Genomic DNA, 42,508 nt, shown 5'->3' on the forward strand with positions numbered 1-42,508 from the left:
GTGCCCGGCTGGTCGCCGAGGCCCGGCGGATCGGCGGCGAGGCGCTGGCGGTCGACGGCCGCGGCGAGGCCGAGATCCGCCGCGCCGCCGTGACCGCCCGGATCGGCGATGCCGCCGCCGGCGACATGAGCGACGCCGCGATCGAAGGCGCCTTCCGGGTGCTGGCCACAGCGGCCGCGCGGCCCGACCCGCTGCGGCAGGTCCTGGCCGAGCGGCCGGTCGCGGGCGACGCCCGGGCCGAGGCGCTGCGCCGGCGCGACGCCCGCCTGGCCGGTGCCTGGAGAGCTTCCACCGCGGCCTGAGCCGCCACTCATTGCAGAAAGGAGAGACGGACATGGCCGTCGTTCAGAACAGCTACAGCGAGACCATCCGCCCGGCGGTCGCCGGCATGGTCGCCAACCTGACCAATGCCGATGCCGACACCCGCATCGTCGAGACCGCCGCCGGCATCGGCTTCGGCCTCGCCGTCGGCCAGGGTGCCGGAGCCCGCGGCGCCGTGCTCGGCGCCGCGGCGGCCGCCGGCTTTGTCGGCATCTCGATCCGCGACGTCGTGCTCGACCCGGCCGACGGCGACAGCTATCCGCGGGGCGCCAGCATCGCCGTCCTGACCGAGGGCGACATCTGGGTGGTGACCGGCGGCGCCGTCGCGGCCGGCGACAATGTCGTGTTCGAGGCCGCGACCGGCATCCTGTCCAGCCTGCCGGCCGACGCCAGCCAATTCGCCGTCGCCGGCGCCCGCTGGATGACCGCCGCCGGCAATGGCGGCCTCGCGATTGTCCGGCTGGGCGGTGCGCTGCCGTCTGCTTGAGGGCCCATCCGATAATATACAGGCGCTAAACTGAACTTTTATTGTCATTGCCGGGCTTGACCCGGCAATCCAGGAGCCATCGAGAACTGCTTTGAAAGCCCCTGGATCCTCGGGTCAAGCCCGAGGATGACAATAAAAATAGAATATCAACCTGAGATAAGCACGCTTTAGCTGTGATTTTTCTTCAGCCGGACAGCCGGGGGTCAAGCCCGGTGATGACAGACGGGGAACAGTGAGCTCTCCGGCCCAACCCAGCCCTCCTCGAAGGAGCCTTCCATGTTCGCATTCGACGCCCAGCAGGCGCTGGGCTTCCTCGTGTCGCAGACCGCCAGCATCGAGACGCAGGTCTACGAGATCCAGTATCCCGACATCCAGTATCCGGCGCTGGTGCCGGTCGACACCTCGGCCAACCCCTGGGCCAACAGCGTCACCTTCTTCTCCACCGACAAGTTCGGCCAGGCCGAGTGGTTCAACCACCAGTCCAAGGACATCCCGCTGGCCGATGTGGAGCGGGCGCAGCACGATCACCCGGTGGAGATGGCGGCGATCGGGTATCGCTACACGCTGCAGGAGCTGGGCCAGGCGATGATGGTGCCGGGCACCAACCTGTCGGCGGACCGGGCGGCGGCGGCCGTCCGCGCCTATGAAGAGTTCATGGACGGCCTCGCCCTGCGCGGCGTGCCGCCGAGCGGCACCGGCAAGAACTGGACCGGCCTGATCAACAATCCGATCGTCTCCGCCGGCCTGGTCACCAATGACGGCGCCGGGGCGTCGACCCTGTGGGCCGACAAGACCCCGGACCAGATCCTGCGCGACATCAACGCGCTGCTGACCGGCGTCTATCAGGGGTCGCTGACGGTCGAGATGGCGGACACGCTGCTGCTGCCGGTGGCCCGGTTCACGGCGCTGGCCGATACGCCGCGCAGCAGCACCAGCGACACCACCATCCTCGAGTATCTGCGGCGCAGCAACACCTACACCGCGATCACCGGCGCCCCCCTGACCATCCGGGCCGTGCGCGGGCTGGAGACGGCGGGGACCGGCAACACCGCGCGCATGGTCGCCTATCGCCGCGACCCGCAGGTGGTGAGGCTGCACCTGCCGATGCCGCACCAGTTCCTGGCGCCGTCGCAGTCCGGGCCGCTGATGTTCGACGTCGCCGGCATCTTCCGCACCGGCGGGGTCGAGATCCGGCGGCCGAAGGCCTTCCGCTACAGCGACGGGATTTGACCGGGAGACGTGGCTATGCGCGTCACCAACATCTCGCCCGGCCCGCGATTTCTCCATGCGCAAGGCCGGGCGCGGCTGCTCGAGCCGGGCGAGGCCGCGGACCTCGAGTTGAGCGCGGCGGAGGCGGCCAGCGTCCGGCAGCAGGTCGAGGCCGGGGTGCTGGCCGTGGCCGAGCCGCCGGCCTCCGACGAGGATGGCGGCAAGACTAAGCCGCGACCGGAGCGGACCAGGCGGCCGGGGCGGGGAGAGTGATCATGGACAGTCCGACCCCGGCCGAGCTCAAGGCCCGCTTCCCGGGCTTCGCCGCCGTCGCCGACGCCGTGGTCCAGACGGCGCTGGACGAGGCGGCGCTGCAGGTCGGCGGCGATTGGGCGAGCCAAGCCGATCTCCGGCTCGGCCGGCTGCTGCTCGCCGCCCATGTCCTCACCCTGGACGGGCAGGGCAGCGGCGCCGAGGCCGCAACTGCCGCCGCCGGCGGGTTCCGGCGAATGCGCAGCGGCGCGCTGGAGCTGGAGCGCATCGCCGAGGCCGGCCCGGGGGCGTTGGACTCGACCGGCTACGGCCGGCGCTTCCTCGAGCTGATGCGGCGCAATGTTCCGGCTGTCACGGTGGTGTAGTTCACTTCGCCTGCAAGCGATCCCGGAACCAGGCGGCAAGCTGGCTCTCGCTAAGAGAGCCGGCGGCCAGCGCCTCGACCGTCTTGACGGCATCGACGGGGTCGAAGCGCAGCCGGTATCCATTGTCGGCCAGGAACAGGCGGGCCACCACCCAGGCGGTCCGCTTGTTCCCGTCGACAAAGCCGTGATTGCGCGCCAGACCAAAAGCGTAAGCCGCGGCGAGATCGGCCGCATCCGGCGTGCCGTAGGCGACCAGGTTCAGGGGACGAGCCAACGCCGAATCCACGGCACCCGGATCGCGCACGCCATCCGGTCCGCCATGCTCGGCGAGCTGCCGGTCGTGCAGCGCGTGGACCAGATCGGCGCCGACCCAGCGCCAAGCGGTCATTTCGCCAGGGCCCGCAGGACGTCGCGGTCCTCGTGCATGATCTCTTCGGCCAGAGCCATCTGGCGCTCGAATTCGGGGCTGTAAGGCGTCAGGCGGTAACCGCCGCCAGGGGCCTCGGTGAGGTAGACGGTGTCGCCCTTCTTCACCTTCAGGCGGGCCATCGCCTCCTTCGTCAGGATGAATCCGGCCGAGGCCCCGACCGTGGTGACCTTGAAGCTCAGCATGACACTCTCCTGCTATATAATCTTCATTATATAGAGCCGGTGCTGGCTGCCGCAAGCACGGATGAACCATTCCAATCTGGAGGCCACCATGCCCCTGTTCGACGGCCATTTCCGGACGGTGTTCGGTGCCGCCTTCGCGCCGCTGCTGCCCGACGGCACGCTGCATGTCGCGGCCAAGGACGCGGACGGCCAGGTCATCCTGCCGCCGGCCTTCACCGCTGTTCCGGTCAAGGGCCATCGCGACGAATCTTCCGACCGGCAGCGGGCCGATTGGAATATCCCGGACCGGGCGGCGCGCCTGATCGTGCTGCAGGCGGGCGTCGCCGCGGCCCCGACGCCGGACGACGAGATCACCCTGGCCGGCGGCCGGTGGCGGATCAGCGCGGTCGAGCAGGACCCGGCCGGCGCCGCCTGGATCCTGACCGGGGTTCCTGCCTGATGGCCGGCGTCACGAGTGTCGATCGCCATCTCCGGCGACTGGCGCAGAGGGCCAAGGCCATCCGTCGCGAGGTCGGCAAGGCCGTGATCGCGGCGGCCGAGCTGGTCGCGGCGGAGGCGGTGGCCAGCATCAGCGCCGACTGGATCAGCGGGCCGGACCACGTCCCATCCAACCCGGGCGAGCCGCCGAACGCCGACACTGGCCGGCTGCATCGCGCGATCGACGTCGTGCGCCGGGCAGAGCTGACGGCCGATGTGGTCTCGGCCGCGCCCTACGCCGACCTCGAATTCGGCACCGCCCGCGCGGCGGCCCGTCCCTATCTGCGGCCGGCGACGGAAAAGAAGCGGCGGGACGCGGTCGCGCTGATCGTCCAGGCCGTCCGTCGAGGCCGGATGGTCGAGTGAAGCCTGCCGCGGTTCGGCCTCATCGGGAGATTGACCATGCCATGGATCCGCTTCACGGCCGATTTCGACTTCCGGCCGTCGCGGCGCCTCACCCTGGCCTACAGGACGGGGGCGACGCTGCTGGTCCCGACCGCCGCGGCGGATGCCGCGGAAGCCGCCGGCGCCGGCCGGCGGGTGCCGAAGCCGAGCCCGCAGGCCGGGGACGAGCATGAGCGGCCGTGACCTGTCCGGCCCGCTGCGCCGCGCGGTGATCGCGGCGTTGCAGGCCGATCCCGGCGTCGCCGCTCTGATCGGCAGCCGGGTCTACGATTATGTCTCGGCCGCGCCGGCCTATCCCTTCCTGCGCTGCACCACCATGATCGCATCGCCCTGGGAGGCCACGGGCGGCGTCCGCGGCAGCCTGGTCCGGCTGCAGGTCGATGCCTTCACCAAGGGCTATGGCCGGGCCGCGGCCGAGCCGCTGGCGGCCGCGGTCGTCGCGGCGCTGGACGAGGCCGATCTTGCGCTGCCCGAGGGCTTCCTGGTGTCGCTGCAATGGCGGCAGACCCGCATGCTCGACGATCCCGCCGAGCAGGGCGTCACCCACGGCGTGATCGAGTTCGAGAGCGTCGCGGCGCTCTAGCGCCGTCCCGTCAACCCATGCCGGTCCCGGCATGCCCGCCCCGCCGTCGCGCGGGGTTTTTTCGTTCGAGGAGATCCCGATGGCCCAGGCCAAGACCTTCCGCTTTTCCGACGTCATGATCCTGCTCGGCGACGGGGCGACCCCGGCCGAGGTCTTCGCCGCCCCCTGCGGCCTGACCGAGCTGGGCATGACCATCGCCAGCGACACCAATGAGAGCATCATCCCGGATTGCGACAACCCGGACGACCCGGCCTGGAAGATCACCGACATCACCGCCCTGCAGATGACGCTGAGCGGCCAGGGCGTGCTCGACCGCGCGGCCCGCAAGACCTGGGAGGACTGGGCCTTCGGCGGGACCGAGAAGACCGTCCGCTGGGTGTATGATGTCACCGCGGCGGATTTCGGCGGCTATTACCAGGCGCCGGCGATCCTGACCAGCTACCAGGTCACCGCCCAGCGCGGGCAGCGGGCGACGGTGCAGATCGCCATCACCTTGAACGGCAAGCCGGCCTGGACGGCGGCCGTCTGATGGCGGGCCAGCCCAACATCGCCGCCGAGGTCGAGCTGGCCTGGGCGGACGGGACCTATCTGTTCGCCCTCAAGCTGAAGCAGATCGAGGAGCTGCAGCGGCTGTGCAATGCGGGGCTGGGCGAGATCGCCCAGCGCCTGCTGGTGCAGCGGCGCTGGTATGCTGCCGACGTCGTCGAGACCATCCGGCTGGGCCTGGTCGGCGGCGGCCTGCCGGCGGTGCGGGCGCGGGAGCTGGTCGACACCTATGTCGACGGCCATCCGCTGGCCGACCCGCGCGATCCGGCCAACCCCCTGGCGACGGCGCAGGCCATCATCATGGCCGCCTATTTCGGCGTCGCCGAGGCGGCGGAGGAGCCAGAGGGAAAAGCCGAGGCCGCGGCGGACGACGGGACGGATGGGTCGACGTCGCGGCCTTCACCGGGCAAGCACTCGCAATCGGCGTCTCGCCGCTCGAGATCGGCCGCATGAGCCTGGCCGAATTCCTGCTGGCCGGCCGGGCCTATGCCAGGATCACGGATCCCACCGGCGTCCCGGCGGTGGCGCCGCCGTCCGACGACGTCTTCGACGAGATGCTGGCGAAGGCGCGGGAGAGCGGCTTGCTGGCGGGTTGACGATCAGCTCGTCCAACAGGAGGGCCGGCTGCGCCGTCGAACCGCTCGGGCTCAGGGCCGGCCAATGCGTCAGCTGCAGAGGTCGCGCACCACGTTGATGCCATCATAGAGCACCTTCATCCTGGCATCGAAATTGCCGGTCAGCGCGGTGGAGACGTCATCCAGCCGGGTGCTAACCGCCCGAATGCCGCGGAAATCGCCCTCGTCGAACCCCTTGTACTTGACCTGCAGGGCAAGAAGCGCGGCGGCGAGAACCGGCGGTTGCGCCACGAGCACCTTTTGCTGGTCCAGCACCGTCCGCTCGAGCTCGCCGGTGTTGGTGAGCAGTGCCTTGAGAGTCGCGCATTGCTGCGGCGTGGCGGCGGAGGCAGATGCCGGGATGGCGATTGCGGCCGACAGAATGGCCAGCCGAATGGCGCCGAGCTTCCTGGAAAAGTTGCTGACCAAAACTTTTTCCCTCCCGAAAATAGAAATCCAGCGTCTCATGGATTCTGTCCTATGTCGAGCCCGGTTCTTGTGGAGAAGCCGTCATGGCCCAGACCGCCGATCAGATCGTCGTCGAGGTTACGGCCGTCGTCGGCCAATACGACCAGACCATGATCCAGGTTGCCAATGTCACCATCAACAACATGAAGAAGGCCGAGGATGCCGCGGAAAAGGGTTCCGGCACGATCGGCAAGGCCTTGGAGACGATCTCCGGGCGGGTGCCGGATCTGATCAGGAACCTGGGTGAAGGCCAGAACGCGCTGCACCTGTTCATGCAGGAAGGAGCGCAGATCCTGCCGATCTTCGGGATCTGGGGAACGGTGCTGGGCGGCGCGGTCGGGGCGGTCGACGCGATCGCCGGCGCCATGGGAGCGTACGAGACGGCAGCCGATCGAGCGGCCGCCGCCCAGAAGGCCTTCGACCAGGCGATGCGGGACTCCAAGGGGGTCCTGACCGAGTCCGAACAGGCGGCGGTCGATCTCGCCACCGGCCTCAGCCTGGTCGAAAAGGGGCTGCTGGCGACCGCCGCCCAGGAGATCGACGACGCCCTCCGGGCCCAGAAGGACCAGCTCGATGGTCTGCTGGATTCAGCCAAGGGCGCCGCCGGTGTCCTCCGTTATGCGCTGTCCGACAAGATCAAGGCCGGGGTCGCGACGCCGGAGGAGCAGGAGGTCGATCGCATTGCCTCGAATGTGCAGGAGGCGGTCGCACCGACCTCGGCGCAGCTCAATGCGCTCCTCGCCAGGGTGCGCGAGCTGAGCCCGGGCCTGGCCGATGCCGCGGAGGAGAGCGGCTTGTTCGCCACCGCCCTGGGCCGGGCCAGCAGCGAGACATCGGGAGTCGAGACCAGAAGCGCGGCCCTGACCAAAATCCTGGAGTACATGGGGCTGAATTTCGGCAGCGCAGCCGGCCAGGTCCTGACCCTTGCCGACGCCCTGAAGGTCTTCAACAGCGAGGCCACGCAGGCCCGCTCGGCCGGGGTGCAGGCCGGGGTCGATCTCGACAAGCTCGAGCAGCGGATCCTGGCCGAGACCGAGGCCTACCGAAAGGGCAAGGCCGCGGTCGACGCCCGCAACGATTCACTGGCCGTCGAGACGATCCGCAGCAAGGCGGTCGCGGCGGCGCAGAGGGACGGTCTCGGCATCAATGACGCCAGGGCGGAAGCCGATCGCATCGCGGCCGAGGAGCGGATCAGGCTTCGTGAGCAGAGGGCCTATGACGAGCGCGAGAGGCAGCGGCGCACGACCAGCGCCGCGGCGCCGCGCGGCGCGGGCGTCGCCGCGGCACCGGATGCGGGCGCGAAGGACCCGGTAACGGACCTTCGGCAGCAGGCCGACCTCAATGAGCGGCTCCTCCTGGTCTACAAGCGGGGGACCGACGCGCAGGCGGCGATGAGGGCGCAGGTCGAGGCCCTGAACAGCGCCCGGCAACGCGGGCTGAAGCTCGGCACCGCCGAGCACGCCCAATATGTCCAGAGCTACAAGGACGAGGCGGCGCGCAAGCACCGGAGCGATCAGCTGCTCGCCGACTATGCCGAGGCAAACCAGCTGGTCGAGGCGGCGATGACCAGCCAGGAGAAGTATGAAAGAGACAAGGTCAAATACGACAAGCTGCACCGGGAGGGGGCGCTCACCGATGCCGAATACTCGAAGGTGCTGGAAAAGCTGAACCTGGAGAACCAGGGCTATGTCGAGGGCATCCAGGCGATCGGGCAGGCGATCCAGGACGGCATCCAGGKCGCGACCAGCTTCTCCGACGCGCTGCTGAGGATCGGGACCTCGCTGGCCCAGCTGCTGTTTCAGGCGGCACTGTTCGGCAACGGGCCGCTCGGCAAGGCCTTCGGAAGCCTCACTGGCCTTACCGGCGGCCTGCTCGGGCTCGCTTTCGGCGGCGGCGGCAGCATTGGCTACGACGGCGGGACGGGCCTGGGGCCGATCGGCCCGGGCGGTATCGCCGGCCACGCCGCCATGGGCGGCCAGGTCCTGCCCGGCCAGTTGTACGAGGTCGGCGAGACCGGGCGGGAATGGTTCGCGCCCACCGTGCCGGGCCAGGTGATCCCCAACCACGTCATCGAGGCGGCCGCCGGGGGCGGTGGCGGGTCGGGCCAGCCGATCACCTTCAACATCTCCATGGCCGGTGCCAATGGCGACCGCACCATCGCCGAGATCGCCGCCGCGGCGGTGAAGAAGGGCCTGGCCGGCGTGCCCGAGATCAACCGCCAGCACAGGATCCGCTTCGCATGATCATCTATGACTGGCCGGCGATCCTGGCCGCCAATGCCGAGACCTTCCGGATCGACGCGCGCACCCGCTCCGGCGGCGAGACCATCTCCGGCCGCGAGCAGGTGGTGACGTCGAATCTCGGCCGCTGGGTGGCGCAGCTGACCGTGCCGCTGCACACGCCCGCCAAGATCCGGGCCATGCGGTCGCTGCTGGCCCGCCTCGACGGCCGGACCAACGCCGTCCGCGTCGGGCCGTGCGACTGCCGCAACGGCAACCGGCTGATCCCGGTGGTCGGCGACATCCCCTACGGCGACCAAGCGTTCCACAGCGACGGCGCCGGCTTCATGCAGGGCGGCATCGCGCCGGCCATTGCTGTGGCGGCCCCGGCCGGCGCCACGACGATCCGGATCCTCAACGGATCGACCGTGCTGCCGGTGCTGGAAGGCAGCTTCCTCGGTCTCGGCGGCCATCTCCATGTCGTCGTCGGCGTCGACCCGGAACCGGGCGAGGAGACGGTGCTGGACATCCGGCCGAAGCTGCGCGCCGGCGTCGCCGAGGGGGCGCCGGTCGAATGGTGCCGGGCCCGGGCGCCGATGCGCCTGTCGGCCGACGACAGCGGCGCCTTCGAGCTGCAGCTGGCCCGCAGCGGCACGGCGTCGCTCGATCTGGTGGAGGTGTGGTGACATGGCCTTCTTCCCGACCCCGCCGCCGCCGCTCGAAGCCGTCATTCGCGCCCAGGCCGCCGGGCAGCACGTCTTCGCTGCCCTGTTCGTGACCTTCGCGTTCAAGCAGGGTCCCTTGCGGGTGTGGGAGGGCGACGGGCCGATCAACCGCGGCGGCTTCGACTGGGCCGGCCTGGGGCAACGGGTCGACGGCAGCGGCAATCCGCTGCAGTCGATCGACGGGCTGGAGCAGGCGGCGAACGGCACCGCGCCGCAGCTGAGCCTGACGCTGAACGGCGTCGATTCCACCGTGGTGACGGCGGCCAAGAGCACCGACCCGGAGGAGATCGAAGGACGCGAGCTGACGGTGCAGATCGGGTTCTACGACGCGACCGTCCCCGGTGCCCTGGTGCCGCTCGACGAGCTTCTGACGCTCGGCGTCTGGACCATGCAGAAGCCCAGCTTCACCGCGACCGGCCCGACGCTGCGGACCATCACGCTGCCCTGCGAGACGCTGTTCGCGCAGCGCAGCAGGGCGCCGTTCGGGATGCTGACCGACCGGGACCAGCAGCGGCGCTTTCCCGGCGATCTCGGCTGCCAGTTCCCACCGAAGCTGGTCGACCGCGACGTGGCGTGGCCGCGTCACTGACCTAGGAGACACCCATGCAGTTCGATGAACTGTGCGCCCTTGTCGGCGCGTTGCGGGATCGTGTCGCCGAGCTTGAGGCCAAGGAGCAAGCGCGGGCCGAGCGCGAGGCGAAGGTCGGCCGGCCGATCAGCGTTGCGGATCGCAATCGGCTCTCCTGATGTCCGCGCTCCTCTCCGACCTCGCCATCCACCAGCGGATCGGCAACACGACGCCGTTCGTGCTCGGCAGGATGGACTGCAGCCTGTGGGCCGCGGACTGGGTGCTGCGGCAGACCGGCGTCGACCTGGCGGCCTCGTGGCGTGGCACCTATGGCACCGAGCGCGAATACATGCGGCTGCTGCTGGCCGAAGGCGGGCTCGTCCGCGTCGCCGCAACGGCCATGACGCGCCTCGGCGCAAGGCGGGTCGCGCCGGCGGACGCCCGGGCCGGCGATGTCGGCATCATCGTGACCGAGAGAGGGCCGGCGCTCGCGATCCGCGGACAGCTCGCCTGGATGGCCAAGACCGGCGACCAGCTTTCCACCACGCCCGACGCCTCGTTCGCATGGAGGATCTGAATGCCACAAGCGATCCCCCTTGCGGTCGGCCTCGGGGCTTCGGCGACGGCCGGAGCGGCGGCCGCGGCCGGGACGGCGACGTTCATCGGCCTCAATGCCGTCGCCTGGTCGGCGATCAGCGTCGGCCTGTCGATCGCCGGGACGCTGGCGCAGACGCTGCTGGCCGAGCAGCCGCCGAAGCCCAAGATGCAGGACGGCGACGTCAGCATCAAACAGGCGATCCCGCCGCGGACGCGCATGTATGGCCGGCAGCGGCTGGGCGGCGTGTACCTGTATTACGACTCGACGCCGGACGGCGACCTCAAGACCCTGGTCTGCCACGCGGCCCATGAGTGCGATGACAGCATGGCGGGCGCGCCCAACCCGGAAGAGCACTGGCTGAACGACGAGCAGGTGCAGATCGACAAGGACGGCAACGTCAAGGACGACCCATGGTGGCAGGAGGGGAGCGGGCTGGGCGGCGACGACGGCCACAGCGCCGTCGTCATCCGGAACTACCTGGGCGTGCCGACGCAGCAGATCCCGACCTTCGACGAGAAGTGGACCGTGGATCACAAGGCGCACGGCCTGTGCTGCACCTATGTCAAATATGCCGACCTGAAGGACGAGGACCAGATCAAGGTCTTCCCATCCGGGCCGCCGCCGTACCGCATCGTGCTGCGGGGCGCCAAGGTCTTCGACCCGCGTCTGCAAGGGACCGATCCGGGCGAGCATGACCCGGATGACGAGGCGAGCTGGGCCTGGTCGGACAACGCGGCGCTGGTGATCCTGGATTACCTGACGCGGCTGGAGCGGGACGTTCCGGTCGGCTTCGGCATCCCGCTGGCCGGTCCGGCCGGCTGCATCGACCTCGCCAGCTTCGCGGCCGCGGCCGATGTCTGCGACCAGCTCGTCGCGCTGAAGGCCGGCGGCGCCGAGAAGCGCTGGCGGGCCTGGGGCGCCTATGAGCTGACCGAGGACAAGAAGGCGGTGCTGCAGGACCTGCTGGATGCGTGCGGCGGCCGGCTGATCCAGGGACCGGAGGGCAAGCTGGGCCTGACGGTCGGCGCGCCGGGGCCGGCGGCGGCGGTGACCCTGACCGAGGAGCAGATCCTGGAATGGGACCTGAACCAGGGCAAGCCGGCGATCGAGCGCATCAACGAGGTGCGGGCGACCTATGTCAGCCAGGCGTGGGAATGGGCGGAGACCGAGGCCGGCATCCAGCTCGACCAGGCGGCGATCGACCGCAACGGCGTCGAGAGCAGCCAGATCAAGCTCCGCTTCGTCCCGTCCGAGAGCCAGGCCCAGCGCGTGGCCAGGGAGGTCTTGCGGCGCGGCAATTCCAGCCATGCCGGCCGCATCCGGACGACGCTGGCCGGCCTCGACGCCTGGGGCGAGCGGTGGATCCGGCTGCAGATCGCCGAGCTCGGCATCGACACGGTGTTCGAGATCACGTCGATGCGGCTCAACCAGGCCGACATGACGGTCGAGCTGGAGGTGACCAGCTACGACAGCTGGTGGGAGTGGAACGCCGCGACCGACGAGCAGGCCCCGGCCGTGCCGCCGCCGGACGGCGATGACGATGCCGGGGTGCCGGTGCCGGATACGGTTTCGGTCACCATCGCGCATCGGTTCTACAACGCGCAGACGCCGGTTGCGGTCGGCGTCATCACCTGGGGGCCGCCGCCGCGGTCGGTCTATGTCGCCAAGGCGCGGTACAGGAAGGTCTCCGCGGATCCGCAGAACCCGTTTCCCTGGCAGCCGCTGCCGGTGGCGCAGGACGACGACCAGGTGGAGACCTTCCCGCTGCAGGACGGCACGGCCTACGAGGCGCAGGTGCGCTTCATCGGGCCGCGCGGCGCCGGCAGCGACTGGTCGACGCCGCCGGCGACCTTCACCGCGGTGGCGGATCCGGTGGCCCCGGCATCGCCGGCCAACCTGACGGCCCAGGCGAACGCGCCGGCCACCGGGCAGGTGACGGTCTCCGCCACGGCGCCGAACGACCCGCGGCACCTGTCGCTCCGCTTCTACCGCAACAGCAGCAGCAGCTTCGCCGGGGCGACGCTGATCAACGGGCCGCTCTATTGCGCGCCCCTGTCGGCGCAGACCTACATCGACATGCCGGCCGCCGGCGACTGGTGGTATTTCGCCACCTCGAGCAACTGGTCGAACGTGGCAAGCGCGCCGGCGGGCGGCGTGACGGCGGAGGTGTCGCCGGCGGCGCCGGTGATCACGACCCCGCCCGGCCCGATCAGCAGCCACGACCGGCGCCCGGCGGTGTCGGGCCATGGCGCCGTGCCCGGCGCCGCGATCAAGCTCTTTGCCAACGCAATGCAGGTCGGCACCGGAACGGCCGCCGGCGACGGCGCCTGGACCGTCACGCCTTCGGCCGATCTCGGCATCGGCGCCAACGGCATGACGGCGACGCAGACCGCCGGCGGGAATGAGAGCGTGGCGTCGGGTGCGGTGACCATCACGGTGGTGGCGATCGACGCCGACGCCTGGAGTTATATCGCCGCGATGACGATGCGGCCGGATTTCGCGCGGCAGACGCTGATCAAGAACCTAGTCGACAGCCTGAAGACGGCCGGGGTGTGGGCGAAGCTCGATGCACTCTATCTGCTGGCTGCGCATGACGCGCAGGCGGCGAAGCTGAACGCCAAGGCGCCGGGGAGCTTCGCGCTGACGGCGGTGTCGTCGCCGGTGTTCACCGTCGATCGCGGCTACAAGGGCACAGGGGCAGGAACCATGCCGGGCGGCTATCTGTCGACCGGGTTCAATCCGTCGACTGCCGGGGGGCACTACGCACTGAACGATGCACATCTGTCAGTGTGGGTCCGGACGCCGTCGAGTTCGACAACCAATGGCGCGATGTCGGAGGCGGGCAACGCCAATGCCTTCATCTCCAGCAAGAACGCCACGCCAGGGACAATCGTGACCCGGGAGAACGACAATGTGTCGACCGGGGTCGCCGCCGGCACGCCGAACTCGATTGAGCTGTTCTGCCTGTGCCGCACCGGTTTCGGCGCCTATTCTCGCTACCATAACGCCGCCTCGCTCGGCGACCTGGCCCAAGCCAGCACGTCGATCTTCAACGACACCTTTTATCTGCTGCGCCGCGGCGCGACGACCTATAGCGACGCGCAGATCTCGACGGCCTCCTTCGGCAGCGCCCTGACGCCGACGCAGGAAGGCGACTTCTACACCGCGCTGCACACATATCTCGTTGAGGTTGGCGCGGCCTGATCCTTCGCCGCCCCGGCGGCTCTGCACGACAACATGATGGAGTGACCGGTCATGCCGATTCCGACCGTTGATGAGGTGTGGGCCGATTTCAATTCGAACGGCACCGTCCATGAGCCGGCGAAGCAGGACATCCGCCGGCTGACGCGCTTTATCCAGACGCTTGCCGAGGCCAACGGGATGAAGACCTATCCCAACAAGGCGGCGATGGATGCCGATTTGACACAGCCCGATGGTAAGCCTGCGCTCCTCTACGCGGATCCGGCCGAGACGAACAACTACCCGACGGTGTGGATCTGGGACGACAGCGGCAACGAATGGATCGACGGGGTAGACCGCATCTCGTCGCTGAAGACCTTGGTTGACCTGATCCACAACGTTGCTCGGCGCGTCGTGGTGCTCGCGAACGAGGGCATCATCGATCGCCTCGGCCAACTCGGCGGCGGCTCCGGACAGATCTACATCCCGCGCAACGTCTTCATCGACTTGCCGGGTGTCGGCGCCAGCAACATCACGGTCGCCAACGCGGACTCCACGGAAAAGCCGGGCTGGGCCAAGCTGGCGATCCCGGCAACCTTCCGCTGCTTCGCGTATCTTGACCTGGTCGACAATACCTACAAGATCGTCGCCGCGACCGGCGGCGATTTCGCGCTGCCGACCACGCCGGCAGACAAGATTGTCCCGATAATCGACCTCGGGGTGCCGGGGAGTGCCGGATATTGGTCGCCGTTCCGGTTCCGAGAACTCAGCCCGATCAGCAATCTCTCCGCCTTCGCCGCGCTGTCGCCGATCGTGCATTCGAAGGCCGACAACAAGGCTCTGTTCCCCAGCGGGACGATCCGAAGCGAGCAAACACTCTTTGCCCACACGGTGCCGGCGACGGGACGGTATGAGGAATTCGACACGGCATCGTCGAATACCGCCGTTATCACATATTGGTGGGACTTTCGAGCCAATCAGTACAAGGCGACGGCCGGCGGCGCGACTCCGTTTACAATCGATCCAACCATTGGAGTCCGATTGGGCTGGAGTTGGAAAGGGGAGTTCTTCAGCGAGTGGCCTCATATCGGCATCATGGGGGCAGGACTTGGCAAGAACGACTTCGCCTGGGGCAAGGGCGACCGTCTGATCCAAGCGCCGCACGTCTTCAATGACAATCCCTCCCGCCTGGAGATGGTCGATGTCGAAGATGCCGCGCTCATCGCGGCCGGCTTCACCCGGGCAATCCGGACGGTCGATCCGGCTCTGGCCTGGCCGTTCGTTGGCGACCGCATCCCGGACAACCGTCCGGGCAAGCCGATCTACATCCGAGTTTGGCTCGAGGCCGCGGTCGACAATAATTTCGCCAATCCGCGGGTGCGTTTCCGCAAGCCGGATGGCGTTAATGTTCTGTCCACGCCCCTGACGCTGGAGAAGACTCTATCGCCGCGGGCCGCCATATTTAGCGTGCCACTTCTGATGCCTGAGCCCTCGGCGGTCGGTGGCGCCGGCGAGTTCACCGTTGTTGATGCCGGTACCTTCTACACTACCGGGCAACCGGAGGTGCGCGTTGCCGGCGTCCAATTCTCCTTCGGCCAGGGCGCTCAGTATATCGAAAGGAATGATTTTCCGACGACGCCGGCGCTTGCCATCCGCGTTGCGAACCTGGAGGCCCAAGCGGCGATAGATGATCCGGTGCCGTCGATTCTGATCGGCGAGGATCTTTGGCTGATCGAAGGCCGTGAGCAGTCGATCCACATCGACAACCTGCTGTCGACGCGGACCGAGCGGAAAGGCGTCCTGACCACGCTGTTCGCGCCCAACCCTGACATTAACAATACGGCGGCCAAGCCCTATGCACTGACTCTGGAGTCAGGCTCCTTCGTCATCAATCCGGCCACGATCGGGAGCAAGGCGAACATCTGGATGCACCGCTATAGCGATACGAAGGGCGGCGCCGCGCTGGGGCGTTCCTACCGATCGGCGGACATCACGGTCCACAAGGCCTCGGCTAGCGGAAAGAACGGCGCAGTGACGGTCGGTGGATCTAACGCCGGGACCGGCACGCTGGTCCAAGGATCACCCTTTGTCGATCCAACCGCGACGATCGGCAATTACGTGATCACCGTCGTCGCTGGTGCAGAGACGTTCTCCATCGTCGGGCCGGGCTATGCCGCGCGCGGCGCGATCGGCGCGGCGTTCGACGGGCCGATCAGCTTCACGCTCGCCGGTGCCCCCGTCGCCAACGACACCTGGACCGTCGCGGTGACCGCGGACACGGTGCGTCCGATGTGCATCGGCGATAGCATTGCGTCGCAGACCCTGGCGACCTATGTCCGGGACATCTTGACCGCGCGCGGCATGATCGTCGACATGTCTGGGACCGTTGGTCCGGTTGGCAATGAGGGTCGCGCTGGCTCAACGATCACCGATCACATCCGGGCGCGCACAAGCTGGCTGACACCGGTCACCAACTGGGCCTCCTACCTCGGGCTGCCGAACAGTGGCGCTGAATCGAAGATCACGTTCGACCCGTTCACCAAAGCGGTCGTTGGTGGAGAGCCTCCATCCGAGGTCTATAACGGCCGGCGGTTCGACTTTGCTTACTATCTGGCCAATACGGGGATCAACCCGCCAACTCATGTTTGGATCTGCCTTGGCACCAACGACATTGCTGCCTACGCCGCCGCGGACGCCGCCGACTGGATCGAGAAGGGCCTGACCATCATGGTCAACCAGATCCTGGCAGCTGTGCCGGGCGTCTATATTGGGATTGCCCTCCCGACCCTGCCGCGCATGGGGACTGCAGACACGCGCTGGAACAGCGCCTACGGCTTGGCGGTGCGCAAACTGCTGAAGTTCAAGCGGACGCTGAATCATGCCCGGGTTAAGGTGCTGTCGATTTGGACGGCGATCAACCAGGTGACGTCTTTTGCCAGCACTGAAGTGGTGGCGTCGACCGATCCCGAGACCGGCATGCAGACGCTGGACAACGGCGACATGTTGCACCCGTCTCAGTCCGGCGTTCATGAGTATGCCGAGGTGGTGGCCGCCTGGATCGCCAACACTGTCGACGGGACGTGATTGATTGCATTCCGCGGTGGCGCCGGGCACGCTTGCTGGATGTCGAAAGGCCTGATCCTCCGATCTCTGCGTAGCTCCCCCGCGCGAGTGCTGACGAAGCTCTGTATGGGGGTCGCGAGCGCCGCCGCTAGGCTCGCCAGCGCTGCCAGGACTGCGGCGCTGTTCCCGGCGGCCGAGGAATGCTTCTGCCACTGGTCGGCCGAGGTGAAGTATCCGGAGCGCGTGCGGCTCGGCCGCGGAGTCATCATCGGGCCTGGCTGCACGATCGGGGCGGCCTCGCCGATCCGGCTCGGCGACCACGTCCACCTGTCAAAGGGCGTCTATGTCGAGACGGCCGGCCTGGATTTCTCAGCGCCGCTACCATACCCACACGTGCACAAGCCGATCACGATCGGTGATGGCGTCTGGATTGGCGCCGATGCCATCATTCTGGGGGGCGTCACGATCGGTGCCGGATCCGTGGTCGGTGCCGGCGCGGTGGTGAGCAGGGATGTGCCGGCGCGATCCATCGTCACCGGCCAGCCGATGCTGGTTCGGGCGAGGCCGCCTCAGGACGACACGCGTCGATCTTAAGGACTCACTGGGCGGCGCCAGGCACGCCGCCTTGTACCGACCGGCGGGCCGCGATCATTCCGCCGACGGCTTTGCCCATCCGGATGGCGGGGCGCTCGACCAGAGCGAAGACGATGCAGGAGACGCAGACCGCGGCGGCGATCGACAGGGCAACCTGCAGCCCGGCCGGAAGCGCCAGCCCGGCTCGGGCCACGGCCTCGTCCACCAGCAGCTTGGTGTGCACGTGGAAGAGGTACAACGAATAGCTGATCTGGCCGAACCAGACCGCCACCCGACCGGTCAGCCGGATCCGGGTGGACAGCAGCATGAACACGCCGATGGCGGCGTAATACGACACCGCATAGCGCACCCAGTACTCTTCGAGGCCGGTGTCGAAGTCGTAGGCGAGCAGGCTGATCGGCGGGATCGCCAGCGCGAACAGCGCCAGCATCCAGAGGGCATAGCGCCGGTGGAGCGCAGATCCGTTGATCGTCGCCTCGCGCCAGAGCGTGCCCCAGAACATGATCGAGAGGCAGAGCGGCACGGCCACCGGCACCTTCCGCTCCAGGGCGAAGCGAGCAATGGCGAACAGAACCGCGACCAGCAGCCAGAACAGGCAGGCGCTGAAGGTGAAGCGGCCGATGTGCAGGAGGCCAAGTGCGAAAGCCACCGCGCACAGGCTGTAGAAGAGGAGCTCGATGAACAGGGTCCAGTAGATGCCGACGAGGTTGGCCTGGCCAAGCAGAGTCTGGGCCATGGTCACGTTTGCCAGCACATTGATCGCCGAGGGCATCGCCCCGCCGATGATGGCGGCAACGGCGATCCAGGCGGCCATGGACAGCCAGTAGGCCGGGTAGAGCCGGAAGAGCCGAGACACTACGAACCGGGCGAGCGGCGCCGGCCCCTTCGGAAAGCTGAACGGGATCACGAATCCGCTGATGGCGAAGAACATCACGACCCCGACCTTGCCCGGGTCGATGATGTCGTAGATCAAGGTCCTGACCGGGCCTGTCGCGATCGGCTGGATGTTGTGCATCAGCACCACCAGCAAGGCTGCGACGCCGCGGAGGGAGTCGATATAGGCGAGGCGGTGCGGTTTCGGCCCGGCCGTCATGGCTTCGCCTCCTGCGCGCTCCAGGCAGGCCTTCTGCCGGATTTGGGCCGCAGCATCGTCACGCCGATCCAGAAGAATATGAAGGCGAGATTGAAAAAAATGCCGTAAGCCGCAAGAAATGCATTCACGACAATTGCTGCGGCTATTTGTATAATAAAGGTTATGTATAGTGGCAGGGCAGCGACGTCGCCTTGCAGGACACGTCTGCGAGTGAATGAAACGAATCCACCAAGCACAAAGCAAAAGACCGGAGATAAAGGCCCAAAATCAACATAAAATGGACCAAACATCGTAGTGTATATTCCGGTTCGAGGAGTCGAAAGTGCTAAAACGCTGGCATCGTAGCTAACACCCCACAGAGAAGCCAATAATCTTGGGAAGAACGCGAACCCATAAAGGCCCCATTGATCGCTCTTCGTATAATACTCTACCAAATAAGTGAATTCCGGAACTCCGTGCAGTATGTACTGAGAAAATGTCGTCGCAATGAATGAGCTGTCTTTCTGCCAATCGGGCGAGGTTGACATGGAGCTATAGTATTCGGTGGTGACCGGCACCAGATGCGTGAAGGCGGAAAACCGGATGACGTTCTCGACCTTCAGGCCGATCTCGGTGAGACGGGCGATGAACAACAGGCCGCCAAGATAGATGAGCGCCAGAAAACCGAGGACGATCGCTGCAACGGCCAGCTTGGACGTCCGGGGAAATATGCTCAAGCGGGCGACCGCGAGCATGCCGATGCTCATGAACATGCTTGAACGAGAGCCGATGACGATCGTGAGGAGGGGCCACAGGAGCGCGAGCCCGATGCTCAACCATGTCCGGCCGACCCGCATTCCATTTCGCCGGGCGACCGCATAGAGCATGTACGGGACGACAGTGAAGGGGATCAGCAGGGTCGAAGCCATCGAAAACGCATTGGATCCGGCAGTCTCGATCTTCTCCCGATTTTCCATGAATCCGGTGTCGACCGTGAGGCCACGCAGGAAGACCCAGTCGGCCACGCGAAGAATGATGCCCAGGATCCCGAGGACGAAAGCCACCCGGTAGAGCAGCCGGAGGCGTTGATATTCATCGTCACGATCGGCCATTGGCGTCGGAAGCGACCTGGGCTCGAACAGCACCAAGCCCCCGAACAGAGCCGCCAGGCAGGATCCGAGCAATAGGTACGGGGCGCTCGTCGCCGGGACATACATCTCGATCGGCGCGAGCCAGAAGATGGCCAGCCATGCCAAGCACATCGACAGCAGAACGCTGGCAGGCGTCAATGCGCGTGGGTTGATCAGGCTGTGCTCGGCAAACCGGGTCATGCGCAATACGCCCTTATGAATCCTGGCAATCTTCGCCGCTGTGCCCGGCGAACGCCAGTCTCTTCGCCCGCCGCCGGCGGGTTTTTTCATGTCGCCAGCTCAGGAGACCGAAATGGCCGACCCCAACCTGCCCGAGCCCGCGCCGTATGCAATCCTGATGACGCTGATCGGGCCGGTGGTCTCGGCCGGCATCGGCGTCGTGATGCGGCACGCCCAGCGCGCGGCGACAGGCAAGCCGTTCTCGCTGCGCCGGCTGTCCTTCGAGCTGCCGTCCGTCATCGGCCTCGGAATCATGGGCGGCGCCCTCGGCGACTGGCTGGGGGCGGCCGAGACCGTGCGCTGGGGCCTGGCGGCGACTCTGGGCTATCTCGGGCCGCAGGTCGTCGAGGTCGTCTTCTATCGCTGGATCGCCCGGCAGGACCCGGGCTGACGCGCTATTTCGGCGGCTGGCCCTGAAACACGATGCCGCCCTGCGGGCCAACCGTGCCGCCGAGATCCTTCACCAGCGGCTCCGCCGCGCGGTCGAGCACGCTGGGCTGCTTGGGCTTCGGCGGCGGGGCAGGGCCCCAATCCCCGGAGCATGCCGACAGCGCGGCCAGCAGCACGGCGGCCCCAATCCTCAACAACGCGTTCATGCCCATTCCCCCTCGACACTCGCACCGATCCTAGCGCCTGCCGCAGCGCGGCGGCAGCGGATTTCGGATCAACCGGCCCCGCCTCGCGCGGGGCCTTTTTGCCTCAGGAGCACGGCATGGCTGCACAGACCCGCGGCGAGCGGAACAACAACCCCGGCAATATCGAGCGGACTGCCGCCAACCCATGGCAGGGGCGCCTGCCGGAGGCCGAATACCGCCGGACCGTCGAGGCCCGGCAGAATGGCGGCCGGTTCGAGGTGTTTGCCGCGCCGGCCTGGGGCATCCGCGCCCTGGCCGCGCTGCTGATCGCCTATCAGGACCGGCACGGGCTGCGCACCATCCGCGGCATCGTCGCGCGCTGGGCGCCGGACCGTGAGAACGACACCGGCGCCTATGTCGCCCATGTGGCGGCGCTGACCGGATTCGGGCCGGATGCCGTGCTGGACCTGCACGGCTACGCCCATCTGGCGCCGCTGGTGAAGGCCGTGATCGCCCATGAGAACGGCCGGAACCGCTATCCGGATGCGGTGATCGATGACGGCCTGCTGCGGGCGGGCGTGCAGCCGCCGGGCCGGGCGGTGGTCAGCCGCGCCGCCGACCGGGCCAAGACCACGGTGGCGGTGGCGGCGGGCGGCACGGCGGTGCTCGGCGCGGCGCTGGACGGGCTGCAGCAGCTTGCCCCGGCGCTGCCGGTGGTGCAGCAGATCGCCACCCTGCCGACCGTCGCCCTGATGGTGGCCGGCGTCGTCGCGGCGGTCGGGCTCGTCGCCTGGCTGGTGCTGCGGCGATGATCGGGATCGTCGCCGGCCTGCTCGGCTCCCGCCTCGGCCGCCGGGTGGCGCTGGCGCTGCTGGGCGCCGCCACGGTCGCGCTGATCCTCTGGCGCGTCTTCGCGGCCGGCCGGGCCGGCGTCGTCGCGCAGCAGACCCAGGAGACCCTGACCCATGTTCTGGACATCGTCCGGCGCGACCAGGCGCTGCGCTCTCTCAGCCCTGCTGCTCGCCGCGAGTGGCTGCGCCGCTACGCCGAAGGCCGGGAGCGCCGATAGCTTCTGCCTGGTGGTGGCCGAGCCGCCCGTGACAACGGCCTGGGTCGACAGCGCCGAGCAGGCCTGGGTGGACTGGCTGGTGCCGATCATCGATTACGGCCAGCGGCACTGCGGTTGGCGATAGAAAAGGGGCGGGGGCCGAAAGGCCTCCGCCCCTTTTTTGCGTTTCAGAACCGGCCGGCGCGGAAATCCTCGATCGCCTCGGCGATCTGCGCCTCGGTGGTCATCACGAAGGGGCCGTATTTCGCCACCGGCTCGCGCAGCGGCTTGCCGGCGACGATCAACAGCCGCGCCGGGCCGGCCTTGGCCGCGACGCGCACGCCGTCGCCGGCGCCGAGCACGCCCAGCGTGCCGCGCTCCAGCCCCTCGCCGCCGACCTCGGCCGCGCCGTGATAGACATAGGCGAAGCCGGCATGGCCCTGCGGCAGCGGCAGGTCGACCGTGGCGCCGGCCTCCAGATGGACATCGAGATAGACCGGCTCGGTGGTGCCGCCCTCGACCGCGCCCGCCGTGCCGCCGAACCGGCCGGCGATGACGCGGACCTTGGCGCCGGGGCCGGCCGCCACCTCCGGCACCGAATCGGCCGGGATGTCCTGGTAGCGCGGCGCCGTCATCTTCTCCGCCGCCGGCAGGTTGACCCAGAGCTGGAAGCCCCACATCAGGCCGTTCTCCTGCTCCGGCATCTCGGAATGGACGATGCCGCTGCCGGCGGTCATCCACTGCACGCTGCCGGGGCCGAGCAGGCCGACATTGCCCTTGTTGTCGCCGTGCCGCATCCGGCCGGCCAGCATGTAGGTCACGGTCTCGAAGCCGCGATGCGGATGGTCCGGGAAGCCGGCCAGGTAGTCGGCGGCGTCGTCGGAGCGGAACTCGTCCAGCATCAGGAAGGGGTCGAGATCGGGCAGGCCGGGCTGGCCGATCACGCGGGTCAGCTTCACCCCGGCGCCCTCGCTGGCCGCGCGGCCGCGCAGGGTGCGGGTCACGTTGCGCGGGCGGGTCAGGCCGCCAGTGGCGTTCGAGGTCTCGGTGGTCGCCATCATCATCTCCGTCTCGGCGCCGGATCGTCGGCGCGGTTTCGCTCTGCCCTCAAGATCGGGCCGATGGCCGGCGCGGAGAATGCGGCTTTCCCCGAAACCGCCGTTCGCTATGATCGAACGATGCGATATCGGCTCGATGACATCGCCACCTTCCTGCAGGTGGTGGACAGCGGCAGCATCAGCGCGGCGGCGCGGCGGCTGAACCTGTCGAAATCGGTGGTCAGCAAGCGCGTCAGCGACCTCGAGGCGGCGCTGGGCGGGGCGTTGCTGCAGCGCTCGACGCGCCGGGTGCTGCCGACCGACCGGGGCCTGGCCTTCTATGAGCGCGGCCGCAGCATCCTGCGCCAGCTCGACGAGGCGGCGGAGGAGGTGGCGGAGGGCGATGGCGACCTGCGCGGGGGCCTGCGCGTCGCCGCGCCGATGAGCTTCGGCACGCTGTATCTCGGCCCGGTGCTGTTCGACTTCGCCCGCCGGCACCCGCGGCTGGCCCTGACCCTCGACCTCGACGACCGCATGGTCGACCTGGCGGCGCAGGGCTATGACCTGGCCATCCGCATCACGCGGCCGCGCGATTCGGCGCTGATCGCCCGGCGGCTCGCCGCCAGCCGGCGGGTGATCTGTGCCAGTCCCGGCTACGCCGCCGCCGCCGGACTGCCGAAAACCTTGGCCGAGCTGCCGCAGCACGAGGCGATCGGTTCCGCCGAGGCGCCGTCCACCTGGCTTTGGCAGTTCGAGCCCTTCGCCGCCGGCGGGCCGCCGCGCAGCGTGGCGATGCGCAGCCGGGTCACCGTCAACAACGGCGAGGCCGCCCGGGATGCGGCGATCGCCGGCCTCGGCCTCACCGTGCTGCCCACCTTCATCGTCGCCGACGCGCTGCGCCAGGGCCGGCTGCTGCCGGTGGCGCTGGACGCCGAGCCGGTGGCGGATGTGATCCACGCGCTGTATCCGCAGACCCGGCACCTGTCGCGCCGGGTGCGGGCGCTGATCGACCACCTGGCCGAGAGCTGCGGCGAGGCCGCGCCCTGGGAGCAGGGGCTGGCGTTCGCCCCGGCCGAACGCCGGGTTTCCTGATCCGCCGCTTCCGCTCCCGGCCGATCGTCGCGATCTTCCCGGCATCACCACCGGATCGGAGATCGCGATGATCACGCTGCATGACCGCATGGCCCGGGGCCGCACCGAGACCGGCTTGGTCGAGGCCCGCCACACCTTCTCCTTCGGCCGGTTCCACGACCCGGACCGCATGGGGTTCCGGTCGCTGCGCGTGCTGAATGAGGACCGGGTCGTCCCCGGCGCCGGCTTCCCGGCGCATCCCCATGCCGAGATGGAAATCCTGACCTATGTGCTGTCCGGCGCGGTCGAGCATCGCGACAGCCTCGGCAACACCGCGGTCGTCCGCGCCGGCGACCTGCAGCGCATGACCGCCGGCACCGGCATCACCCATGCCGAGATGAACCCTTCGGCGACCGAGCCGCTGCACCTGCTGCAGATCTGGCTCCATCCCGACCGAAGCGGCCTGGCCCCCGGCTACGAGCAGTTGAGCGTCGGCGAAGGGCTGGCGGGCGGGCTGCGGCTGGTGGCGGGGCCTGAGGCCGGCGACGGTGTGCTGCGGATCCACCAGGACGCCCGGCTCTCGATCGCGCAGCTTGCCGCCGGCGAGACGGTGGAGCATGCGATCGCATCGGGCCGCGCCGCCTTCGTCCAGCTGACCCGCGGGGTCGTCACGCTCGACGGCCATGAGATGCGGACGGGCGACGGTGCCGCGGTCGAGGACGAGCCGGGCCTTCGGATCACCGCAGAGACCGAGGCGGAGTTCCTGCTGTTCGACCTCGCCTGACCTCCACACCGCGGCCCGGAGATCGTATCCGGGCCGCGGCCCTCTCGACCGGCTGCCGTCCGTCCTGGCAGGATGCTTTTTCCCTGGTTGTCTGCGACCGTCGCCCATGCGCATCGCCCTGCTGATCGCCGCCATCGCCGCCTTCCTGATCGGAATCGGCGTCTGGAGCTTCGCCATCACCGGCGACCTGGCCGGAAGCGACGGCGGCCAGGCCGTCCGGATCGCCGCCGGCGCGGCGGTGGCGGCCCTGCTGCTGATCGGCGGCTTCGTGGTCCTGATTCTGCGGGGGCGCTCCCGCGACCGGGAGCGGCGCTGACCCGACCGGCACGGGGGTTGCGCCGGCCGCGGCGCTGTGGCCGGATGCCGGAAACCGCGTGACGCGCAGCAGACCAGGGCATGGCCGACGATCCGATGACCGAACCGCCGCAGCGGGTGGGGTTCCTCCTGGTGCCGAACTTCTCGATGATGGCCCTGTCGGCGGTGCTGGAGCCGTTCCGGGCCGCCAACTGGGTGGCGCGGCGGACGCTCTACGACTGGCGGCTGCTCTCGGTCGACGGCGAGCCGGTCACGGCCAGCAACGGCGGCGTGCTGATGGCGCAGGGCGCGATCGGGCCGGAGGATTCCTTCACCATGATCGTGGTCGTCGCCGGGCTGGACCCGCAGGACGGCCGCGATGAGCGCATCCTGGCCTGGCTGCGGCGGATGGCGCGGCGCGGCTCGCGGCTCGGCGCGGTCTCGACCGGGACCTATCACCTGGCCTGGGCCGGCCTGCTCGACGGCTATCGCTGCACCATCCACTGGGAGAATCTCAGCGGCTTCACCGAGACCTTCCCGCGGCTCGACGTCACCGGACGGCTGTTCGAGATAGACCGCGACCGTTTCACCTCGGCCGGCGGTACCGCGTCGCTGGACATGACTCATTACCTGATCGGCCAGGCGCATGGGATCGACCTCGCCAACCAGGTGGCGGAGCAGTTCCTGCACGCCCGGCCGCGCCAGGGCCATGCGCCGCAGCGGATGGAGCTGCGCGAGCGGCTCGGCGTCAGCCACCCGAAGCTGCTGGCCGCGATCGCCGAGATCGAGGCCAACCTGGCCGAGCCGCTGCCGCGGGCGGCGCTGGCCCGGGCCGCCGGGCTGTCGACCCGGCAGCTCGAGCGGCTGTTCCGGATCTATCTGAACTGCACCCCGTCCCAGTACTATCTCGAGGCCCGGCTGAAGCACGCCCAGATCCTGCTGGCGCAGACCTCGCTGCCGATCCTGGAGGTGGCGGTGGCCTGCGGCTTCGCCTCGGCCTCGCATTTCGCCAAATGCTACCGCTCGCTGTTCAGCCACTCGCCGCGGGCGGAGCGGGCGCCGCGCCCGGTCGCCCCGACCCAGGTCATGGGCCAGCGCCGGGCGTGGTAGCGGGACCAGCGCCGCCGGCTACGGTAGCCGCACCCGGGCGGCGGTGACGCGGTTCTCGTTCTTCTCCTTGTCGCGGACCACGCCCCAGATCACGCCCTGCTGCGTCCGGTCCCAGGCGATGCCCTGGCCGGCGATGTCGAGCGGCGCGGTGGCGACCCAGCGCAGCATCGAGCCCGCCTCCGGCAGAGCCAGGGCATAGACCTCCGGTTCGTCATGGCCGGTGATCCACAGCCGCCCGTCCGGCCCCCAGGAGCCGCCGGAATTGCTCATGTCGCCAAACTTCTCCAGCAGCTCCGGCGGCAATATCCAGGCTTCGGCGACGCGCCAGTCGGCGTCGAAGCGGACGATCTGGGTGTTGTACTTGTTGCCATAGGCAAGCGGGCTTCGGTCGAACACCCGGTTGTAGTTGGCGAAGCCGCCCCACCAGGCCCCGTCGTGATAGTCGATCCAGGTCAGCGAGCCACGATCGATGCCGAAGCTGTGCGTGCCGACATGCTTCAGCGTCGCCGCATCCCAGATCTCGACCGAGCTGGCCATCGGCCATTCCGGGTAATTGGAATGCGCGGTGTAGAGCTTGCCGTCGACGACCACGCCGCTGTCGAGATGGAGGATCGGCCCGTCCTTCGCTTCGGCCCAGGCGGCGATCCGGGCGCCGGTCTTCCGGTCGTAGCGGGCGATCGACCGGCTGTTGATGGCGTAGAAGGAATCGGCATCCACCGCCACGGCCTGCCGCGCCTCCGCCGCGGGGAAGGAGGCGACCGCCTCGACCGGGTAGGGCTTCGGCTCCTCCGCCCGGGCCGGGGCCGCCAGGAGGCCGGCGGCGAGAAGCAGGGCTGGAACAGCGGTCATGCGGATCATCGATCGTCCCTCACGTCTACGGAAGGCGCGGACCCTAGGCCCGGGGCCGTGACAGGACGATGATGCTTCCTTGATGCTTCGGTTGCCGGCCGGTCAGCCGACGGTCTCGGCTTGCTGCAGGATCTCGGCCAGGCCCGGGGGCAAGGTGCCGCTCAGCAGCATCACCTGCAACTGCAGCAGGGCGGCAACGGTCAGCGAATCGGTGATCCGGCCGTCCATCACCATGGCGAAGGCTTCGGCCAACGGCACCGTGCGCAGCGCCAGATCCTCGGTCTCCTCCGGCTCGGCCTCGCCCTGGGTCAGGCCCCAGGCGACGAACAGATGGGCGACCTCGGTCGAAACGCTGTTCGATGGATGCATGGTCAGGAGGCTGTGCCAATGCGCCGCCTCCAGCCCGGTCTCCTCGCGCAGCTCGCGCTGGGCCGAGATGACCGGCGGCAGCTGCGGGTCGCCACCGCCCTCCGGGATCTCCCAGCTGTACAGGTCGAGGGCGTAGCGGTACTGCCCGACCAGGGTGACCCGGCCGCGGTCGTCAATCGGCACCACCCCGATCGCCAGGTTCTTGAAAGTGACCACGCCGTAGATCCCGGGCGTGCCGGCCGGGGTCAGCACATCGTGCTCATCGACCTTGATCCAGGGATTCTCATAGACCGACTTGATCTTCAGCGTGATCCAGCGGTTCAGGCCCCCACCGCTGCCGCCACCGTCACCACTCGCCACGGACATCCTCCACCAGCCGCTCCAGGCGGCTCAGATCGGCGACCTGCAGATGGTCGGCGGCACGGACGACGATGCCCGATTTGGCCAGATCGCTCAGTACGCGCGCCACCGTCTCGCGCGTGGTGCTGACCCGGCTGGCGATGTCGGAATGCACCGGGATCGGCCGGATCGTCGCGCTGCCGTCCGGCTGCGCCCCGAGCGTCCCCAGGCGCAGCAGCTCGGCATGCACCCGGTTGTTGGCGCCAACCGTGCTCAGCTCCATGATCCGCTCATTGGCCCGGCGGACCATGCCGACCAGATGCACCATGACCGCCAGCGCCATGGCGGGATGCTCGGTTACGGCGCTGCGGAACAGGGCGGTGGGCAAGGCGGCGACGGTCGCGTCGGTCAGCGCCATGACATTGGCGGAGCGCGGCTCCCGGTCCAGCGCCGACAGCTCGCCGAAGGAGGCACCGGCCGACAGGTCGTCGAAGGTGATCTCGCGGCCCGAGGCGGAATAGATCACCACCCGGACCTTGCCCTCGACCAGGAAGTAGACGTGGTCTGGATCGTCGTTGCGGTCGATGATCTGCTCATGCGGCGCGAAGCGCTGCCAGCGGCATTGCTTCTGCAACTCGGCGCGCAAGGTGGCCGGAGCAAGCGCGAGAAGATCGATCCCGTCGAGGGGGCGGGCGTCGTTGGCAGGCACGGGTGCGTCTCGTTGTTGAGGCGCGCCAGGATAGGGCCGGCGGGCCGCGCCCGCCAGAGCCGATCTGCAGCCCTCAGCCCGAGCGCTGGAAAGCGGGGCGCAGCGGGCGTGGCGCGCCGATCCGGCGCAGCCAGCCGCGGGCCGGAACCTCGACCCGGCGATGCAGCAGGATGGAGAGCGGCAGCAGCGCCGCGACCATCAGGGCGATCACCCCCAGCGACTGCAGGGCGGAGAAGCCGGCATCCTCGATCTCGTGCCCGGTGGCCAGCCGCCAGCCGAGATGCACGCTGTCGAGCAGCAGGATCTGCGCCAGATAGACGGCGTAGGAGATCTCGCCGAGGAAGATCATCGGCCGCGTGCCCAGCGCCCGGCCCACCCGTGCCGTGTTCTGCGCCAGGCAGAGGATCAGCAGGCCGAACAGCGGCACGATGAAGACGCCGCGCATGTTCAGGTGCATGGCCAGGATGATGGCCGCGGCGGTGCCCAGGGACGCCGCATCGGTTGCCATCCATCGCGGGGCGCCGTCCTGCCAGGCGCGGTAGAGGACCATGCCGCCGGTGAAGCCGAGGAAACAGCGCGGCACGCCCCAGTCGCTGGTCAGGTCGAGGTCGTGCTGCGGTCCCGCGGACAGCAGGGCGAAGCCGGCCAGGGTCGCGACATAGAGCAGGAGCAGCCCGGTCGGGCGCAGCCGGGCGACGACCGGCACCAGCAGCGGGAAGGCGAGGCCGACGATCCATTCGGCGCTGATCGACCAGGACGGTCCGTTCCAGGTGATGGTGTCGTAGAGCCCGGCCGCGTTCAGCAGCAGCAGGCTGCCCGGCAGGGTGGCCAGGGTGTGGCTGCCGCCGAAGGCGCCTTGGCCGACGGCCAGCTTCACCAGCTCCAGCAGCACGAAGCCGCCCAGGAGCACGAGATGCAGCGGGTATAGCCGCGCCAGGCGGGCCTGCAGGAACGGGCCCAGCGTCGCCTTCGACGGCCCATCGGCGAAATTGCGCCCATAGACGTGCATCAGGATGAAGCCGCTGAGCGCGAAGAACAGGTCGACGAAGAGATAGCTCTTGCCGACGAAGAAGGTCGTGTCGGTCAGATGCAGGTTCGGGAAGGATCCGACCGAATAGTGGAACAGCACGACGCAGAGCGCGGCGATGCCACGCAGCGCGGTCAGGGCGGGAAAGTATTGCTGCTGGCTGCGGGGGGATGCCTCGGCCATGAGCTCCGGAATGCTGTTGAAGGCGCCTGATGGACCGAACCATCGGGCCGGCCGAACGTTCCCCGGGGCTGCGGCGTCCCGCCTCAACCCCGTCCGGCCAGGGCGCCCTCCTCGACCCCGATGCGGTGGTACAGCAGCAGGGCATTGGCGAGAGAGAAGGCGATGGCGATCCACCAAGCACCGAAGGCCAGGGGCAGCACCGCGATCTCCGCCGTCACGATCAGGTAATTGGGGTGCCGGACCCAGCGATAAGGGCCGCGGCGTACCAGCGGGGCGCCGGGCAGGCTGAGGACGCGCGTGGTCCAGTACGGCCCCAGCGTCGCCACCACCCAGACCCGCGCCGCCTGCAGCAGCACGAAAAGGGCCAGCAGCGGCCAGGTCGGGTCGCGGTCGGCCGGGACCAGCAGGAAGACCGCCAGCAGCCAGGCGCCATGCAGCAGAATGAACAGCGGATAGTGGCGCGCGCCGCTCTCGACCGCGCCGCGGGCCCGCAGCCGGCTCTCGTTGCGGCGGGCATAGACAAGCTCGCCAAGGCGCTGGGCGGCCACCAGCAGCGCCACCCCCTGTGCCCAGCCGAGCATCAGCCGCAGTCCAGCACGGCGAAGCCGGCGCAGAAGCCGGGGCCCAGCGCGCTCAGCAGCCAGCGCCCGGCCATCTGCCGGCGCTTCTCCGCCAGCACGAACAGCACCGTCACTGCCGACATGTTGCCGTAGCGGCGCAGCACCGCGCGCTCGGCCGCCATCGCCGCATCCGGCAGCTCGAAGGCGTCGCGCAGCGCCTCGACCACCTTGGTGCCGCCGGGGTGGAACACGAAGCCGGAGAGATCCGCGACACCGAGTCCGTGCCGGTCGAGGAAGGCGTCCGCCGCCGGCCGCAGGTCGCGGCGCACCAGGGTCGGGATGTCGCGCGAGAAGATCACGCCGAGCCCGTCGGCCTCGACCGACCAGCCCATCACATCCAGCGTGCCGGGCCAGCGATGCTCGCCGGTCGGCCCCAGGGCCGGCGCGCCGTCCTCCGGCCGGATCAGCACCGCGGCGGCGCCGTCGCCGAACAGGGCGGTGGCGACGACGTTGCTCTTGGTCAGGTCGCCGCGGCGGAAGGTCGGGCCGCACAGCTCCACCACCAGCAGCAGCACCGTGCCGTTGAGCGCGCGCGACAGCGCCGCGGCTCGGGCCAGGCCCAGCACGCCGCCGGCGCAGCCCAGGCCGAACACCGGCAGCCGCACCGTGTCCGGCCGGAACGGCAGCCGCTCCATCAGCCGGGCATCGAGGCTGGGCGTGGCGATGCCGGTCGAGCAGATGGTGACGATGGCGTCGACCTCGCCGGCGCCGATGCCGCCCTCATCCAGGCAGCGCCTTGCCGCGTCCTCCAGCAGGTCGAGCGCCGTGTCCATGAACACGGCGCTGCGATCGTGCCAATCATGCGGGGCGAAGTACCAGTCCAGCGGCACGGCGGAACGGCGGGTGTCGATGCCGGCGGAATCGTAGATCGGCGCCATGCGCTCGAACAGCGCCGGCTTCGCCGCGAAGACGCGCCGGGCGCCTTCGCGCGCCTCGTCCTGGGTGATCACATACCGGGGAACGGCCGTTGCCAGCCCCGCGAGTCTCGGCATCCTGTACCTCCGCGGGGCCATCCCGCTCAGGGAGGGACCAGAACTGGTCCTTCCAGTCTGTTCGGGAAAGAGGCCGTCGCGTTGCGTGCGTAACGCAGGTCAGGATGCCGCAGGGTCGGTGATCCGCCGCGGCCGCAGCGCCGTCGCAGAGATCAGGGCGGCGGCGAGGCAGGCCACGGCCGCTCCCATCGCCAGCGGCGGGAAGCCGGCGGCGGCATAGCCGATCCCGGCCAGACCGGTGCCGATCAGGGTGCCGAGATAGGTGACGGCGCTGTTCAGCCCCAGCACGGCGCCGCGCGCCTCGGGCTTGGCGCGGGACAGCAGCAGCACCAGGATGTTCAGCCCGAAATGATTGGCGAAGCCCCACAGGCCGGTCAGCGTGGCGATCGCGGCGAAGCTGCGCGTCGCCGGCAGCATCAGCGCGTAGATCGCGGCCACCACCAGCAGCACCAGCGGGAACAGCCGGCGTGGCCCCAGCCGGTCGACCAGCCCATCGCCGAAGCTGGCGGCGCCGAAGCCGATGCCGTAGGTCAGCACGATCAGCCCGGCCTGGCCGGCGCTGACGCCGAGCTCGGCCCGCACATGGTCGCCGATGAAGGCGTAGACCCCGTAGAACGCGGCCATGAAGCCGAGGCAGATCGCCAGCAGCGCCGGCACGCCGGGATAGGCGAGGGGGGCGACCACCGCCCCCAGCCCCGGCCTTGCGCCTCGGTCGCGCGACGGCGGTGCCGGCAGTCGCGCGATGCCGAACAGGGCCAGCACGGCCAGGCCGGCCAGCACCAGGAAGACGGCGCGCCAGCCCAGCGTCTCGGCCACCAGGGCGGCGGCCGGTACCCCGGCGACCATGGAGATCGACCAGCCGGTCAGCACCCGGCCCAGCACCCGTGATTCCCGACCCGGCGGTGCGATGGTGGTGGCCAGGGTGTAGATCGAGGGCAGGATGATCCCGGCGCCCAGGCCGGCCAGCGCCTGGGCCGCCGCGAGCAACAGCCAATGCATGGCGAAGGCGGAGAGCAACGTTGCCGCCGCCAGCCCGACCATGCCGCCCAGCAGCGCCCGGCGGGGGCCGATGCGGTCGATCTGCGGCGCCAGCAGGAAGGCGGACAGCGCGGTCGCCCCGCCATAGGCGGCGATGGCGCGCGACACGGCCACCGGCGTGGCCGCCATCGCCGTGGCGACGTCGCCCAGGATCGGGCTCAGCACCAGCGAGTTCGAGCCGACCACGGCAATGCCGGCGGTCAGGATCGCGGTCTGCAGCGAGACGGCGCTCTGATGTTGATGGCGTTCGGTCATGAGATATAGTTGCCGAACCTGGTTCGGTCATGAAGGGCAATTCTCGTGGTCATCGAAAATACGAAAACGGTTCGGCGCCGGCCCGCGGAGGCCCCTTCCCTCGACGCCGTCGACCGAAGGCTGTTAGGGCTGCTGGCGACCGACGCGACGTTGAGCTACGCCGAGCTCGGCCGGGCGCTGAACCTGTCGCCGCCGGCGGTGCATGAACGGGTGAAGCGGCTGAAGCGCGACGGAGTCATCAAGGCCACGGTCGCGGCGCTGGACGGGCGCAAGCTCGGCAAACCGATCCTGGCCTTCATCCATGTCAACACCACCGGCTGGGGCAAGACCCAGGAGATGCTGGACCTGGCGCAGCGACCGGATGTGGAGGAGATCCACACCGTCACCGGCGACACCTGCCTCATGCTGAAGGTGCGGACGCAGGACGCCCAGGGGCTGGAGGACCTGCTGCGGGTGATCTACGACATTCCCGGCGTCCAGGGCACGCGCAGCTACATCGTGCTCAGTTCGCATCTGGAGCGCGGGGCACTGCCGGCCGATTAGGGGGCGGGCGACGCGTCCATGGCTTGCGTGGGCCGCAGGCGACATTCGGCCAGACGGTCCAGCTCGTCCAGCGCGGCGGCATGGCTCTGGCCCCAGTCGCACAGCGCGCGCAGCACCGGCTCCAGGCTCAGCCCCAGCGGCGTGGCCGAATAATCGACCCGCGGCGGCACTTGGCGGAAGATCTCGCGGTGCACCAGCCCGTGCTCCTCCATCTCGCGCAGTTGCTGGATCAAGACCTTCTGGCTGACCTCGGGCAACGATCGCTTGAGTTGCGACAGCCGGCGGGGGCCGTCGAAGAGGTGATAGAGGATGACCGCCTTCCAGCGGCCGCCGATCACCTTGAAGGCCCGCTCCACCGGCAGCACCGGCAGCCGCTTGATCGTCTCTGCCATGGTCACCTTCTGGTCAGTATGGAACGAAAGAGTGGGTAGAGCCGCCGGGCGGCATACTGGCAAGAGGCGTCTCACGCTGTCCAACGTCAGGTGAGGCCATGAAAGCCGTCCAGTTCAGCCGCTTCGGCGGGCCCGAGGTGCTCGAGACCGTCGAGCAGCCGACCCCGCAACCCGGCCCCGGCGAGGTGCTGGTCCGGGTTCGGGCCGCCGGGGTGAACTATTTCGAGACGCTGATGCGGCGGAACCTCTACGCCGTGACGCCCGAGCTGCCGATGGTCCCGGGTGTCGAGGTGGCGGGAGAGATCGAGGCGGTCGGGCAGGGCGTCGATGCCGCGCTGCGCGGTACGCGAGCGGCTGTGCCGATGTTCGCGATCGGGCGCCCCGCCGGCGGCTATGCCGAATATCTCGCCGTCGAAGCCGCTTCGGTCGTGAAGCTGCCTGAAGGCCTGTCTTTCGAGCACGCTGTGGCGCTGCTGGTGCAGGGTCTCACGGCGCTGCACCTGGTGCGGCGCAGCCCGCCGCGCGGCCGGACGGTCCTGGTCACGGCCGCGGCCGGAGGCGTCGGGTCGCTGCTGCTGCAGTTGGCCCGGCGCGCCGGGGCCGAGCGGGTGATTGCCGTCGCGGGAGGGCAGGAGAAGCTGAATGTTGTCCGTGACCTCGGAGCGGATTTCGGCGTCGATTATTGCGAGCCCGGCTGGGTCGCCCGGGTCAAGGACGCCACCGGCGGTCTGGGAGCCGATATCGTCTACGACACCGTCGGCGGCGCCGTCACCAAGGCTTGCCTCGACGCCCTGGCGCCAGCCGGCGAGCTGGTGTTCGGCGCGCTGGGCCGGTTCGAGCTCAAGCCCGCCGAGCTGGAAGGGATGCTGTTCCGAAATCAGTCGCTGAAGGGCTTCGCCCTGCTGCCGTTGCTGACGCCCGAAGCTCTGCAGGCTGATCTGGTGGAGCTGTTCACCTTGGCTGCGGCCGGCGCGCTGACCATCACGGTGGGGCGTTATCGCCTGGATCAGGCCGCCGACGCGCACCGCGCGCTGGAAGACCGCCGGAGCACCGGCAAGGTCGTACTGGTGCCGTAGGTGAGGCGATTTCAGATCACAACCAGTTGCAGTTCGCTCAATCCGATTGCATATTGCAATCGGAACTGGAGCAACCGTGCATGACCAACGAACCTCGATCCGGCTGTCCAATCAATCTGACCCTCGAGGCCCTGGGCGACCGCTGGAGCCTGCTGGTGATCCGCGACATCATGTTCGGCGACCGGCGGCACTTCCGTGAGCTGCTGACCCAGTCGGAGGAGGGCATTGCCTCCAACATCCTGGCCGACCGGCTGAAGCGCCTGACCGAGGCCGGGTTCCTGACCCGCACCGACGACGAGAGCCATAAGCAGAAGGCGATCTACAACCTGACCGAGAAGGCGGTCCAGCTGGTGCCGCTCCTGGCCCATATGGGCGCCTGGGGCCGCCGCCACATGCCGGCCACCCCCGACCTCTCGATCCGCGCCCAGCTCTTGGAGGAGGGTGGCCCGGCATTGTGGGACGAGTTCATGGACGATCTGCGCAGCGCCCATCTCGGCCAGCCGCGCCGGCGCAGTGGCCCGACGGTGGTCGAACGGCTGCGCGAGGCCTTCCTGGCGGTCCGCGCCGCCGGCTGAGGAAAAATATTCGAGGCCGTGTCGGAACCGCGGCCGGGGGGCCGTCCTTGGGGCATCAAAGGTTCAAACCAGGAGATCCCCGTGACCGCCACCCCTGCCTCCGACCGCGAGCTCGTGCTGACCCGCCTGATCGACGCGCCTCGCGAAAAGCTGTTCCGCGCCTGGACCGAGCCCGAGCTGATGAAGCAGTGGTTCACGCCGCGGCCCTGGACCGCCCCGGTGATCGAGGTCGATCTGCGGCCCGGCGGGTCCAACTTGATCGTGATGCGCGGCCCGGACGGCACCGAATTCCCGAACCGGGGCGTCTATCTCGAGATCGTCAAGAACGAGCGCCTGGTCTTCACCGACGCCTACACCAAGGCTTGGGAGCCATCGGAGAAGCCGTTCTTCACCGGCATCATCACCTTCGAGGACGAGAGCGGGAAGACCCGCTACACGGCCCGTGCGGTGCATTGGACCGTCGCCGACCGCGAGGCCCATGAGAAGATGGGCTTCCACGAGGGCTGGGGGCTGTGCGCCGACCAGCTGGCGGAGCTAACTGCCAGGATTTGAACGGGCGCAGGGCGGTGTTGCTATGCCGCCCGCCCGAAATCTCGAACCGTCATGGCGAGCCCCGAAGGGGCGTGGCCATCCAGAGATCGAGCCGCTGGATCGCCACGTCCCCCGGCTCAGGGCCGGGGTCCTCGCGATGACGAAGAGGTCAAGGGTCGGCGTCTGGTCAGCCGGCCGTGTCCTTGCTGCGGTAGTGATAGCGGTACAGCTCGGTGCGGAAGCCGAGCGACGCGTAGAGGGCCAGGGCCGGAGCGTTGTCGGCCACCACCTGCAGGCAGGCGCCGCCGGCGCCCTGGGTCAGGGCCCAGTCCATCAGATGGCCGACGGTCCGCGTCCCGTAGCCGCGCTGGCGATGCTCCGGACGGGTGGCGACGGCCTCGACCACCAAAAGCCGGTCGTGCACGACGCCATAGGCCGTCGCCACCACCTGGCCCTCGACCCGGCAGGCGGCAAAGGCCTTGGGCAGCGCGATGCTGTCGACCATCGAGCCGAAGATCGGGTCGGCCGGGTCGGACCGCAGCGCGAGCCACTCCTCGTCCGGCCGGTCCGACAGCTCGATCCAGGCGCAATCCCGGGGCCGGTGGTCGGACAGGTCTGCCAGCAGGGTGGTGGTGTCGCCCTCGGCGACGTAGCCCGCACGATCCAGCGGCTTGTCCATGCCGGTGGCGATCGCCGGCACCCGGAACCGGGACGGCTGGCCGAGGCCACGATAGATCCCCTCCGCCGTGGTGATGATGCCGCTGGGGTCGCGCGGGCCGCCGCGCAGCGGGTTCACCGAGTTGGTCCGGCGCGTGGCGCCGCCGGAAGCGCGCAGCAGCCAACCGCACAGCAGCACCTGCCGCGGCGACGGCCAGGCGTTCTGGCAGGCTTCCTCGACTCTCCAGGCGATATCGTCGGCGGACATGGACACGGACCCCGAAACGGAAAGGGCCGGACGGCTGCCCGGCCCTCTCTCTATGTAGCGACGATTCAGCGCCGCGGCAGCAGCTTCTGCACCTCGTCGGCGGCGTCGGCCAGGGCCTCCTCCGGCGTCGCGCTCTGTTCCACCACCCGCGACAGGTTGTCGACGATGGTCTGGGTCACCTTCACGCCGTTGCTGCCGGGGAAGGCGTACCAGGGCCGCATCTTGTCCATCTGCTCCAGCCCGGCCTTGAACAGCGGGTTCTTGGCGTAGAAGTCGCCGAGATACTCGGGCGACTTCGCCGCCAGGTCGTTGTTCGGGACGTAGCCGGTGCCCGGCACAACCACCGACGCGCCATAGGGGCCGGCGGCGAACTTGATGAACTCCCAGGCCGCCTGCTGCTTGGCCGGGTCGCGGGTCAGCATCACCGCGGCGTTGCCGCCGGTCGGCAGCCGGCCCTTGGCTGGGTCCAAGAGCGGGATCGGCGCGGTCCGCAGCTCGAACTTGTCGCCGACATTCTTGATGGTGTTGCGCAGCGCGCCGGTGGTCTGGAAGGCGAGGCCGACCTTGCCGGCGACGAAGGCCTGCTCGCCGGCGGACTTGGTGAAGACCGGCATGCCGCCCTCCATCACCATGCGCTGGACCAGGGTGAAGGCGGCCAAGCCTTCCTGGCCGTCGAAAGCGACCTTCTTCTCATCGACCGACAGCATGTCGCCGCCGGCGCCGAACAGCAGGGCGCTGAACATCCAGTCGTCGCCCTGCCAGCGGAAATCGATACCGTCGACGCCGTCGCCCAGCGCCTTGATCTTGGCGCCCAGCGCCAGCACCTCGTCCCAGGTCTTGGGCGGGGTGTCGGGATTGCCGCCGGCCTTCCGCACCAGGTCGGCGTTGAGATACATGATCGGGTTCGAGGTGGCGAAGGCCAGGCCGGCCTGCTGCCCGCCGAACTGGGCCAGGCCGAGGATGTGGTCGCTGAAGCCCTGTTCGGCCATAGGACCGTCTCTCTCGACGAAGGGCTTGAGGTCGACCGAGATGCCGCGCTCCGCCACCACCCGCAGCCGGTTCAGGCCGATGAAGGTGACGTCCGGCATCTCCGCGGTGCCGGCCTGACGCAGGATCAACTGCAGCCCGTCCTCATAGGTCGGCGACGGGCTGGCGAAGACGATCTTCACGTCCGGATGCTCGGCCATGAACTTCTGCGAGATCGTGTCCATCACGTCCTTGAAGAAGCCCGGCATCGGGTAATGGACGGTCAGGGTGGTCTCGGCCTGCGCGGCGCCGGTCATTGCCGCCGCCAGAGCCATGCCCGCCAGCGCGGTTCGGATCAGTTTCAAGATTGCCCCTCTCTGGAAGAAACGCGACCGGGTCAGCCCTTCAGCCCGGTCAGTGTGATGCCTTCGATGAAGCGGCGCTGGGCGGCCAGGAAGGCGGCGACCAGCGGCAGGGTGACGATGACCGTCGCCGCCATCAGCGCGCCGTAGTCGTCGCCGGCCTCGGCGGCGCGGAAGAACAGCAGGCCCAGCGGCGGCGTCGCCATGCGGGTGTCGCTGACCACGATCAGCGGCCAGAACAGGTCATTCCAATGGGCGACGACCGAGAAGATCGCGAAGGCGGTGATCGCCGGCCAGGCATTCGGCACGATGACGCGCCAGACGATCGCCAGCTCCGACATCCCGTCCAGCCGGGCCGCGGCGATCAGGTCGTCCGGCATCGCCCGGAAGAACTGCAGAAACAGGAAGATGCCGAACACCGAGATGGTGAAGGGCGCGACCAGCGCGACATAAGTGTTCAGCGTGCCGGTGGCCGACAGCGCCACATAGATCGGCAGGGCGATGGCGTGGATCGGCACCAAAAGGCCCAGCATGATCATCGTGACCATGGCCCGGGATCCGCGGAAGCGCAGCTTGGCCATGGCATAGGCGCAGGGCACGGCCACCAGCACCTGCAGCACCAGGATCAGGCCGCAGACGATGACGCCGTTCAGCAGGATCTGCGCCATCGGCACCCGGGTCAGCGCCTTGGTGAAATTCTCGATCAGGGCCCAGCGGTGCGGCAGCAGCGACAGGGAGGACGAGAAGATCTCGTCCTGCGGCTTCATCGCGACCGACAGCATCCACAGGTAGGGCGCGACGAAGACCAGGGCGCCGAGCGACAGCACGGCCAGCCGGACGACCCGCAGGGGAGGCCAGGCGGTCATGCGTAATGCACCCGGCGGTCGAGCACCCGGTACTGCAGCAGCATCAGCACCACCAGCACGGCCAGGAACACCACGGTCATCGCCGAGGCGTAGCCGACCCGGAGATAGACGAAGCCCTCCTGGTAGATGGTCCAGAGCAGGACTTCGGACGCCTTGTTCGGGCCGCCCTGGGTCAGGGTGCCGACGGTCTCGAACACCTTCACCGCATTGACGACGCTGATGGTGATCACGAACAGCGTGGTCGGCCCCAGCATCGGCCAGGTGACCAGCCGGAACCGCTCCCAGGCATTGTCGGCGCCGTCGATCTCGGCGGCGGCGTACAGCTCGCGCGGGATCGCGGTCAGCCCGGCCAGGAACAGCACCATGTTGAAGCCGACCGACTGCCACACCCCGATCAGCGCCAGGCTCAGCAGCACGGTCTTGCTGTCGCCCAGCCAGTTCGGGCCGGGCAGGCCGACCAGCCGCAGCATCTCGTTCACCGGGCCGATGCTGGGGTGCAGCAGGTACTGCCAGACCGTGGCCATGGCGACGAGCAGCGAGGCGACGGGCAGGAAGTAGATGGTGYGAAACAGCGCCCGGCCGCGCGTCTCCGCCTCGATCAGCAGGGCGACGCCAAGGCCCAGCAGCACCGAGGCCGGGGTGACGATGGCGGTGTAGACCGCGGTGTTCTTCAGCGAGATCAGGAAGGTGCGGTCGCCCAGCAGCTCGGCGTAGTTGTCGAGGCCGATGAAGGTGACGCCGTCATAGCCGAGCTCGTAATCGGTCAGGCTGAAGCCCAGCACCGCCAGGGTCGGGGCCAGGATCAGGACCGCCAGCAGCAGCACCGCCGGGGCGGACAGGCGCCAGGCGGCGAAGCCCTCCGCCCGCGCCGCCGCCCGGGCGGCCCGGCGCGCGGTGCCGTCATCGAACGCCAGGTCAGCCATGGGCGGCGATCCGCAGCGGCGCCGTCGTGACCGGCACGCGGCCGCCCTCCGGGCCGAAGACCAGGATGTCGGCGGCGTCGACCGCCAGGGTCACGGCGGCGCCGGGCGCCAGCTCGGCCGCCAGGGCCGGGACGGTCTTCGCGACCAGCTCCGCCCCGTCGGCCAGGGTCAGGAACACCAGCAACTCGGAGCCCAGGAACTCGAGCCGGCGCACCGTTGCGGCCAAGTCAGGCTGACCCGGCATCAGGAAGCGAAACGTCTCCGGCCGGATGCCCAGCGTCACCGCGGTCCCGGGCACGGCCTCGACGCCGTCGACCAGCACCCGGCCGCCGATCCGGGCGGCGCGTGTCTCGTCCAGCACCGCTTGCAGCAGGTTGATGCGCGGACTGCCGATGAACTGCGCCACCTCGACATGGGCCGGGTCGGTGTAGATGCGGGACGGCGTGTCGAGCTGCAGCAGCCGGCCGCCGATCATCAGCGCGACCCGGTCGGCCATGCTCAGCGCCTCGGACTGGTCATGGGTGACGTAGAGCGTGGTGACGCCGGCGCGGCGGTGCAGCTCGACGATTTCGCCGCGGGTGTGGACCCGGAGGTTGGCGTCCAGGTTCGACAGCGGCTCGTCCATCAGGAAGGCGGCGGGCCGCCGCACCAGGGCGCGGGCCAGGGCGACGCGCTGGCGCTGGCCGCCGGACATCTGGCCCGGCTTGCGGTCCAGCAGATGGTCGATCTTCAGGCTCGCCGCCGTCTCGCGGACCGAGTCCTGGATCTCTGCGCGCAGGCCGCGCTGGCCGGGCATCAGATTGCCGATGAAGGGCAGGCGCTGGGCCGTCGACAGCCGCCGCATCGCCAGCGGCACGGCGATGTTCTGGCCTGCGGTCAGATGCGGGTACAGGGCATAGGACTGGAACACCATGGCGATGTCGCGCGCCGCCGGGCGCAGCGCCGTGATGTCGCGGTCGCCCAACTGCACCGATCCGGTGTCGGCATGCTCCAGCCCGGCGGCGATGCGCAGCAGGGTGGTCTTGCCGCAGCCGGACGGGCCGACCAGGGCGATGAACTCGCCCGGCGCGGCCTCGATGGTGACATCCTGCAGGATGCGGTTGCCGCCGAAGGCCTTGCTGATGCGCCGCAGCGCCAGCCCGGTCACGGGGTGGCCTCGACCGGCACGTGGCGCGGATAGACCTCGTGGATCACGTCGTCGATCACGAAGGGTTGCAGCTCCGGCAGCTCCACGATCTCGCTCGACGCCGTCTCGTCCAGCGTGTGGATCACGGCGCCGAGGATGCGGTCGCCCGGCATCTCGCGCTCCATCGGCCCGACGACGAAGCCGGAGGACGGGCCCCAGACATACCGGGTGCCGAGATGGGCGCCGGTCCAGGCGCGGTGCAGGTGGCCGCTGGCGACCAGGGCCACGCCGTGCCGCTCGAACAGCTCCAGCAGCCGGCGTCGCGGCGCCGGTCGGATGCTCCAATAGCCGGTGTCGCCCTCATCCGGCCGGTCGACGAAGATCGGCTTGTGGGTGAAGACCACGACACCGCGGCCCTCACTGGCCTCCAGCACGGCCTCGAGCCAGGCGAATTGCGCCTCCTCCTCCTCGTCACCGGTGCCGATCACCTGGCTGTTCAGCCCGACCAGGCGCCAGCCCGGCTGGTCGTGCACCCAGCGGTCCGGCCCGACGATGCGGCGCCAGCGCTCCAGCCGCTTGTGATTGGCCGGCTGCCGGGTGCCGGGCAGGTCGCCGACATCGTGGTTGCCGGGCACCGACAGCACCGGGAAGGGCAGGGCGCGCAGCAGCTCGGCGCAATGCTCCAGATCGGCCTCGACATCCGCCCCGTCGACGCTGAGGTCGCCGGTGTGGACCACCAGGTCCGGCCGGGCGGCCTGCAGCCATTCCGCCAGCGGCGCCCAGTTCGGCGCGAAGTGGCTCTTGCCGGGGCTGAGATGGGTATCTGTGATCTGGACCACGCGCACGGTCGGCTCCTTTGCTGCTGCCGATCGCCCGTCATGGCAAATCACCCGCACATCGGGCGGCCCGACGAGCGGCGGCAATCGGATGTGTCGAAAAGCGAGCTTCGGTGCTGCGGCCGGTATCCGGTTCCACTGCGTCTCGCGGCGCGCGGATGATAGGGAGCGGGGATGACGAATCTGTTGCGTGCGCATGAAGAATCGATGTCCGCCGAGACCGGATCGACGGTCGACGCCGTGCAGCATCGGCGGGCATCATGCCTCGAAGCGACTCGATGAAGGCGGGTGGATGATCGTTCGGGCGAGGCGCGCAGCATGGCGGTGACCGGGGCGGCGACCCGCCGGCGATCACCGCTGCTGATGGCGCTGGTGCAGTGGAACCGCGCCACCATTCCCTGGCCGGTGGCGCTGCGCAACGCGCTGGCCGTGGCGCTGCCCGTGATCCTCGGCGTGTTGCTCGGCCAGACCGATGTCGGGCTGGCCGTGGCCGGCGGCGCGCTGAACGTCGTCACCTCGGACGCGCCGGGGCCGCATGCGTTGCGCCTGCGCCGCATGCTGCTGATCTCGCTCGGCGCCGGGCTCGCGGCGCTGGCTGGCTTCTCGCTCGGCACGCAATGGCTGCCCTTCCTGCCGGTGCTGGCGGTCTCGGCCTTCCTGCTCGCCATGCTGGTGGCGCTCGGCCCGGTGGCGACGCAGGGCGGCACCGCGATCCTGATCGTGCTGGTGGTGACCGCGGGCACCGCCGGCCACGGCTTCGACCCCTGGGCCGCCTCCGGCCTGTTCTTCGCCGGCGGCCTGCTGGCCACGCTGTTCTCCGTCGCCGCCTGGCCGCTCAGGATCTACCAGCCGGAGCGCGACGCGCTGGCCTCGGTGTACCGCATGCTGTCGGAGATCGCGCGGGCGATGCCGGAGGACACGGAGTTCATGCCCCTGGCCGATTCCCTGGGCGAGGCACAACTGCTGCTGGCCCGCAGCGGCGCCGCCCGGATCCGTGGGGTCGAGGCGTTCCGGGTGCTGCTGGGCCTGGCCGAGCGCATCCGGCTCGAGCTGCTGGCCCTGTCCGACCTGCGCGCGCAGGTCGACGACCCGGCGCTGCCGGCCGTGATGCGCCGGGCGGCGGTGGTGCTGCGCGGCCTCGGCATGGCGCTGCGCCAGGGCCGGCCGATGGAGGGCGGGGCGGCGCTAAAGGGCTTCGAGGCGGCGCTGGCCGGGCTGCGCGACGCCCGCCACGCGACGCATGATCCGCTGCTGCGCTCCCGCCTGCATCTGGCGGAGGCGCGGTCGATCGGGCTGGCCGGCGCGCTGCGCGCCGCGCTCCGCAACTCGGCCGAGGCC

General features: G+C 69.2%; 53 protein-coding genes. 32 read left to right on the plus strand and 21 right to left on the minus strand.

Translation table 11 applies throughout. The features are described 5' to 3' along the window. From AB4Z01_RS25520 to AB4Z01_RS25540, 5 genes are all read left to right on the plus strand, one after another. Positions 1 to 302, plus strand: a 302-nt coding sequence (locus AB4Z01_RS25520) for a hypothetical protein (RefSeq protein WP_441698669.1), incomplete at its 5' end; no start/stop codon positions are given. A 32-nt stretch (positions 303 to 334) separates the two neighbouring features. Beyond that, positions 335 to 808: a structural cement protein Gp24 gene (locus AB4Z01_RS25525; protein ID WP_441698670.1), complete on the plus strand. Its 474-nt coding sequence runs from the start codon at positions 335 to 337 to the stop codon at positions 806 to 808. Between the two features lie 276 nt (positions 809 to 1,084). Next, positions 1,085 to 2,038 (plus strand): DUF2184 domain-containing protein, encoded by a 954-nt coding sequence (locus tag AB4Z01_RS25530; RefSeq protein ID WP_441698671.1) that lies wholly within the window; start codon positions 1,085 to 1,087, stop codon positions 2,036 to 2,038. Positions 2,039 to 2,053: 15 nt separating this feature from the next. After that, positions 2,054 to 2,290, plus strand: a complete 237-nt coding sequence (locus AB4Z01_RS25535; protein WP_441698672.1) for a hypothetical protein — start codon at positions 2,054 to 2,056, stop codon at positions 2,288 to 2,290. Between the two features lie 2 nt (positions 2,291 to 2,292). Beyond that, the gene (locus tag AB4Z01_RS25540) at positions 2,293 to 2,655 is read left to right on the plus strand and encodes a DUF4054 domain-containing protein (protein WP_441698673.1); all 363 of its coding nucleotides are present in this window, start codon (positions 2,293 to 2,295) and stop codon (positions 2,653 to 2,655) included. Between the two features lies 1 nt (position 2,656). Here AB4Z01_RS25540 and AB4Z01_RS25545 read toward each other — a convergent pair whose 3' ends face one another. Both AB4Z01_RS25545 and AB4Z01_RS25550 read right to left on the minus strand, forming a co-directional pair. Continuing rightward, on the minus strand, positions 2,657 to 3,043 hold the full coding sequence (locus AB4Z01_RS25545; RefSeq protein ID WP_441698674.1) for a type II toxin-antitoxin system death-on-curing family toxin: 387 nt from the start codon (positions 3,041 to 3,043) through the stop codon (positions 2,657 to 2,659). Beyond that, positions 3,040 to 3,267 carry a transcriptional regulator gene (locus AB4Z01_RS25550; protein ID WP_441698675.1) on the minus strand — a complete coding sequence of 76 codons (228 nt, stop codon included), beginning with the start codon at positions 3,265 to 3,267 and terminating at the stop codon, positions 3,040 to 3,042. Before AB4Z01_RS25550 ends, AB4Z01_RS25545 begins: the two co-directional genes overlap by 4 nt. An 88-nt stretch (positions 3,268 to 3,355) precedes the next feature. Here AB4Z01_RS25550 and AB4Z01_RS25555 point away from each other — a divergent pair, with 88 nt between their 5' ends. The 7 genes from AB4Z01_RS25555 to AB4Z01_RS25585 all read left to right on the plus strand — a co-directional run bounded on the left by AB4Z01_RS25555 (position 3,356) and on the right by AB4Z01_RS25585 (position 5,874). After that, positions 3,356 to 3,706: a hypothetical protein gene (locus tag AB4Z01_RS25555; RefSeq protein ID WP_441698676.1), complete on the plus strand. Its 351-nt coding sequence runs from the start codon at positions 3,356 to 3,358 to the stop codon at positions 3,704 to 3,706. Continuing rightward, entirely contained in the window at positions 3,706 to 4,110 is a 405-nt protein-coding gene (locus AB4Z01_RS25560; protein WP_441698677.1) for an HK97 gp10 family phage protein, read from the plus strand. The genes AB4Z01_RS25555 and AB4Z01_RS25560 overlap by 1 nt, the downstream gene beginning before the upstream one ends. 36 nt (positions 4,111 to 4,146) lie before the next feature. Next, positions 4,147 to 4,332, plus strand: coding sequence for a hypothetical protein (locus tag AB4Z01_RS25565; protein WP_441698678.1), 186 nt, complete (start codon positions 4,147 to 4,149; stop codon positions 4,330 to 4,332). Then, positions 4,319 to 4,732: a DUF3168 domain-containing protein gene (locus tag AB4Z01_RS25570; protein ID WP_441698679.1), complete on the plus strand. Its 414-nt coding sequence runs from the start codon at positions 4,319 to 4,321 to the stop codon at positions 4,730 to 4,732. Before AB4Z01_RS25565 ends, AB4Z01_RS25570 begins: the two co-directional genes overlap by 14 nt. A 79-nt stretch (positions 4,733 to 4,811) precedes the next feature. Beyond that, positions 4,812 to 5,261 carry a phage tail tube protein gene (locus tag AB4Z01_RS25575; RefSeq protein ID WP_441698680.1) on the plus strand — a complete coding sequence of 150 codons (450 nt, stop codon included), beginning with the start codon at positions 4,812 to 4,814 and terminating at the stop codon, positions 5,259 to 5,261. Then, positions 5,261 to 5,731: a gene transfer agent family protein gene (locus AB4Z01_RS25580; RefSeq protein ID WP_441698681.1), complete on the plus strand. Its 471-nt coding sequence runs from the start codon at positions 5,261 to 5,263 to the stop codon at positions 5,729 to 5,731. Before AB4Z01_RS25575 ends, AB4Z01_RS25580 begins: the two co-directional genes overlap by 1 nt. Further along, on the plus strand, positions 5,728 to 5,874 hold the full coding sequence (locus tag AB4Z01_RS25585) for a hypothetical protein (protein ID WP_441698682.1): 147 nt from the start codon (positions 5,728 to 5,730) through the stop codon (positions 5,872 to 5,874). Before AB4Z01_RS25580 ends, AB4Z01_RS25585 begins: the two co-directional genes overlap by 4 nt. Before the next feature lie 69 nt (positions 5,875 to 5,943). On the opposite strand, the gene AB4Z01_RS25590 is transcribed toward AB4Z01_RS25585, so the two are convergent. Then, the gene (locus AB4Z01_RS25590) at positions 5,944 to 6,360 is read right to left on the minus strand and encodes a hypothetical protein (protein WP_441698683.1); all 417 of its coding nucleotides are present in this window, start codon (positions 6,358 to 6,360) and stop codon (positions 5,944 to 5,946) included. A gap of 44 nt (positions 6,361 to 6,404) precedes the next feature. On the opposite strand from AB4Z01_RS25590, the gene AB4Z01_RS25595 reads away from it, so the two are divergent. From AB4Z01_RS25595 to AB4Z01_RS25630, 8 genes are all read left to right on the plus strand, one after another. Continuing rightward, positions 6,405 to 8,603, plus strand: coding sequence for a hypothetical protein (locus AB4Z01_RS25595; protein ID WP_441698684.1), 2,199 nt, complete (start codon positions 6,405 to 6,407; stop codon positions 8,601 to 8,603). Beyond that, positions 8,600 to 9,265, plus strand: coding sequence for a hypothetical protein (locus AB4Z01_RS25600; protein WP_441698685.1), 666 nt, complete (start codon positions 8,600 to 8,602; stop codon positions 9,263 to 9,265). Before AB4Z01_RS25595 ends, AB4Z01_RS25600 begins: the two co-directional genes overlap by 4 nt. Position 9,266: 1 nt before the next feature. Next, positions 9,267 to 9,893 (plus strand): hypothetical protein, encoded by a 627-nt coding sequence (locus tag AB4Z01_RS25605; RefSeq protein WP_441698686.1) that lies wholly within the window; start codon positions 9,267 to 9,269, stop codon positions 9,891 to 9,893. A 14-nt stretch (positions 9,894 to 9,907) separates the two neighbouring features. Continuing rightward, the gene (locus AB4Z01_RS25610) at positions 9,908 to 10,051 is read left to right on the plus strand and encodes a hypothetical protein (RefSeq protein ID WP_441698687.1); all 144 of its coding nucleotides are present in this window, start codon (positions 9,908 to 9,910) and stop codon (positions 10,049 to 10,051) included. Beyond that, a complete protein-coding gene (locus AB4Z01_RS25615) occupies positions 10,051 to 10,449 on the plus strand; it encodes a DUF6950 family protein (RefSeq protein ID WP_441698688.1) in 399 nt (132 codons plus the stop codon). Before AB4Z01_RS25610 ends, AB4Z01_RS25615 begins: the two co-directional genes overlap by 1 nt. Continuing rightward, positions 10,450 to 13,674 carry a phage tail protein gene (locus AB4Z01_RS25620; protein WP_441698689.1) on the plus strand — a complete coding sequence of 1,075 codons (3,225 nt, stop codon included), beginning with the start codon at positions 10,450 to 10,452 and terminating at the stop codon, positions 13,672 to 13,674. A gap of 51 nt (positions 13,675 to 13,725) precedes the next feature. Continuing rightward, the gene (locus AB4Z01_RS25625; RefSeq protein WP_441698690.1) at positions 13,726 to 16,734 is read left to right on the plus strand and encodes a hypothetical protein; all 3,009 of its coding nucleotides are present in this window, start codon (positions 13,726 to 13,728) and stop codon (positions 16,732 to 16,734) included. Between the two features lie 105 nt (positions 16,735 to 16,839). After that, a complete protein-coding gene (locus tag AB4Z01_RS25630) occupies positions 16,840 to 17,307 on the plus strand; it encodes an acyltransferase (RefSeq protein WP_441698691.1) in 468 nt (155 codons plus the stop codon). 4 nt (positions 17,308 to 17,311) lie between these two features. Here the strand turns inward: AB4Z01_RS25630 and AB4Z01_RS25635 are convergent, their stop codons facing one another. Next, a complete protein-coding gene (locus tag AB4Z01_RS25635; protein ID WP_441698692.1) occupies positions 17,312 to 18,400 on the minus strand; it encodes an acyltransferase family protein in 1,089 nt (362 codons plus the stop codon). Further along, the gene (locus AB4Z01_RS25640; protein WP_441698693.1) at positions 18,397 to 19,800 is read right to left on the minus strand and encodes an O-antigen polymerase; all 1,404 of its coding nucleotides are present in this window, start codon (positions 19,798 to 19,800) and stop codon (positions 18,397 to 18,399) included. Before AB4Z01_RS25640 ends, AB4Z01_RS25635 begins: the two co-directional genes overlap by 4 nt. A 22-nt stretch (positions 19,801 to 19,822) precedes the next feature. Here AB4Z01_RS25640 and AB4Z01_RS25645 point away from each other — a divergent pair, with 22 nt between their 5' ends. Continuing rightward, entirely contained in the window at positions 19,823 to 20,140 is a 318-nt protein-coding gene (locus AB4Z01_RS25645; RefSeq protein WP_441698694.1) for a phage holin family protein, read from the plus strand. A gap of 4 nt (positions 20,141 to 20,144) precedes the next feature. On the opposite strand, the gene AB4Z01_RS25650 is transcribed toward AB4Z01_RS25645, so the two are convergent. Further along, the gene (locus tag AB4Z01_RS25650; protein ID WP_441698695.1) at positions 20,145 to 20,345 is read right to left on the minus strand and encodes a hypothetical protein; all 201 of its coding nucleotides are present in this window, start codon (positions 20,343 to 20,345) and stop codon (positions 20,145 to 20,147) included. A gap of 116 nt (positions 20,346 to 20,461) precedes the next feature. Here AB4Z01_RS25650 and AB4Z01_RS25655 point away from each other — a divergent pair, with 116 nt between their 5' ends. Together AB4Z01_RS25655 and AB4Z01_RS25660 are read left to right on the plus strand one after the other, a co-directional pair. Next, a complete protein-coding gene (locus tag AB4Z01_RS25655; RefSeq protein WP_441698696.1) occupies positions 20,462 to 21,136 on the plus strand; it encodes a hypothetical protein in 675 nt (224 codons plus the stop codon). After that, entirely contained in the window at positions 21,133 to 21,393 is a 261-nt protein-coding gene (locus AB4Z01_RS25660) for a hypothetical protein (RefSeq protein ID WP_441698697.1), read from the plus strand. Before AB4Z01_RS25655 ends, AB4Z01_RS25660 begins: the two co-directional genes overlap by 4 nt. Before the next feature lie 167 nt (positions 21,394 to 21,560). Here the strand turns inward: AB4Z01_RS25660 and AB4Z01_RS25665 are convergent, their stop codons facing one another. Further along, complete coding sequence (locus tag AB4Z01_RS25665; protein WP_441698698.1) at positions 21,561 to 22,430, minus strand: pirin family protein; 870 nt, start codon at positions 22,428 to 22,430, stop codon at positions 21,561 to 21,563. 120 nt (positions 22,431 to 22,550) lie between these two features. On the opposite strand from AB4Z01_RS25665, the gene AB4Z01_RS25670 reads away from it, so the two are divergent. The 4 genes from AB4Z01_RS25670 to AB4Z01_RS25685 all read left to right on the plus strand — a co-directional run bounded on the left by AB4Z01_RS25670 (position 22,551) and on the right by AB4Z01_RS25685 (position 25,668). Beyond that, on the plus strand, positions 22,551 to 23,501 hold the full coding sequence (locus AB4Z01_RS25670) for a LysR family transcriptional regulator (protein WP_441698699.1): 951 nt from the start codon (positions 22,551 to 22,553) through the stop codon (positions 23,499 to 23,501). A 67-nt stretch (positions 23,502 to 23,568) separates the two neighbouring features. Beyond that, positions 23,569 to 24,264: a pirin family protein gene (locus AB4Z01_RS25675; RefSeq protein WP_441698700.1), complete on the plus strand. Its 696-nt coding sequence runs from the start codon at positions 23,569 to 23,571 to the stop codon at positions 24,262 to 24,264. 106 nt (positions 24,265 to 24,370) lie between these two features. Beyond that, positions 24,371 to 24,580 carry a hypothetical protein gene (locus AB4Z01_RS25680; RefSeq protein WP_441698701.1) on the plus strand — a complete coding sequence of 70 codons (210 nt, stop codon included), beginning with the start codon at positions 24,371 to 24,373 and terminating at the stop codon, positions 24,578 to 24,580. 80 nt (positions 24,581 to 24,660) lie between these two features. Beyond that, positions 24,661 to 25,668 (plus strand): GlxA family transcriptional regulator, encoded by a 1,008-nt coding sequence (locus tag AB4Z01_RS25685; protein WP_441698702.1) that lies wholly within the window; start codon positions 24,661 to 24,663, stop codon positions 25,666 to 25,668. Between the two features lie 18 nt (positions 25,669 to 25,686). On the opposite strand, the gene AB4Z01_RS25690 is transcribed toward AB4Z01_RS25685, so the two are convergent. The 7 genes from AB4Z01_RS25690 to AB4Z01_RS25720 all read right to left on the minus strand — a co-directional run bounded on the left by AB4Z01_RS25690 (position 25,687) and on the right by AB4Z01_RS25720 (position 32,049). Further along, positions 25,687 to 26,517 carry a hypothetical protein gene (locus AB4Z01_RS25690; RefSeq protein ID WP_441698703.1) on the minus strand — a complete coding sequence of 277 codons (831 nt, stop codon included), beginning with the start codon at positions 26,515 to 26,517 and terminating at the stop codon, positions 25,687 to 25,689. A 102-nt stretch (positions 26,518 to 26,619) separates the two neighbouring features. Next, positions 26,620 to 27,252 (minus strand): NUDIX domain-containing protein, encoded by a 633-nt coding sequence (locus AB4Z01_RS25695; RefSeq protein WP_441698704.1) that lies wholly within the window; start codon positions 27,250 to 27,252, stop codon positions 26,620 to 26,622. Then, a complete protein-coding gene (locus AB4Z01_RS25700) occupies positions 27,233 to 27,934 on the minus strand; it encodes a Crp/Fnr family transcriptional regulator (protein ID WP_441698705.1) in 702 nt (233 codons plus the stop codon). Before AB4Z01_RS25700 ends, AB4Z01_RS25695 begins: the two co-directional genes overlap by 20 nt. Before the next feature lie 73 nt (positions 27,935 to 28,007). Next, positions 28,008 to 29,144 (minus strand): acyltransferase family protein, encoded by a 1,137-nt coding sequence (locus tag AB4Z01_RS25705; protein ID WP_441698706.1) that lies wholly within the window; start codon positions 29,142 to 29,144, stop codon positions 28,008 to 28,010. Positions 29,145 to 29,227: 83 nt separating this feature from the next. Next, the gene (locus AB4Z01_RS25710) at positions 29,228 to 29,725 is read right to left on the minus strand and encodes an isoprenylcysteine carboxyl methyltransferase family protein (RefSeq protein WP_441698707.1); all 498 of its coding nucleotides are present in this window, start codon (positions 29,723 to 29,725) and stop codon (positions 29,228 to 29,230) included. After that, positions 29,725 to 30,756: a type III polyketide synthase gene (locus AB4Z01_RS25715; RefSeq protein WP_441698708.1), complete on the minus strand. Its 1,032-nt coding sequence runs from the start codon at positions 30,754 to 30,756 to the stop codon at positions 29,725 to 29,727. The genes AB4Z01_RS25710 and AB4Z01_RS25715 overlap by 1 nt, the downstream gene beginning before the upstream one ends. Before the next feature lie 99 nt (positions 30,757 to 30,855). Next, positions 30,856 to 32,049 (minus strand): MFS transporter, encoded by a 1,194-nt coding sequence (locus AB4Z01_RS25720; protein ID WP_441698709.1) that lies wholly within the window; start codon positions 32,047 to 32,049, stop codon positions 30,856 to 30,858. 45 nt (positions 32,050 to 32,094) lie between these two features. Here AB4Z01_RS25720 and AB4Z01_RS25725 point away from each other — a divergent pair, with 45 nt between their 5' ends. Next, entirely contained in the window at positions 32,095 to 32,592 is a 498-nt protein-coding gene (locus tag AB4Z01_RS25725; protein WP_441698710.1) for an Lrp/AsnC family transcriptional regulator, read from the plus strand. Here the strand turns inward: AB4Z01_RS25725 and AB4Z01_RS25730 are convergent. Further along, the gene (locus tag AB4Z01_RS25730; RefSeq protein WP_441698711.1) at positions 32,589 to 32,984 is read right to left on the minus strand and encodes a winged helix-turn-helix transcriptional regulator; all 396 of its coding nucleotides are present in this window, start codon (positions 32,982 to 32,984) and stop codon (positions 32,589 to 32,591) included. The genes AB4Z01_RS25725 and AB4Z01_RS25730 overlap by 4 nt on opposite strands. Before the next feature lie 98 nt (positions 32,985 to 33,082). On the opposite strand from AB4Z01_RS25730, the gene AB4Z01_RS25735 reads away from it, so the two are divergent. The 3 genes from AB4Z01_RS25735 (at position 33,083) to AB4Z01_RS25745 (ending at position 35,187) form a co-directional block, all read left to right on the plus strand. Next, complete coding sequence (locus AB4Z01_RS25735) at positions 33,083 to 34,060, plus strand: quinone oxidoreductase family protein (RefSeq protein WP_441698712.1); 978 nt, start codon at positions 33,083 to 33,085, stop codon at positions 34,058 to 34,060. 80 nt (positions 34,061 to 34,140) lie between these two features. Next, positions 34,141 to 34,635, plus strand: coding sequence for a winged helix-turn-helix transcriptional regulator (locus tag AB4Z01_RS25740; RefSeq protein ID WP_441698713.1), 495 nt, complete (start codon positions 34,141 to 34,143; stop codon positions 34,633 to 34,635). 81 nt (positions 34,636 to 34,716) lie between these two features. After that, a complete protein-coding gene (locus AB4Z01_RS25745) occupies positions 34,717 to 35,187 on the plus strand; it encodes an SRPBCC family protein (RefSeq protein WP_441698714.1) in 471 nt (156 codons plus the stop codon). Between the two features lie 166 nt (positions 35,188 to 35,353). On the opposite strand, the gene AB4Z01_RS25750 is transcribed toward AB4Z01_RS25745, so the two are convergent. The 6 genes from AB4Z01_RS25750 to AB4Z01_RS25775 form a co-directional block, all read right to left on the minus strand. Further along, on the minus strand, positions 35,354 to 36,091 hold the full coding sequence (locus AB4Z01_RS25750; protein ID WP_441698715.1) for a GNAT family N-acetyltransferase: 738 nt from the start codon (positions 36,089 to 36,091) through the stop codon (positions 35,354 to 35,356). A 65-nt stretch (positions 36,092 to 36,156) separates the two neighbouring features. Next, positions 36,157 to 37,422, minus strand: a complete 1,266-nt coding sequence (locus tag AB4Z01_RS25755; RefSeq protein ID WP_441698716.1) for an ABC transporter substrate-binding protein — start codon at positions 37,420 to 37,422, stop codon at positions 36,157 to 36,159. A 32-nt stretch (positions 37,423 to 37,454) separates the two neighbouring features. Continuing rightward, positions 37,455 to 38,285, minus strand: a complete 831-nt coding sequence (locus tag AB4Z01_RS25760) for a carbohydrate ABC transporter permease (RefSeq protein ID WP_441698717.1) — start codon at positions 38,283 to 38,285, stop codon at positions 37,455 to 37,457. Continuing rightward, positions 38,282 to 39,208, minus strand: coding sequence for a carbohydrate ABC transporter permease (locus AB4Z01_RS25765; protein WP_441698718.1), 927 nt, complete (start codon positions 39,206 to 39,208; stop codon positions 38,282 to 38,284). The genes AB4Z01_RS25760 and AB4Z01_RS25765 overlap by 4 nt, the downstream gene beginning before the upstream one ends. Next, positions 39,201 to 40,355, minus strand: a complete 1,155-nt coding sequence (locus AB4Z01_RS25770; protein WP_441698719.1) for an ABC transporter ATP-binding protein — start codon at positions 40,353 to 40,355, stop codon at positions 39,201 to 39,203. The genes AB4Z01_RS25765 and AB4Z01_RS25770 overlap by 8 nt, the downstream gene beginning before the upstream one ends. Next, the gene (locus AB4Z01_RS25775) at positions 40,352 to 41,179 is read right to left on the minus strand and encodes a metallophosphoesterase family protein (protein ID WP_441698720.1); all 828 of its coding nucleotides are present in this window, start codon (positions 41,177 to 41,179) and stop codon (positions 40,352 to 40,354) included. The genes AB4Z01_RS25770 and AB4Z01_RS25775 overlap by 4 nt, the downstream gene beginning before the upstream one ends. Before the next feature lie 279 nt (positions 41,180 to 41,458). Between AB4Z01_RS25775 and AB4Z01_RS25780 the strand changes: the two genes are divergently transcribed. Then, the coding region (locus AB4Z01_RS25780; protein ID WP_441698721.1) for an FUSC family membrane protein at positions 41,459 to 42,508 on the plus strand (1,050 nt) is incomplete at its 3' end.

The organism is Inquilinus sp. YAF38, from assembly GCF_052113205.1.
In the GTDB taxonomy this organism is placed as follows: domain Bacteria; phylum Pseudomonadota; class Alphaproteobacteria; order DSM-16000; family Inquilinaceae; genus Inquilinus.

Bases quoted from the DNA above. Each gene is read 5' to 3' on its own strand.
- AB4Z01_RS25525 (WP_441698670.1), top strand. From the start codon at position 335: ATGGCCGTCGTTCAGAACAGCTACAGCGAGACCATCCGCCCGGCGGTC.
- AB4Z01_RS25530 (WP_441698671.1), top strand. From the start codon at position 1,085: ATGTTCGCATTCGACGCCCAGCAGGCGCTGGGCTTCCTCGTGTCGCAG.
- AB4Z01_RS25535 (WP_441698672.1), top strand. From the start codon at position 2,054: ATGCGCGTCACCAACATCTCGCCCGGCCCGCGATTTCTCCATGCGCAA.
- AB4Z01_RS25540 (WP_441698673.1), top strand. From the start codon at position 2,293: ATGGACAGTCCGACCCCGGCCGAGCTCAAGGCCCGCTTCCCGGGCTTC.
- AB4Z01_RS25545 (WP_441698674.1), bottom strand. From the start codon at position 3,043: ATGACCGCTTGGCGCTGGGTCGGCGCCGATCTGGTCCACGCGCTGCAC.
- AB4Z01_RS25550 (WP_441698675.1), bottom strand. From the start codon at position 3,267: ATGCTGAGCTTCAAGGTCACCACGGTCGGGGCCTCGGCCGGATTCATC.
- AB4Z01_RS25555 (WP_441698676.1), top strand. From the start codon at position 3,356: ATGCCCCTGTTCGACGGCCATTTCCGGACGGTGTTCGGTGCCGCCTTC.
- AB4Z01_RS25560 (WP_441698677.1), top strand. From the start codon at position 3,706: ATGGCCGGCGTCACGAGTGTCGATCGCCATCTCCGGCGACTGGCGCAG.
- AB4Z01_RS25565 (WP_441698678.1), top strand. From the start codon at position 4,147: ATGCCATGGATCCGCTTCACGGCCGATTTCGACTTCCGGCCGTCGCGG.
- AB4Z01_RS25570 (WP_441698679.1), top strand. From the start codon at position 4,319: ATGAGCGGCCGTGACCTGTCCGGCCCGCTGCGCCGCGCGGTGATCGCG.
- AB4Z01_RS25575 (WP_441698680.1), top strand. From the start codon at position 4,812: ATGGCCCAGGCCAAGACCTTCCGCTTTTCCGACGTCATGATCCTGCTC.
- AB4Z01_RS25580 (WP_441698681.1), top strand. From the start codon at position 5,261: ATGGCGGGCCAGCCCAACATCGCCGCCGAGGTCGAGCTGGCCTGGGCG.
- AB4Z01_RS25585 (WP_441698682.1), top strand. From the start codon at position 5,728: ATGAGCCTGGCCGAATTCCTGCTGGCCGGCCGGGCCTATGCCAGGATC.
- AB4Z01_RS25590 (WP_441698683.1), bottom strand. From the start codon at position 6,360: ATGAGACGCTGGATTTCTATTTTCGGGAGGGAAAAAGTTTTGGTCAGC.
- AB4Z01_RS25600 (WP_441698685.1), top strand. From the start codon at position 8,600: ATGATCATCTATGACTGGCCGGCGATCCTGGCCGCCAATGCCGAGACC.
- AB4Z01_RS25605 (WP_441698686.1), top strand. From the start codon at position 9,267: ATGGCCTTCTTCCCGACCCCGCCGCCGCCGCTCGAAGCCGTCATTCGC.
- AB4Z01_RS25610 (WP_441698687.1), top strand. From the start codon at position 9,908: ATGCAGTTCGATGAACTGTGCGCCCTTGTCGGCGCGTTGCGGGATCGT.
- AB4Z01_RS25615 (WP_441698688.1), top strand. From the start codon at position 10,051: ATGTCCGCGCTCCTCTCCGACCTCGCCATCCACCAGCGGATCGGCAAC.
- AB4Z01_RS25620 (WP_441698689.1), top strand. From the start codon at position 10,450: ATGCCACAAGCGATCCCCCTTGCGGTCGGCCTCGGGGCTTCGGCGACG.
- AB4Z01_RS25625 (WP_441698690.1), top strand. From the start codon at position 13,726: ATGCCGATTCCGACCGTTGATGAGGTGTGGGCCGATTTCAATTCGAAC.
- AB4Z01_RS25630 (WP_441698691.1), top strand. From the start codon at position 16,840: ATGGGGGTCGCGAGCGCCGCCGCTAGGCTCGCCAGCGCTGCCAGGACT.
- AB4Z01_RS25635 (WP_441698692.1), bottom strand. From the start codon at position 18,400: ATGACGGCCGGGCCGAAACCGCACCGCCTCGCCTATATCGACTCCCTC.
- AB4Z01_RS25640 (WP_441698693.1), bottom strand. From the start codon at position 19,800: ATGAAAAAACCCGCCGGCGGCGGGCGAAGAGACTGGCGTTCGCCGGGC.
- AB4Z01_RS25645 (WP_441698694.1), top strand. From the start codon at position 19,823: ATGGCCGACCCCAACCTGCCCGAGCCCGCGCCGTATGCAATCCTGATG.
- AB4Z01_RS25650 (WP_441698695.1), bottom strand. From the start codon at position 20,345: ATGAACGCGTTGTTGAGGATTGGGGCCGCCGTGCTGCTGGCCGCGCTG.
- AB4Z01_RS25655 (WP_441698696.1), top strand. From the start codon at position 20,462: ATGGCTGCACAGACCCGCGGCGAGCGGAACAACAACCCCGGCAATATC.
- AB4Z01_RS25660 (WP_441698697.1), top strand. From the start codon at position 21,133: ATGATCGGGATCGTCGCCGGCCTGCTCGGCTCCCGCCTCGGCCGCCGG.
- AB4Z01_RS25665 (WP_441698698.1), bottom strand. From the start codon at position 22,430: ATGGCGACCACCGAGACCTCGAACGCCACTGGCGGCCTGACCCGCCCG.
- AB4Z01_RS25670 (WP_441698699.1), top strand. From the start codon at position 22,551: ATGCGATATCGGCTCGATGACATCGCCACCTTCCTGCAGGTGGTGGAC.
- AB4Z01_RS25675 (WP_441698700.1), top strand. From the start codon at position 23,569: ATGATCACGCTGCATGACCGCATGGCCCGGGGCCGCACCGAGACCGGC.
- AB4Z01_RS25680 (WP_441698701.1), top strand. From the start codon at position 24,371: ATGCGCATCGCCCTGCTGATCGCCGCCATCGCCGCCTTCCTGATCGGA.
- AB4Z01_RS25685 (WP_441698702.1), top strand. From the start codon at position 24,661: ATGGCCGACGATCCGATGACCGAACCGCCGCAGCGGGTGGGGTTCCTC.
- AB4Z01_RS25690 (WP_441698703.1), bottom strand. From the start codon at position 26,517: ATGACCGCTGTTCCAGCCCTGCTTCTCGCCGCCGGCCTCCTGGCGGCC.
- AB4Z01_RS25695 (WP_441698704.1), bottom strand. From the start codon at position 27,252: ATGTCCGTGGCGAGTGGTGACGGTGGCGGCAGCGGTGGGGGCCTGAAC.
- AB4Z01_RS25705 (WP_441698706.1), bottom strand. From the start codon at position 29,144: ATGGCCGAGGCATCCCCCCGCAGCCAGCAGCAATACTTTCCCGCCCTG.
- AB4Z01_RS25710 (WP_441698707.1), bottom strand. From the start codon at position 29,725: ATGCTCGGCTGGGCACAGGGGGTGGCGCTGCTGGTGGCCGCCCAGCGC.
- AB4Z01_RS25715 (WP_441698708.1), bottom strand. From the start codon at position 30,756: ATGCCGAGACTCGCGGGGCTGGCAACGGCCGTTCCCCGGTATGTGATC.
- AB4Z01_RS25720 (WP_441698709.1), bottom strand. From the start codon at position 32,049: ATGACCGAACGCCATCAACATCAGAGCGCCGTCTCGCTGCAGACCGCG.
- AB4Z01_RS25730 (WP_441698711.1), bottom strand. From the start codon at position 32,984: ATGGCAGAGACGATCAAGCGGCTGCCGGTGCTGCCGGTGGAGCGGGCC.
- AB4Z01_RS25735 (WP_441698712.1), top strand. From the start codon at position 33,083: ATGAAAGCCGTCCAGTTCAGCCGCTTCGGCGGGCCCGAGGTGCTCGAG.
- AB4Z01_RS25740 (WP_441698713.1), top strand. From the start codon at position 34,141: ATGACCAACGAACCTCGATCCGGCTGTCCAATCAATCTGACCCTCGAG.
- AB4Z01_RS25750 (WP_441698715.1), bottom strand. From the start codon at position 36,091: ATGTCCGCCGACGATATCGCCTGGAGAGTCGAGGAAGCCTGCCAGAAC.
- AB4Z01_RS25760 (WP_441698717.1), bottom strand. From the start codon at position 38,285: ATGACCGCCTGGCCTCCCCTGCGGGTCGTCCGGCTGGCCGTGCTGTCG.